The sequence below is a fragment of the Streptomyces sp. NPDC002795 genome (assembly GCF_042888725.1).
Taxonomy (GTDB): Bacteria; Actinomycetota; Actinomycetes; order Streptomycetales; family Streptomycetaceae; genus Streptomyces.
Map to the genome: position 1 here is coordinate 287,514 of NZ_JBIAQB010000002.1, position 55,022 is coordinate 342,535.

The 55,022-nt window shown below is 70.7% G+C and carries 54 protein-coding genes (1 of these 54 only partly in view); 22 read left to right on the forward strand and 32 right to left on the reverse strand.

The window, feature by feature from the left end; genetic code table 11:
• Positions 1-66 precede the first annotated feature (66 nt).
• Positions 67-786 carry a Flp pilus assembly protein CpaB gene (gene cpaB / locus ACFYWS_RS05820; RefSeq protein ID WP_389269963.1) on the reverse strand — a complete coding sequence of 240 codons (720 nt, stop codon included), beginning with the start codon at positions 784-786 and terminating at the stop codon, positions 67-69.
• 26 nt (positions 787-812) lie between these two features.
• Entirely contained in the window at positions 813-1,760 is a 948-nt protein-coding gene (locus tag ACFYWS_RS05825; RefSeq protein ID WP_389269965.1) for a hypothetical protein, read from the reverse strand.
• Positions 1,761-2,052: 292 nt separating this feature from the next.
• Between ACFYWS_RS05825 and ACFYWS_RS05830 the strand changes: the two genes are divergently transcribed.
• Positions 2,053-3,081, forward strand: a complete 1,029-nt coding sequence (locus ACFYWS_RS05830; protein ID WP_389269967.1) for a chitinase — start codon at positions 2,053-2,055, stop codon at positions 3,079-3,081.
• A 66-nt stretch (positions 3,082-3,147) separates the two neighbouring features.
• Here the strand turns inward: ACFYWS_RS05830 and ACFYWS_RS05835 are convergent, their stop codons facing one another.
• The 6 genes from ACFYWS_RS05835 to ACFYWS_RS05860 all read right to left on the reverse strand — a co-directional run bounded on the left by ACFYWS_RS05835 (position 3,148) and on the right by ACFYWS_RS05860 (position 8,927).
• On the reverse strand, positions 3,148-4,479 hold the full coding sequence (locus ACFYWS_RS05835) for an Nramp family divalent metal transporter (protein ID WP_389269969.1): 1,332 nt from the start codon (positions 4,477-4,479) through the stop codon (positions 3,148-3,150).
• A 52-nt stretch (positions 4,480-4,531) separates the two neighbouring features.
• The gene (locus ACFYWS_RS05840; RefSeq protein WP_389269971.1) at positions 4,532-5,050 is read right to left on the reverse strand and encodes a hypothetical protein; all 519 of its coding nucleotides are present in this window, start codon (positions 5,048-5,050) and stop codon (positions 4,532-4,534) included.
• 85 nt (positions 5,051-5,135) lie between these two features.
• Positions 5,136-6,617: a GntP family permease gene (locus ACFYWS_RS05845; RefSeq protein ID WP_389269973.1), complete on the reverse strand. Its 1,482-nt coding sequence runs from the start codon at positions 6,615-6,617 to the stop codon at positions 5,136-5,138.
• Between the two features lie 113 nt (positions 6,618-6,730).
• A complete protein-coding gene (locus ACFYWS_RS05850) occupies positions 6,731-7,141 on the reverse strand; it encodes a RidA family protein (RefSeq protein WP_389269975.1) in 411 nt (136 codons plus the stop codon).
• Positions 7,142-7,167: 26 nt separating this feature from the next.
• On the reverse strand, positions 7,168-7,917 hold the full coding sequence (locus tag ACFYWS_RS05855) for an IclR family transcriptional regulator (RefSeq protein ID WP_389269977.1): 750 nt from the start codon (positions 7,915-7,917) through the stop codon (positions 7,168-7,170).
• The gene (locus tag ACFYWS_RS05860) at positions 7,914-8,927 is read right to left on the reverse strand and encodes a sugar kinase (protein WP_389271716.1); all 1,014 of its coding nucleotides are present in this window, start codon (positions 8,925-8,927) and stop codon (positions 7,914-7,916) included. Before ACFYWS_RS05860 ends, ACFYWS_RS05855 begins: the two co-directional genes overlap by 4 nt.
• A gap of 253 nt (positions 8,928-9,180) precedes the next feature.
• Between ACFYWS_RS05860 and ACFYWS_RS05865 the strand changes: the two genes are divergently transcribed.
• Both ACFYWS_RS05865 and ACFYWS_RS05870 read left to right on the forward strand, forming a co-directional pair.
• Positions 9,181-10,452 (forward strand): amino acid deaminase, encoded by a 1,272-nt coding sequence (locus ACFYWS_RS05865; RefSeq protein WP_389271719.1) that lies wholly within the window; start codon positions 9,181-9,183, stop codon positions 10,450-10,452.
• Between the two features lie 137 nt (positions 10,453-10,589).
• Complete coding sequence (locus tag ACFYWS_RS05870; RefSeq protein ID WP_389269979.1) at positions 10,590-12,200, forward strand: amidohydrolase family protein; 1,611 nt, start codon at positions 10,590-10,592, stop codon at positions 12,198-12,200.
• A gap of 144 nt (positions 12,201-12,344) precedes the next feature.
• On the opposite strand, the gene ACFYWS_RS05875 is transcribed toward ACFYWS_RS05870, so the two are convergent.
• A complete protein-coding gene (locus tag ACFYWS_RS05875; protein ID WP_389269981.1) occupies positions 12,345-12,962 on the reverse strand; it encodes an alpha-ketoglutarate-dependent dioxygenase AlkB in 618 nt (205 codons plus the stop codon).
• 251 nt (positions 12,963-13,213) lie between these two features.
• Between ACFYWS_RS05875 and ACFYWS_RS05880 the strand changes: the two genes are divergently transcribed.
• On the forward strand, positions 13,214-14,425 hold the full coding sequence (locus ACFYWS_RS05880) for a pyridoxal phosphate-dependent aminotransferase (protein WP_389269983.1): 1,212 nt from the start codon (positions 13,214-13,216) through the stop codon (positions 14,423-14,425).
• A gap of 101 nt (positions 14,426-14,526) precedes the next feature.
• Entirely contained in the window at positions 14,527-14,925 is a 399-nt protein-coding gene (locus tag ACFYWS_RS05885; RefSeq protein WP_389269985.1) for a hypothetical protein, read from the forward strand.
• A 68-nt stretch (positions 14,926-14,993) separates the two neighbouring features.
• Here the strand turns inward: ACFYWS_RS05885 and ACFYWS_RS05890 are convergent, their stop codons facing one another.
• On the reverse strand, positions 14,994-16,832 hold the full coding sequence (locus ACFYWS_RS05890) for a phosphoenolpyruvate carboxykinase (GTP) (RefSeq protein ID WP_389269987.1): 1,839 nt from the start codon (positions 16,830-16,832) through the stop codon (positions 14,994-14,996).
• Positions 16,833-17,062: 230 nt separating this feature from the next.
• Here ACFYWS_RS05890 and ACFYWS_RS05895 point away from each other — a divergent pair, with 230 nt between their 5' ends.
• The 3 genes from ACFYWS_RS05895 (at position 17,063) to ACFYWS_RS05905 (ending at position 20,008) form a co-directional block, all read left to right on the forward strand.
• Positions 17,063-17,746 carry a hemolysin III family protein gene (locus ACFYWS_RS05895; protein WP_389269989.1) on the forward strand — a complete coding sequence of 228 codons (684 nt, stop codon included), beginning with the start codon at positions 17,063-17,065 and terminating at the stop codon, positions 17,744-17,746.
• Between the two features lie 88 nt (positions 17,747-17,834).
• Complete coding sequence (locus ACFYWS_RS05900; protein WP_389269991.1) at positions 17,835-19,385, forward strand: DHA2 family efflux MFS transporter permease subunit; 1,551 nt, start codon at positions 17,835-17,837, stop codon at positions 19,383-19,385.
• 11 nt (positions 19,386-19,396) lie between these two features.
• Positions 19,397-20,008, forward strand: coding sequence for a TetR/AcrR family transcriptional regulator (locus tag ACFYWS_RS05905; RefSeq protein WP_389269993.1), 612 nt, complete (start codon positions 19,397-19,399; stop codon positions 20,006-20,008).
• Positions 20,009-20,018: 10 nt separating this feature from the next.
• Here ACFYWS_RS05905 and ACFYWS_RS05910 read toward each other — a convergent pair whose 3' ends face one another.
• Entirely contained in the window at positions 20,019-22,049 is a 2,031-nt protein-coding gene (locus ACFYWS_RS05910) for a thioredoxin domain-containing protein (protein WP_389269995.1), read from the reverse strand.
• A gap of 119 nt (positions 22,050-22,168) precedes the next feature.
• Here ACFYWS_RS05910 and ACFYWS_RS05915 point away from each other — a divergent pair, with 119 nt between their 5' ends.
• Positions 22,169-25,378 (forward strand): tetratricopeptide repeat protein, encoded by a 3,210-nt coding sequence (locus tag ACFYWS_RS05915; protein WP_389269997.1) that lies wholly within the window; start codon positions 22,169-22,171, stop codon positions 25,376-25,378.
• A gap of 90 nt (positions 25,379-25,468) precedes the next feature.
• Here the strand turns inward: ACFYWS_RS05915 and ACFYWS_RS05920 are convergent, their stop codons facing one another.
• A complete protein-coding gene (locus ACFYWS_RS05920) occupies positions 25,469-25,711 on the reverse strand; it encodes a hypothetical protein (protein ID WP_326018707.1) in 243 nt (80 codons plus the stop codon).
• Complete coding sequence (mca, locus tag ACFYWS_RS05925) at positions 25,704-26,585, reverse strand: mycothiol conjugate amidase Mca (protein WP_389269999.1); 882 nt, start codon at positions 26,583-26,585, stop codon at positions 25,704-25,706. The genes ACFYWS_RS05920 and mca overlap by 8 nt, the downstream gene beginning before the upstream one ends.
• A gap of 133 nt (positions 26,586-26,718) precedes the next feature.
• Between mca and ACFYWS_RS05930 the strand changes: the two genes are divergently transcribed.
• A complete protein-coding gene (locus ACFYWS_RS05930; protein WP_389270001.1) occupies positions 26,719-27,123 on the forward strand; it encodes a DUF4307 domain-containing protein in 405 nt (134 codons plus the stop codon).
• A 178-nt stretch (positions 27,124-27,301) separates the two neighbouring features.
• Complete coding sequence (greA, locus tag ACFYWS_RS05935) at positions 27,302-27,799, forward strand: transcription elongation factor GreA (protein WP_389270003.1); 498 nt, start codon at positions 27,302-27,304, stop codon at positions 27,797-27,799.
• Positions 27,800-27,861: 62 nt separating this feature from the next.
• Here greA and ACFYWS_RS05940 read toward each other — a convergent pair whose 3' ends face one another.
• From ACFYWS_RS05940 to ilvA, 3 genes are all read right to left on the reverse strand, one after another.
• Positions 27,862-28,668, reverse strand: a complete 807-nt coding sequence (locus tag ACFYWS_RS05940) for an ABC transporter permease (RefSeq protein ID WP_389270005.1) — start codon at positions 28,666-28,668, stop codon at positions 27,862-27,864.
• The gene (locus ACFYWS_RS05945) at positions 28,665-29,654 is read right to left on the reverse strand and encodes an ATP-binding cassette domain-containing protein (protein WP_389270007.1); all 990 of its coding nucleotides are present in this window, start codon (positions 29,652-29,654) and stop codon (positions 28,665-28,667) included. The genes ACFYWS_RS05940 and ACFYWS_RS05945 overlap by 4 nt, the downstream gene beginning before the upstream one ends.
• Before the next feature lie 137 nt (positions 29,655-29,791).
• On the reverse strand, positions 29,792-31,033 hold the full coding sequence (gene ilvA / locus ACFYWS_RS05950; RefSeq protein WP_389270009.1) for a threonine ammonia-lyase: 1,242 nt from the start codon (positions 31,031-31,033) through the stop codon (positions 29,792-29,794).
• Positions 31,034-31,208: 175 nt separating this feature from the next.
• Here ilvA and ACFYWS_RS05955 point away from each other — a divergent pair, with 175 nt between their 5' ends.
• The 3 genes from ACFYWS_RS05955 (at position 31,209) to ACFYWS_RS05965 (ending at position 32,503) form a co-directional block, all read left to right on the forward strand.
• Positions 31,209-31,694, forward strand: coding sequence for a MarR family winged helix-turn-helix transcriptional regulator (locus ACFYWS_RS05955; RefSeq protein WP_266718819.1), 486 nt, complete (start codon positions 31,209-31,211; stop codon positions 31,692-31,694).
• Between the two features lie 78 nt (positions 31,695-31,772).
• Positions 31,773-32,252, forward strand: a complete 480-nt coding sequence (locus ACFYWS_RS05960) for a sigma factor-like helix-turn-helix DNA-binding protein (RefSeq protein ID WP_389270011.1) — start codon at positions 31,773-31,775, stop codon at positions 32,250-32,252.
• On the forward strand, positions 32,249-32,503 hold the full coding sequence (locus ACFYWS_RS05965) for a hypothetical protein (protein WP_389270013.1): 255 nt from the start codon (positions 32,249-32,251) through the stop codon (positions 32,501-32,503). The genes ACFYWS_RS05960 and ACFYWS_RS05965 overlap by 4 nt, the downstream gene beginning before the upstream one ends.
• A 16-nt stretch (positions 32,504-32,519) precedes the next feature.
• Here the strand turns inward: ACFYWS_RS05965 and ACFYWS_RS05970 are convergent, their stop codons facing one another.
• Positions 32,520-33,695 carry a cystathionine gamma-synthase gene (locus ACFYWS_RS05970; RefSeq protein WP_389270015.1) on the reverse strand — a complete coding sequence of 392 codons (1,176 nt, stop codon included), beginning with the start codon at positions 33,693-33,695 and terminating at the stop codon, positions 32,520-32,522.
• Between the two features lie 107 nt (positions 33,696-33,802).
• Here ACFYWS_RS05970 and ACFYWS_RS05975 point away from each other — a divergent pair, with 107 nt between their 5' ends.
• A complete protein-coding gene (locus ACFYWS_RS05975) occupies positions 33,803-34,900 on the forward strand; it encodes a hypothetical protein (RefSeq protein WP_389270017.1) in 1,098 nt (365 codons plus the stop codon).
• Between the two features lie 29 nt (positions 34,901-34,929).
• Here the strand turns inward: ACFYWS_RS05975 and ACFYWS_RS05980 are convergent, their stop codons facing one another.
• Together ACFYWS_RS05980 and ACFYWS_RS05985 are read right to left on the reverse strand one after the other, a co-directional pair.
• Positions 34,930-35,274: a DUF1330 domain-containing protein gene (locus tag ACFYWS_RS05980; protein WP_389270019.1), complete on the reverse strand. Its 345-nt coding sequence runs from the start codon at positions 35,272-35,274 to the stop codon at positions 34,930-34,932.
• Positions 35,275-35,387: 113 nt separating this feature from the next.
• Positions 35,388-36,431, reverse strand: coding sequence for an NAD(P)-dependent alcohol dehydrogenase (locus ACFYWS_RS05985; protein WP_389270021.1), 1,044 nt, complete (start codon positions 36,429-36,431; stop codon positions 35,388-35,390).
• A 129-nt stretch (positions 36,432-36,560) separates the two neighbouring features.
• On the opposite strand from ACFYWS_RS05985, the gene ACFYWS_RS05990 reads away from it, so the two are divergent.
• Positions 36,561-37,475: a helix-turn-helix domain-containing protein gene (locus ACFYWS_RS05990; protein WP_389270023.1), complete on the forward strand. Its 915-nt coding sequence runs from the start codon at positions 36,561-36,563 to the stop codon at positions 37,473-37,475.
• 50 nt (positions 37,476-37,525) lie between these two features.
• On the opposite strand, the gene ACFYWS_RS05995 is transcribed toward ACFYWS_RS05990, so the two are convergent.
• The 5 genes from ACFYWS_RS05995 to ACFYWS_RS06015 all read right to left on the reverse strand — a co-directional run bounded on the left by ACFYWS_RS05995 (position 37,526) and on the right by ACFYWS_RS06015 (position 43,787).
• A complete protein-coding gene (locus tag ACFYWS_RS05995) occupies positions 37,526-38,287 on the reverse strand; it encodes a group II truncated hemoglobin (protein WP_389270025.1) in 762 nt (253 codons plus the stop codon).
• A 71-nt stretch (positions 38,288-38,358) separates the two neighbouring features.
• Entirely contained in the window at positions 38,359-39,537 is a 1,179-nt protein-coding gene (locus ACFYWS_RS06000; protein WP_389270027.1) for an LCP family protein, read from the reverse strand.
• Positions 39,534-41,639 carry a glycosyltransferase gene (locus ACFYWS_RS06005; protein WP_389270028.1) on the reverse strand — a complete coding sequence of 702 codons (2,106 nt, stop codon included), beginning with the start codon at positions 41,637-41,639 and terminating at the stop codon, positions 39,534-39,536. The genes ACFYWS_RS06000 and ACFYWS_RS06005 overlap by 4 nt, the downstream gene beginning before the upstream one ends.
• A 317-nt stretch (positions 41,640-41,956) precedes the next feature.
• Entirely contained in the window at positions 41,957-43,216 is a 1,260-nt protein-coding gene (locus tag ACFYWS_RS06010) for an Ig-like domain-containing protein (protein ID WP_389270030.1), read from the reverse strand.
• Between the two features lie 232 nt (positions 43,217-43,448).
• Entirely contained in the window at positions 43,449-43,787 is a 339-nt protein-coding gene (locus ACFYWS_RS06015) for a hypothetical protein (protein WP_389270032.1), read from the reverse strand.
• A gap of 60 nt (positions 43,788-43,847) precedes the next feature.
• Between ACFYWS_RS06015 and ACFYWS_RS06020 the strand changes: the two genes are divergently transcribed.
• Positions 43,848-44,180, forward strand: a complete 333-nt coding sequence (locus ACFYWS_RS06020) for a hypothetical protein (protein WP_389270034.1) — start codon at positions 43,848-43,850, stop codon at positions 44,178-44,180.
• Positions 44,181-44,207: 27 nt separating this feature from the next.
• Here the strand turns inward: ACFYWS_RS06020 and ACFYWS_RS06025 are convergent, their stop codons facing one another.
• The 4 genes from ACFYWS_RS06025 to ACFYWS_RS06040 all read right to left on the reverse strand — a co-directional run bounded on the left by ACFYWS_RS06025 (position 44,208) and on the right by ACFYWS_RS06040 (position 48,437).
• The gene (locus tag ACFYWS_RS06025; RefSeq protein WP_389270036.1) at positions 44,208-45,377 is read right to left on the reverse strand and encodes a diguanylate cyclase domain-containing protein; all 1,170 of its coding nucleotides are present in this window, start codon (positions 45,375-45,377) and stop codon (positions 44,208-44,210) included.
• Positions 45,378-45,462: 85 nt separating this feature from the next.
• The gene (locus ACFYWS_RS06030) at positions 45,463-46,266 is read right to left on the reverse strand and encodes an enoyl-CoA hydratase/isomerase family protein (RefSeq protein ID WP_389270038.1); all 804 of its coding nucleotides are present in this window, start codon (positions 46,264-46,266) and stop codon (positions 45,463-45,465) included.
• Between the two features lie 39 nt (positions 46,267-46,305).
• The gene (locus tag ACFYWS_RS06035) at positions 46,306-47,436 is read right to left on the reverse strand and encodes an adenylate/guanylate cyclase domain-containing protein (RefSeq protein WP_389270040.1); all 1,131 of its coding nucleotides are present in this window, start codon (positions 47,434-47,436) and stop codon (positions 46,306-46,308) included.
• A 128-nt stretch (positions 47,437-47,564) separates the two neighbouring features.
• Entirely contained in the window at positions 47,565-48,437 is an 873-nt protein-coding gene (locus tag ACFYWS_RS06040) for a biotin--[acetyl-CoA-carboxylase] ligase (protein ID WP_389270042.1), read from the reverse strand.
• Positions 48,438-48,585: 148 nt separating this feature from the next.
• Here ACFYWS_RS06040 and ACFYWS_RS06045 point away from each other — a divergent pair, with 148 nt between their 5' ends.
• The 4 genes from ACFYWS_RS06045 (at position 48,586) to ACFYWS_RS06060 (ending at position 51,295) form a co-directional block, all read left to right on the forward strand.
• Positions 48,586-50,190, forward strand: coding sequence for an acyl-CoA carboxylase subunit beta (locus tag ACFYWS_RS06045; protein WP_389270044.1), 1,605 nt, complete (start codon positions 48,586-48,588; stop codon positions 50,188-50,190).
• 11 nt (positions 50,191-50,201) lie between these two features.
• Entirely contained in the window at positions 50,202-50,408 is a 207-nt protein-coding gene (locus tag ACFYWS_RS06050) for an acyl-CoA carboxylase subunit epsilon (RefSeq protein ID WP_389270046.1), read from the forward strand.
• 97 nt (positions 50,409-50,505) lie between these two features.
• Positions 50,506-50,634 (forward strand): morphogenic membrane protein MmpB, encoded by a 129-nt coding sequence (gene mmpB, locus ACFYWS_RS06055; RefSeq protein ID WP_389271722.1) that lies wholly within the window; start codon positions 50,506-50,508, stop codon positions 50,632-50,634.
• Positions 50,635-50,683: 49 nt separating this feature from the next.
• Positions 50,684-51,295 (forward strand): Maf family protein, encoded by a 612-nt coding sequence (locus ACFYWS_RS06060; protein WP_389270048.1) that lies wholly within the window; start codon positions 50,684-50,686, stop codon positions 51,293-51,295.
• Here ACFYWS_RS06060 and ACFYWS_RS06065 read toward each other — a convergent pair.
• Positions 51,267-51,746, reverse strand: a complete 480-nt coding sequence (locus ACFYWS_RS06065; protein WP_389270050.1) for a hypothetical protein — start codon at positions 51,744-51,746, stop codon at positions 51,267-51,269. The genes ACFYWS_RS06060 and ACFYWS_RS06065 overlap by 29 nt on opposite strands.
• Positions 51,747-52,181: 435 nt before the next feature.
• On the opposite strand from ACFYWS_RS06065, the gene ACFYWS_RS06070 reads away from it, so the two are divergent.
• Entirely contained in the window at positions 52,182-53,954 is a 1,773-nt protein-coding gene (locus tag ACFYWS_RS06070; protein ID WP_389270052.1) for an acetyl/propionyl/methylcrotonyl-CoA carboxylase subunit alpha, read from the forward strand.
• A gap of 66 nt (positions 53,955-54,020) precedes the next feature.
• On the opposite strand, the gene ACFYWS_RS06075 is transcribed toward ACFYWS_RS06070, so the two are convergent.
• The 3 genes from ACFYWS_RS06075 to ACFYWS_RS06085 form a co-directional block, all read right to left on the reverse strand.
• Positions 54,021-54,488, reverse strand: coding sequence for a hypothetical protein (locus tag ACFYWS_RS06075; protein WP_389270054.1), 468 nt, complete (start codon positions 54,486-54,488; stop codon positions 54,021-54,023).
• A 24-nt stretch (positions 54,489-54,512) separates the two neighbouring features.
• A complete protein-coding gene (locus ACFYWS_RS06080) occupies positions 54,513-54,734 on the reverse strand; it encodes a hypothetical protein (protein ID WP_389270056.1) in 222 nt (73 codons plus the stop codon).
• Between the two features lie 97 nt (positions 54,735-54,831).
• Positions 54,832-55,022 carry the end of a response regulator transcription factor gene (locus ACFYWS_RS06085; protein WP_389270058.1) on the reverse strand. 907 nt of this gene lie beyond the right edge of the window, so the window shows 191 of its 1,098 coding nt (coding positions 908-1,098); its start codon lies off the right edge, out of view; its stop codon occupies positions 54,832-54,834.

Below are 55,022 nucleotides of genomic sequence, written 5' to 3' on the forward strand. Positions count from 1 at the left end.
CGCACGTCGCCACAGAGGCTTGATTTACGCGAACCGGCGCAGGGGCTTGATTCGCTGGGATCGCCCTCACTTGTCCCCCTCCAGCGTGTACGACCTGTCCTCCGGGGAGATGCTTTCGTCGTCGCCGGGGGCGACCAACGCCAGGCGGACGTGCGTCGCGAACGACTCCGCGTAGGCCACCCGTTGGGCGTCCGCCGGGCCGAGGGCGAAGGTGATCGGGACCGCCTCGCCCTGTCGGCGCACGGAGTTCTCGTCGTCGGCCGCGCCCTGCTGGTCGATCGGGGTCAGTTTGCCCACGTCGATGACCCCGGCGTTCTCCACGATGACCTTGGACTGGTCGCGCTGCTTGTCGTTCTCGGCCTTGAAGGTGGCGTAGATGTTGACCTTCGAGCCGGGGTTGATCTTTCCGGCGACGCCGGTCTCCGCGTCGATCATGATGGCGATCTCCTGCTGCCCCGCCTCCAGCTTCGGGCGGTCGACGATCATGTCGGACTGGAGCAGGGAGCCCTTCTTGAGCTGCGTGACGGCGATCTTGCCGCGGATGTCGCGGAGGTCGGTGACGGCCGTGTCCGACAGCCACCGCTTCGGCATCCGCACCTTCTCGAACTGCTCCTCCGCGAGCTGCTTGTACGGGGACACGTCCTGTTTCAGCTCGTACGCGTCCACCTCCGGCGCCACCTTCGAGTCCACGTCACGGATCACGGCGAGCACACCGGCGAACGCTCCGATGGCGCACAGGGCCGAGACGACCAGGAGTATGACGCCGCGGCGCTGACGTGAGTTCATGGACCGGACAACCTCGTTGGTAGGGGTCAGTGGTGGGAAGCGCGTGGGAGAGCCGTTCGGGTCGAGCCCGCCGCGGGTGTGAGCGTCGAGCGCGCCGCCGCGCCCGTGCCCGTGCCCTCGGGTGGCGTCTCACCGGCCAGTGGCGCGGAGCAGAACCCGCAGCGGTCGCCGATGAGTTCGAGGCCGCACCAGTGGCACTGCTCGCGGCGGACGGACGAGACCAGTTGGTAGAGCACGGAGATGTCGGGGATGGCCGCCGCGAATTCGACGATCTTGCCGGGGCTGCCGGGCTTTCCCGTCGCCCACCAGCGCGGTGAGTCGGCCGGCAGCCGCGTCCGCGACACGCTCTGCACCCGCCAGGCGGGGGCGAGGACGCCGGTGAGCCAGTCCGGGGTGTGCTGGCCGACGGCGTAGACCATGCGTGTTCCGAAGGCGGGGCCCGTCGGGGTCTCCGAGCCGGTGAGGCGCAGGAGTTGGGGTTGTGGTGAGGCGACGACCGCGAACTGGGCATTCGGGGACCAGGACTTCGCGTGGGCCTTCAGGGAGACCGGGACCCGGTCCAGTTTGGCCACGGATCCGACCACCGCGCCCGCGTAGACGTAGTGCGCGAGCAGGCGGGCCGCCGACGCGAGCACACCGGGGCTGAAGTCGCAGATCGACAACTGGCGCAACTGCAGCGCCAGGACGGCGAGCCCGAGGGGCGGGAGCGTGGGGCGCAGGATCGCGATCCGGTCGGTTTCCAGCACGGAACGTATCGAATGCAGCCGGTGCACGGTCGCGTCCGGCGCCGATTCCGGGCAGAGCACGATCACATACCCGTGCTGTTCGATCAGTGTGTGTACGTCGGTGAGGGCGCGGTCGAGCGGGTACTTCTGCTGCGGTTCGCCCAGGGGCAGCACGGTGGCGGTCGGTGTGTGCCGGTCCGGTGAGGCGAGGACCAGGTCGGGATCGGTCACGGCTATGGCGGTCGGCACGCGTGAACCCCCCGGTCGTCGCTCTGCGTCCCTCCAGCAGCACCTCGCGGTTGCCGCTGCCTCAGCACCATATCCACGCGACCGCCCCGCAACACCCCACTTCGCACTGTTCACGGAGTGATCGGGGCGGGTTGGCAGCTGGTTGGCGACTGGTTGGCGCAGAAGCATCGGTGACAACTCTTGACAAGCCCAATGGTCTGGACCAGTTTGTACGGCCAGCAGCTGCTTCCCCAACTCCCCCCACATCTCCCCCACTTCGGTGCGGGAGACCTCCCCCCACTTGGAGGCAGAAATGGCGCGTTCCTATCGCAGACGACCCCGGCTCGGCGTGCTTCTTGGCGCGTTCACGGCGGCGGCGCTCGCCGTGGGCGGTCTCGCCACGACAAGTACGGCGAATGCGGCAAGTAAGGCAAGTACGGCAGAGAGCTCCACGGCGGCCGTTCCGGCGCACGCCGTCACCGGCTACTGGCAGAACTTCGACAACGGCGCGACCGTGCAGAAGCTCGCCGACGTCCCTGACGCGTACGACATCGTCGCCGTCGCCTTCGCCGACGCCACCACGACGCCCGGCGCCGTCGACTTCACGCTCGACTCGGCGGGGCTCGGCGGCTACACGGAGGACGCCTTCAAGGCAGACATCAAGGCCAAGCAGGCGGCCGGGAAGTCCGTGATCATCTCGATCGGCGGCGAGAAGGGCACCATCCAGGTCAGTGACGCGGCTTCGGCGTCGGCGTTCGCGGACTCCGTGTACGCGCTCATGCAGGAGTACGGGTTCGACGGCGTCGACATCGACCTGGAGAACGGACTCAACTCCACGTACATGTCACAGGCGTTGAAGTCCCTCGCCGCCAAGGCGGGCGACGGATTCGTGCTCACCATGGCGCCGCAGACCATCGACATGCAGTCGACCTCGGCCGAGTACTTCAAGACGGCGCTCGCGGTCAAGGACATCCTCACCGTCGTCAACATGCAGTACTACAACAGCGGTTCGATGCTGGGCTGCGACGGCAAGGTCTACAGCCAGGGGACCGTGGACTTCCTCACGGCGCTCGCCTGCATCCAGCTGGAGGGCGGGCTCGATCCCTCGCAGGTCGGCATCGGCACGCCGGCCACGTCGAGCGCGGCGGGCAGCGGGTACGTCGCCCCGTCGGTCGTGAACGACGCCCTCGACTGCCTCACCAAGGGCACCAACTGCGGTTCGTTCAAACCGTCGAAGACCTACCCAGGCCTGCGCGGCGCGATGACCTGGTCCACCAACTGGGACGCGGCCTCCGGCAACGCGTGGTCCTCGGCCGTGGGGCCGCACGTCGACGCCATGTGACCCGAAGAAGACGGGCAGCGCCGCCGCTCCCCCGGCGGCGCTGCCCGCACCCGGGCCCCGTACGGATCAGAAGAAGTCCGACCAGGCCGTGTCCCAGATCTGCCGCACGCACAGCACGACGAACAGCAGCCCCGACACCGTCAGCATGCTGTTGCTCAGCCAGCCGTTGCGCCAACTGGCGGGCGTACGCGAGGAGTTCAGGAGCCAGACCAGGGTGAGCGCCAGGAACGGCATGAAGGCCGCGCCCAGGACTCCGTAGATGATGACCAGGCGGAACGGCTGGCCCTGGAAGAGCAGGACGATCGGCGGGAAGGTCATCCACAGCAGGAAGGCGCGGAAAGGCCAGCCCTTCTCGCGGTCGCCGCGCGCCACTTCCTCCCCGGTGACGACGCGGGAGAGCCGGTAGCGCTCGACGAAGTCGGCGAACATCAGGCTCACGCCGTGCCAGACGCCGATCAGCGAGGTGAAGGACGTCGCGAAGAAGCCGATCAGGAAGAGCTTGGCCGTGGCCGTGCCGTACTGGGCCTCAAGGATCTTGGAGAGGTCGACGAGACCCTTGTCGCCCTCGGCGATCGCGGTGTGGGACGAGTGCAGCAGTTCCGCGCCGACGAACAGCATCGCCACGACGAAGACGCCGGTGGTGATGTACGCGACCCGGTTGTCGAGGCGCATCACCTTCATCCACGAGGTGTTCGTCCAGCCCTTCGCGTTGACCCAATAGCCGTACGCGGCAAGGGTGATGGTGCCTCCGACGCCGCCGATCAGGCCGAGCGTGTTGAGGATCGAGTCCTTCTCGTCGGGCAGGACGGGGAGCAGGCCCGCGAAGGCGTCGCCGAGGTGCGGGGTGACGCGGATCGCCAGATAGACGGTGACGACGAACATGACGCCGACGAGCACCGTCATGACCTTCTCGAAGACGCTGTACTTGTTCAGCCAGACGAAGACCAGGCCGACGACGCCGCAGAGGATCGCCCACGGCTTGATCGACCACTCGGCCGGGAACACGTCGGGGAACAGTGCTTGCAGGGGCAGTCCGCTCGACGACATCGCGGCCGCGCCGTACACGAAGCCCCAGATCACCACGTAGATCACGAAGAAGTACGTGGTCCACTTGCCGAGGCTCGCCCAGCCGTCGAAGAGGGTGCGGCCCGTGGCCAGGTGCCAGCGGCCCGCCGCCTCCGCGAGGCTGATCTTGACGAGGCAGCCGAGGACCGCGGCCCAGAGCAGCGTGTAGCCGAAGTTGCTGCCCGCGATGAGGGTGGCGACGAGATCGCCCGCCCCGACACCCGTCGCGGCGACGACGATGCCGGGGCCGATGTATTTCCAGCTGGACTTTCGGGGGTGCTGGTCGGAGGAGGTGGTACTGCCGGTTCCTGGGGTGCCCGTGGTGTCCGCCATGAACACCAAGGGTGCGCAAAGCGGCGCCGCTGGCAAGAGGCCCGTCAGGAACTCACTCCTCGAAGTACGCGTCCAGCGCCTTGTCCAACTGGTCCGTCCACTCGGCGAGGCGGGCCTTGCCGGGCGCCTCCACGTCGTTCGGGAACCAGCGGCTGTTGGGCATGTGGACCGTCACCGTGAGGCGCTTGCGCACGGTGCCGTACTCGACCGCGCTGATCTCGTCCCAGGTGAAGTCGGCCTCCTGGTCGTCGAGCGTGAAGCGGACGCCGGTCGCGTCGACGGTGATGGAACCCCGGCGGTCCTCGGCCTCCATGACGGGGGCGTCGGTGTCGGGGGCGTCGGTGTCTTGGTCCGCGGTGTCATCGGCTTCCGCCTCGACCTCCGCTTCCGCCTCTGCCTGCGCCTCCGCCTCTTCGGGCTGCGTCGTCGTCACCTCCTCCTGCGTCTCCTCGGCGTCCGTGACCTCGGCCTCCGGCTGCCTCGCGGGAGCCGTCAGGCCAGGGATGTGCGCCGGGTCGAAGCCGGCACCGGTGACGGGTGTGACCTTCTCGTTCTCCATACGCTGCTCCACGGGCGGAAGTATGGCGGACAAGCCTGTGCCGCACCTCCCCCAGGGGTGGGTGCGGCACACGTACGGGACAGTACGGGACAGGCTCCTAGACGAAGAGGCTGATCACCAGGGCCACCACGAATCCGGCGATGGACAGGACCGACTCCAGGACCGTCCACGAGCGCAGGGTGTCCCGCTCGGAGATCCCGAAGTACTTGGAGACCATCCAGAAGCCGCCGTCGTTGACGTGCGAGGCGAAGATGGAGCCCGCGGAGATGGCCATGATGACGAGGGCCGTGTACGGCTGCGAGTAGTCGCCCGTCTGGAGCAGCGGGCCCACGATGCCGGCCGTGGTGACGATGGCGACCGTCGCCGAACCCTGCGCGACGCGCAGCACCAGCGAGATCAGGTACGCGAGGACCATGATCGGCAGGCCGATGCTGCTGAACGTGTCGGACAGCGCCTGCGCGATGCCGCTGGCCTGGAGGACCGCGCCGAAGACCCCGCCGGCGCCGACGACGAGCAGGATGTTGGCGACCGGCTTCAGGGACGCGGTGGACACCGTCTCCAGGGACTTGCGGGACCAGCCCCGGCGCAGGCCGAGCAGGTAGTACGAGGCGAACAGCGCGATGGTGAGCGCCACGAACGGGTTGCCGAAGAACTCGATGACCGAGCGGGCCGTGGAGGGGTCCATGGCGATCGAGGAGAAGGTCGCGGCGAGGATCAGCACCAGCGGGATGGCGATGATCGTGAAGACGATGCCGAGCGGAACCGGGTCCTCGCGGGGCGTGATGCCGTCCTTGCGCTGCTCCTCGGCGAGCGCGGCCTTCGCCTCGTCGGCGGCCTCGACCATGTCCTGCGGCACGGGCACGAAGATCTTCTTGCCGATCCAGGCGGCCCAGGCCCACGCGGCGAGCACGGCCGGGATGCCGCAGACGATGCCCATGAGGATGACCCAGCCGAGGTCGACGTGGAGCAGTCCGGCCGCGGCGACGGGCCCCGGGTGCGGGGGCAGGAAGGCGTGGGTCATCGAAAGGCCCGCGAGCAGCGGCAGGCAGTACAGCAGGATCGACTTGCCGCCGCGCTTGGCGGCCGCGTAGACGATCGGCGCGAGCACGAAGATGCCGACGTCGAAGAAGACCGGGATGCCGAAGATGAGTCCGGTGAGGCCCATCGCGACGGGGGCGCGCTTCTCGCCGAAGAGGTTGATCAGGCGGGACGCGAGGACTTCGGCGCCGCCGGAGACCTCCAGGATCGCGCCGAGCATGGTGCCCAGGCCGATGATGATCGCGATATGTCCGAGGGTGCCGCCCATGCCGTCCTCGATGACGGAGGTGACGTCGGACTTCTGGACGGTGCCGAAGAGTTCGGTGACGGAGAGGCCGGCCCCGAGGCCGACGGCGATGGAGACCGTCAGGAGGGCCACGAACGGCTGCAGCCGGGCCTTGATGATCAGGAAGAGCAGCAGCACGATGCCGAGGACGGCAACGGTCAGCAGTCCGGCCGTGCCGGGTATCAGGAGGAGCAGACCGCCGGTGTGCTCTGGCTGGTCCGCGGCGGCGGACGCGAGGGTGGCGTACGGGGACATCGTCGACCTCGTAAGTACATGGGGGAGTGTGGGGTGTTTCCAGCGTTTTCAGGCAGGAGGGATCGCGGTGCGGCGCCCCGCGGGGCGCCGCACCGTGGCGCGGAGGGGGTGGCTCAGCTCAGGACGGCGAGCGCGTCGATCTCGATGAGCAGGCCCTTGGGCAGACCGACGTAGACGGTCGTGCGGGCGGAGGCCGGGGCCTTGAGGCCCTGCTCCTCGAAGTACTCGTTGTAGATGGCGTTCATCTCGGCGAAGTGGTCGACGTCCGTCAGGTAGACGCGCATCATCATGACGTCGTCCCAGCTCGCGCCGCCCTCTTCGAGGATCGCCTTGACGTTGGCGAAGGTCTGGAGGGTCTGCTCCTTGAGGGTCGGGCCCGCGGGGGTCGGGGCCTTGCCCTCCTCGGCGGGGAGGAAGCCGACCTGGCCGGCGACCTGGAGGAGGTTGCCCTTCTTGACGCCGTGCGAGAACTTCGCGGGCGGGGTGGTGTGCGTGGCGGGGGTGAGAGCGATCTTCTCGGTCATCGTGAACTGACTTCCTTGTGAGGGGGTTACTTGGGAGGGGTACCGGAGTAGTCCCGGCTGATGGCTTCCGCCGTGCGGCGCACCAGCGGGAGCAGCGTGAGGAGTTCCTCCGCCGTGACGACGACGTTCGGCGCGGAGAGCGACATGGCGGCGACGACCCGGCCGTCCGCGCCGCGGATGGGGGCGCCGACGCAGTTGATGGACTCCTCGTGGCCACCGAGGTCGGTGGCCCAGCCCTGTTCGCGCACCTTGTCCAACTCCCGCAGGAACGCTGCGGCGTTGGGGGTGGAACGGGACGTGTACATGGGGTAGTCGAGCTTCTCCGCGAGGGCGCGGCGCTCGGACTCGGACAGGTCGGCGAGCAGCAGCTTGGCGACGGCGGCCACGGTGATGGCGACCGGCTTGCCGACGCGCGAGTACATGCGTACCGGGTAGCGGCTCTCGACCTTGTCGATGTAGAGGACCTCGTTCTCCGCGTACACGGCGAGGTGGATGGTGTGCCCGACCTTCTCGTTGAGTTCGACGAGGTGGGCGTGGGCGATCTCGCGGACGTCGAGGTTCTCGACGGCCTCCTGGGCGAGCGCGAAGAGGCGGGCGCCGAGGCGGTAGCGCTGGTCGGACTGGCGGTAGACCAGGCCGTGCTCGTGGAGGGTGCGCAGCAGGCGCAGCGCCGTGGACTTGTGCACGTCGAGGCGGTCGGCGACCTGCCCCAGGTCGGCGGGTCCCTCGGCGAGCAGCGGCAGGATGCTGAGCGCGCGGTCGACGGTCTGGCTCATGGCGTACGTACCTCCTCTGCGGCCGGCTCGTCGGTGGCATCGGCTGCCGCCCAGCCGGGGCCGACGTGCAGTGTCCCCCACCGGTCGGCGTCGAGGGCGGCCAGGCGGTCCGCCCGGGCGCGGCTCGGGGGCGCGGCGAGGTCGCCGGGCTCGGTGAGGGCGACGGCGGCCCAGAGGTGGCCGTGCCGGAGGCGTTCGGCGACGGGCAGTTCGCGCAGCGTGGCGGAGAGGAATCCGGCGGCGAAGGCGTCGCCCGCGCCCACGGCTGCGACGACGTCGACGCGCGGGGAGGGCTCCTCGTGGCGCCCGTCGGCGTCGTACGCGATCGCGCCGTCGGCGCCCCGCTTGACGACGAGCAGCGCGGGCTCGGGCAGCGCGTCCCGGATCGCGTCGGGTCCGCCGGTGATGCCCCAGGCGTCCTCGGCCTCGTCGTCGCCGACGAAGACGATGTCGGCGCCGCGCGCGAGTTCCAGGAGTACGTCGGGGCCCTCGGCGGGACCTTGTGCGGAGCCCGACCACAGGCCGGGCCGGTAGTTGACGTCGAAGGAGACGAGGGGGCGGCGGGCCCCGGCACGCGGAGCGGTCAGCTCGCGCAGCAGGTCGAGGCAGCCGGCGGAGAGGGCGGCGGTGATCCCGGAGAGGTGCAGGATCCGGCCGGAGCGCAGCGCGTCCAGGTCCAGGTTGGCGGTGGACATCGCAGAGGCGGCGGATCCGGCGCGGTAGTAGGCGACCTCGTGGGCGGCGGTGGCCCGGTCGCCCGCGGTGCGGAAGTAGATGCCGGTGGGGCGGTGCAGATCGCGCCGTACGGCGGAGGTGTCGACGCCGTACGCGGCGATGGCCTCCACGAGGTGGTCGCCGAAGCCGTCGGCGCCGACCCGGCTGACCCAGGCGGAGCGGTGTCCTGCGGCGGCGAGCACGCACGCCACGTTGGACTCGGCGCCGCCGATCCCGCGATCGAACGAGGGCACGTCGGCGAGCCGCCCCGGCACGGCGGGCCGGAACGTGACCATGGACTCGCCGAGCGCGACGACATCGGCTGCGCTGGTCGGTACTGCGGGTCCGGTGGCGGTCACGGTGGGTCGCACTCCTCGCGGCAGGGGACTTCGGGCTTCGTTGACCCGACATTGGCTCGGATGTTAGACAGCATGAAGCGACATACGCAATGACCGTTGCAAATGGTGCAACGGGCTGCCTGGAGGAGGCGCCGTGACCGCCCAGAACGCCTATCCCGCCGAGTCCGCCGGATCAGCCGCCGAGCGCCGCATCGCTCGTCTTGAGGAGCTGGCGACGGAGCGGGTGGACTTCCGCTTCAAGGGGCTGCCTCCCGAGGCGGACGGCGCGACGGTCGGCGAGCTGGCCGCCCGCCGCCTGAACCTCTTCACGGACGGCTTCACCACCCCCGTCCTCGCCCTCTCCGCCGAGCGCCTGGAGCACAACCTCGCGCTCATGGAGACCTACTCGGCCCGCCATGGCCTCGCCTTCGCCCCGCACGGCAAGACGTCGATGGCCCCGCAGCTCTTCCACCGGCAGCTCGAACACGGCGCGTGGGGCATCACCCTCGCCGTGCCCCACCAGGTGCGCGTGGCGCGGGAGTTCGGCATCGACCGGATCTTCCTGGCGAACGAGCTCGTCGACGCGTCGGCGCTGCGCTGGCTCTCGAAGGAGCTCGACGCCGACCCGTCCTTCCGCTTCATCTGCTACGTCGACTCCGTGCGCGGCGTGGAGCTGATGCAGGCCGCCCTGGCCGAGGCCGGCGCGGACCGCCCGGTCGACGTGGTGGTGGAGCTCGGCGCGGGCGACGGCGCGCGCACCGGGGCCCGCAGCGAGGCGGACTGCGCCGAGATCGCGGACGCGGTGGCGGCCTCCTCCGCGCTGCGGCTCGCCGGTGTCGCCGGGTACGAGGGCGAGGTGCCGGACGCCGACGGCGAGCGGGTGCGCGCCTGGCTGCGTCGCCTTGTGGCGCTCGCGGCGGAGTTCGACAAGGCGGGCCGCTTCTCCGGGCTCGACGAGATCGTGGTGAGCGCGGGTGGCTCCGCGTGGTTCGACGCGGTGGCGGACGTGTTCGCCGAAATCCCCGAACTGACCGCTCCCGTCCTCAAGTTGCTCCGCTCGGGCGCGTACGTCTCGCACGACGACGGCCACTACCGGCACCTCACCCCCTTCAACCGGGTCCCGGAGGAGGGCGCGCTGGAGCCGGCGTTCCGGCTGTGGGCGCAGTTCGTGTCGCGGCCCAACGACGAGCAGGCGTTCACCAACGCGGGCAAGCGGGACGCCGCGTACGACATCGACCTGCCCGAGGCGCAGGTCGTCCGGGACGCCCGGACCGGCGAGGTCCGGGAGGCCACGGGTGTCGCGGTGACGGGCCTCTCCGACCAGCACGGGTGGGTGCGTACGGAGCCGGGGGCGGGCGTCGAGGTGGGTGACTGGCTCGGGATGGGCCTTTCGCACCCGTGCACGTCGTTCGACAAGTGGCAGCTGATCCCCCTGGTGGAGTCGGACGGCACGGTCGTGGACTACGTCCGCACGTACTTCTGACCCGCGCGTTTCCCACGCCACGGGGCTCCGCCCCGGGCCCCGCGCCTCAATCGCCGGCGGGGCTGGAAAGATCGGGGCCCTGCCCCGGACCCCGCTGCTCAATCGCCGCAGGGGCTTGAAATCAGAGAGGCACCCCCATGGACCTGGTCATCCGCGACGCCCGTGTCATCGACGGCAGCGGCAGCGCCTCGTACCGAGCCGACGTCGCCGTCACGGACGGCCGGATCGCCGAGATCCGCCGCGAGGGAGACGGCCCCCGCCCCACCGGCACCCGCACCATCGAGGCCGAGGGCCTCGCCCTCTCCCCCGGCTTCATCGACATGCACGCGCACAGCGACCTCGCCGTGCTCCGCGACCCGGACCACAGCGCGAAGGCCGCCCAGGGCGTCACCCTCGAAGTGCTGGGCCAGGACGGTCTCTCGTACGCGCCCGTCGACGACCGCACCCTCGCCCAGGTCCGCCAGGCGATCACCGGCTGGAACGGTGACGGCTCGGACATCGACTTCGACTGGCGCACGGTCGGCGAGTACCTGGACCGCATCGACCGGCAGGGCATCGCGGTGAACGCCGCGTACCTCATCCCGCAGGGCACGGTCCGTATGTACGCGGTCGGCTGGGACGACCGCGACGCGACGCCGGCCGAGCTGGAGCGCATGAAGCAGCTCGTCGCCGAGGGCATGGAGCAGGGCGCCGTCGGCATGTCGTCGGGCCTCACCTACACCCCCGGCATGTATGCCAAGGACGCCGAACTCACCGAGCTGTGCCGGGTGGTGGCCTCGTACGACGGCTACTACTGCCCGCACCACCGCAGCTACGGCGCGGGTGCGCTCGACGCGTACCGGGAGATGGTCGAGCTGACCCGCACCGCGGGCTGCTCCCTGCACCTCGCGCACGCCACCATGAACTTCGGCGTGAACAAGGGCAAGGGAGTCGACCTGCTGGCCCTCCTCGACGAGGCCATCGCGGACGGCGCCGACATCAGCCTGGACACGTACCCGTACACCCCGGGCGCGACAACTCTCGTGGCGATGCTGCCGAGTTGGGCCAACGAGGGCGGCCCCGACGCCACGCTCGCCCGCCTGAAGGACGACGAGACGGCCGAGCGGATCCGGCACCACGTCGAGGAGATCGGCGCGGACGGCTGCCACGGTGTGCCGATCGAGTGGGACAAGATCGAGATCTCGGGCGTCTCCGACCCGGGCCTGGCCTCCTGCGTCGGCAAGACCGTCGCGCAGGCCGCCGCCGAGCGCGGCGAGGCCCCGTGGGTCACCGCCCGCCGCCTGCTGATCAGCGACAAGCTCGGCTCGTCGATCCTCCAGCACGTCGGTCACGAGGACAACGTCCGGGCGATCATGCAGCACTCCGTGCACACGGGCGGCAGCGACGGCATCCTCCAGGGCTACAAGCCGCACCCGCGCGCGTACGGCACGTTCCCGCACTACCTGGGCCGCTACGCCCGCGACCTCGGCGTGATGTCCCTGGAGGAGACGGTCGCGCACCTCACCTCGCGCCCGGCGGCCCGCCTGCGCCTGCCGGACCGCGGCCTGGTCCGCGAGGGCTTCCGCGCCGACCTGGTCCTGTTCGACCCGGAGACGGTCGCGGCGGGCTCCACCTTCGAGGCACCGCGCGCGCTGCCGGTCGGCATCCCGCACGTCCTCGTCGACGGAAAGTTCGTGATCGAGGACGGCAAGCGCACGGACGTCCTGGCGGGCCGGTCGGTGCGCAGGACGCCGTCAGCCACCGTCTGATCCGGTGGCCGGGGTGACCCGCACGCGGCGTTCTCCCCGGCCCCGAACTCGGCGTCAGTACGCGGGACTTGGCGTCCCACGACGCCTGGTCACCGCCCGTCACGCCGTCTGCTCGCCGACCGGTCCCGGGCGCGGGGTCCGCGTTCAGCGCACCCCGTGCGGCCGGAACTGGACGCTGATCCGGCCTCCGGCCGCGCGGGCGGACTTGGGGATCGCGTGTTCCCAGGTCCGCTGGCAGGAGCCGCCCATGACGATGAGGTCGCCGTGCCCGAGTGAGCGGCGCACGACGCGGCCGCCGCCGACGGGCCGCAGCGCGAGGTCCCGCGGCGTGCCCACCGACAGGATGGCGACCATCGTGTCCTCGCGGGCGCCGCGCCCGATCCGGTCGCCGTGCCAGGCGACGCTGTCCCGCCCGTCCCGGTAGTAGCAGAGGCCCGCCGTGCTGAACGGCTCACCCAGCTCCCGCGCGTAGTGCGCGGACAGCGCGTCCCGCGCCGCGTCGAGCACGGCGTGCGGCAGCCGCTCCCCCGCCCCGTAGAACCTGAGCAACCGCGGCACGTCGACGATCCGCTCGTACATCTGCCGCCGCTCGGCCTTCCACGGCACGCCGGCCGCGAGGTGCTCGTACAGCTCGTCGGCGCCGCTCAGCCAGCCCGGCAGTACGTCGATCCAGGCGCCGTCGCCGAGCACGGTGCGCCGCACCGCTCCGAGCGACCCGAGCGCCGTCTCCTCGGCCTGATCGAACAGCGAACCCTGAAGCATGCCTCCACCGTAGCGAACATTTCGAACATACGCGCGATTCAGCGCGCCGCGCGGCCCGCCCGAAGCCAGGCGTGGCCCATCTCACCCACCGCGCCGACCCGCCGCATCAAAGCCGCACCCACCCCGGAACCCGCCGTTCCGGAGGCATCCGGCACTCCGTGCCACCGCATCCGAAACCGCCGCCGCGGGCGCCGCCCCACCGGCCGGCGAACGGTGCGCGGCATCGCGAAACACGGCCGTAAAGTTTGGGGATGCAGCTCATCCAGTCGACCAAGCTCTCCAACGTCTGCTACGAGATCCGTGGCCCGGTGCTCGAGGAAGCGATGCGGCTGGAGGCGGCGGGCCACCGCATCCTGAAGCTCAACACCGGCAACCCGGCGGCGTTCGGCTTCGAGTGCCCCCCGGAGATCCTCGAGGACATGCTCCGCAACCTCGGGGACGCGCACGGCTACGGCGACGCCAAGGGCCTGCTCGCCGCCCGCCGCGCGGTGATGATGCACTACCAGACCCTCGGCGTGGAGACCGACGTCGAGCACGTCTTCATCGGCAACGGCGTCTCCGAGCTGATCGTGATGGCGATGCAGGGGCTGCTCGACGACGGCGACGAGGTGCTCGTCCCGGCCCCCGACTATCCCCTGTGGACGGCCGCGGTCTCGCTCTCCGGCGGCACCGCCGTGCACTACCGCTGCGACGAGCAGTCGGACTGGATGCCGGACCTCGCCGACATCGAGCGCAAGGTGACCGACCGCACCAAGGCGATCGTCATCATCAACCCCAACAACCCCACCGGCGCCGTCTACAGCGACGAGATGCTGCGCGGCATCACCGACATCGCCCGCCGCCACAACCTCCTCGTCTGCTCCGACGAGATCTACGACAAGATCCTCTACGACGACGCCACGCACACCCCGACCGCCGCCATCGCGCCGGACCTGATGACGCTCACCTTCAACGGCATGTCGAAGGCGTACCGCGTGGCCGGCTACCGCGTCGGCTGGATGGCGATCTCCGGCCCGCGCGCGCACGCGCAGTCGTACATCGAGGGCCTGACGATCCTGGCGAACATGCGCCTGTGCGCGAACATGCCGGGCCAGCACGGCGTCGTCGCGGCGCTCAGTGGACGCCAGACGGTCAACGATCTGGTGCTGCCCGGCGGACGCCTTAAGGAGCAGCGGGACGTCGCGTACGAGCTGCTCACGCAGATCCCGGGCGTGACCTGCGTGAAGCCGAAGGGGGCCCTGTACCTCTTCCCGCGTCTCGACCCCAAGGTCTTCAAGGTCAAGGACGACCGGCAGATGGTCCTCGACCTGCTGCGGGCCGAGAAGATCATGGTGGTGCACGGCACCGGCTTCAACTGGCCGGAGCCCGACCACTTCCGCGTCGTCACACTGCCGGACACCCGGCAGCTGACGGAGGCGGTGACCCGGATCGGGAACTTCCTGGACGGCTACAGCCAGCCCTGACACTCCCGCTTTGGACAGCTTCTAATTTAGACACGGTCTAACTTAGACACGATCTAAGGTACGATGGAGGCCAAGCTGCCACGCACGCCCTGGAGGCCCCCATGTACGAGCCGATCCGCACCAAGTCGGTCCACTCGACGGCGGCCGACAGCGGCGAATTCCCGCACCGCTCCCGCGAGGAGGAGCTGGACATCCAGCTCGCCGGGCACCTGAGCGCGCTGCTCGCCCTCACCGACGAGCTGCGCGCGCTGCGTCCCGCGGCCGACCTGGACGAGGCGGCGGAGAAGCTGGCCGCGCAGGTGGCGCGGTTGCGCGGGGGCCTGATGCCGGTCCGCGCGACGGTGGCCGCCGCCGTCCACGAACCCGGTATCGACGCCCTGCACCAGCGGGCGCACGCCCTCGCGGGCCGCGCCCTGGTGGTCGCGGCCTCCCGGGCCGACACCGCCGCCGCGATCCTGGCGGCGCAGCGCATGGAGGCGCACGCGCTCGTCGCCGCCTAGGCGAAGCAGGCGAAGCACGAGTGGGCCCCCGCACGCGGCGCGTGCGGGGGCCCACTCGATTCCGGACGTCAGCCGAGCCGGTCCACCAGCTTGCGGTACTCGTCCCACAGCTCCTTCGGCGTGTGGTCGCCGAACGTGTTGAGGTGCGCGGGGACGAGCGACGCCTCGTCGCGCCACGCTTCCTTGTCCACCGTCAGCAGGAAGTCCAGGTCGGCGTCGGCCAGTTCGAGGCCCTTCGTGTCCAGGGACTCCTTGGTCGGCAGGACGCCGATCGGCGTCTCGACGCCCTCGGCGCGGCCGTCGAGGCGGTCCACGATCCACTTCAGGACGCGCGAGTTCTCACCGAAGCCGGGCCACACGAACTTGCCGTCCGCGTTCTTCCGGAACCAGTTGACGTAGTAGATCTTCGGGAGCTTGGCGGCGTCCTTGCCTTCGGCCACCTTCACCCAGTGCGCCATGTAGTCGCCCATGTTGTAGCCGCAGAACGGCAGCATGGCGAAGGGGTCGCGGCGCAGCTCGCCGACCTTGCCCTCGGCGGCGGCGGTCTTCTCACTCGCCACGTTCGCGCCGAGGAACACACCGTGGTTCCAGTCGAACGACTCGGTCACCAGCGGCACGGCCGTGGCGCGGCGGCCACCGAACAGGATCGCCGAGATCGGCACGCCCTTCGGGTCCTCCCACTCGGGCGCGATGATCGGGCACTGCGAGGCGGGCGTGGTGAAGCGCGCGTTGGGGTGCGCGGCCGGGACGCCGGACTCGGGCGTCCAGGAGTTGCCCTTCCAGTCCGTGAGGTGAGCCGGGGTCTTCTCGGTCATCCCCTCCCACCACACGTCGTTGTCGTCGGTGAGCGCGACGTTCGTGAAGACCGAGTTGCCCCAGAGGGTCTTCATGGCGTTGGCGTTGGTGTGCTCGCCGGTGCCGGGCGCGACGCCGAAGAAACCGGCCTCGGGGTTGATCGCGTAGAGCCGGCCGTCCTCGCCGAAGCGCATCCAGGCGATGTCGTCACCGATGGTCTCGACGGTCCAGCCGGAGATCGTGGGCTCCAGCATCGCGAGGTTCGTCTTGCCGCAGGCGCTCGGGAAGGCCGCGGCGACGTACTTCGACTCACCCTGCGGGGGCGTCAGCTTGAGGATCAGCATGTGCTCGGCGAGCCAGCCCTCGTCGCGCGCCATGACGGACGCGATGCGCAGGGCGTAGCACTTCTTGCCGAGCAGGGCGTTCCCGCCGTAGCCGGAGCCGTACGACCAGATCTCGCGGTCCTCGGGGAAGTGCGAGATGTACTTCGTGGAGTTGCACGGCCACGGCACGTCCGCCTCGTCGGGGCCCAGCGGGGCGCCCAGCGTGTGCACGGCCTTCACGAAGAAGCCGTCCTCACCCAGCTCGTCGAGGACCGGCTGGCCCATCCGGGTCATCGTGCGCATGGAGACGGCCACGTAGGCCGAGTCGGTGATCTCGACGCCGATCGCGGAGAGCGGCGAGCCGAGCGGGCCCATGCAGAACGGGACGACGTACATGGTCCGTCCGCGCATCGAGCCGCGGAAGATCCCCCCGTTCCCCTCGTTCCCCCGGAAGATCTCCCGCATCTCGGCGGGGGCCTTCCAGTGGTTCGTGGGGCCCGCGTCCTCCTCCTTCTCGGAGCAGATGTACGTACGGTCCTCGACGCGCGCGACATCGGACGGGTCGGAGGCGGCGTAGTACGAGTTGGGGCGCTTGATGGGGTCGAGCTTCTTGAACGTCCCCTTCGCGACGAGCTCCTCGGCGAGGCGCTCGTACTCGGCCTCGGAGCCGTCGCACCAGACCACACTGTCCGGCTGCGTCAGTTCGGCGATCTCGTTGACCCACGAGATCAGTTCCTGGTGGTTCGTCGGGAGGGTGTCCAGGGAGGGAGCCGCGATGTCGCGCGCCACGATCGCTCCTAAATGAGGGGTTCTGAGGTTGATTGCCCCGTGGGGGCTGCGACCCGGACGCTGCGCCTCCCAGTCCACTGGAGCTCAGTGGGCGCTCATCCGGTGCCGACCGCACTCATTTGATCATCCGACCGAAACGCCCATCTGTCCAGGGGGCCTCACAGGTGAGCGAAGTGAGCCTCCCCACTCGGCGGGCCCCTTACCTACGGGGGCGTAGGTACCATTCGGGGATGAGTGTCGCCACCGAGCAGCCAGACGTCCCCGCCGCCCAGCCCTCCGTGCTGAAGCCGAGACTGCGCGGCTGGCTGCACGCGGGCATGTTCCCCGCCGTGCTGATCTCGGGCATCTTCCTCACGGCGCTCGCGGACTCGACGCGCGGCCGGATCGCGTGCGGGATCTTCGTACTGACAGCCTGCCTGCTGTTCGGCGTGAGCGCGCTCTACCACCGGGGGAACTGGGGGCCGCGCGCGGACGGCGTGCTGCGCCGCCTCGACCACGCGAACATCTTCCTGATCATCGCCGGCACGTACACGCCGCTGACGATGCTGCTGCTGCCGGGCGCCAAGGGCGACGCGCTGCTGTGGAGCGTCTGGGCGGCGGCCGCGGCGGGCATCATCTTCCGCGTGTTCTGGGTCGGCGCCCCGCGCTGGCTCTACACGCCGTGCTACATCGCGATGGGCTGGGCGGCCGTCTTCTTCCTGCCGGACTTCATGCGCACGGGCGGCATCGCGGTGCTCGTCCTGGTGATCGTCGGCGGGCTACTCTACAGCGCGGGCGGCGTCATCTACGGCATCAAGCGCCCGAACCCCTCACCGCGCTGGTTCGGCTTCCACGAGGTCTTCCACTCACTCACGCTCGCGGCGTTCATCGTGCACTACGTAGGCATCTCGCTGGTGGCGTACCAGCACGGCTGACCCCCACCTCCCCCTTCACCTGGCCGCGGCTCTCTGCCGCGGCCATTTTTCTTGACAGTAACCATGAATTGAGAGTTACTCTCATTTCATGGTTACTGTCACTAGTGAGGCCGGGTCACGCCCCGACCCTCGGCGCTGGTGGGCCCTCGGGGCCCTGGTCGCGAGCATGCTCGCGCTCGGTTTCGACATGACGATCCTCAACGTGGCGCTGCCGACGATCGCCGGAGAGCTCGGCGCCACCACGGGCCAGCAGCAGTGGATGGCGGACGCGTACATCGTGGTGTTCGCCGCCCTGATGCTCCCGGCGGGACTGCTCGGCGACCGGTTCGGGCGGCGCCGGATGCTCATCTGCGGGCTCGGCGTCTTCCTCGCCGCGTCCGTCGTGGGCGCCTTCGCGGGCGACGTGAACTGGGTGATCACGGCCCGCGCCCTGATGGGTGTCGGCGGGGCACTCGTGATGCCGCTCGCCTTCTCGGTGCTGCCCTCGCTCTTCGCACGCGAGGAGCAGACCAAGGCCATCGGCGCGATCTCCGCGGCCTCCGCGCTCGGTATGCCCCTCGGCCCGATCATCGGCGGCTGGCTGCTGAACCACTTCTGGTGGGGCTCGGTCTTCGTACTGAACGTGCCGATGGTCGCCATCGGCATCACCGCCTGCGTGTTCCTGCTGCCGGAGAGCCGCGACCCGGCCGCGCCCAAGGTCGATGTCGTCTCCACCGTCCTCACCGCGCTCGGCCTCGGCGCCCTCATCTACGCGATCATCGAGGGCCCGGCGAAGGGGTGGAGCAACGCCCTCGTCATCGGCGGGTTCGCCGCGGCCGTCGTGCTGCTCGGCGCGCTCGTGCTGCGGGAGCGGCGCGGCACCCGCCCCATGCTCGACCTCTCACTCCTGTCCCACCGGGGCTTCCTCAGCAACAGCCTCGCGGCGACCCTCGGCATGTTCATCATGGCGGGCCTGATGTTCCTGCTGCCGCAGTATCTGCAGGCCGTGCTCGGCACCGACGCGCTCGGCACCGGCGTCCGCATGGTCCCGATGATGGGCGGCCTGCTCATCGCGGCGAAGTCGGCGCAACCACTGGTCGCCCGGTTCGGGGCACGGTCGGTGATCGTCGCGGCGCTCGTGGTGCTCGCCTTCGCCGCGTTCCTCGGGGCGCGCACCGACGTCGACTCGGGATACGGCTTCACCGCGCTGTGGCTGTCGATCGCCGGGGTCGGCGTCGCCTTCGCCATGATCCCCGCGATGGGCGGCGCCCTCGGCGCGCTCTCCAAGGACCAGGCGGGCCGCGGCTCGGGGCTGCTGAGCACCGTGCGGCAGACCGGCAGCGCGCTCGGTGTCGCCCTGCTCGGCGCCCTCGTCGCCGGCGCCTACACGGACCGGCTCGCCACGACGGGCCTGCCGGGTCCGGCGGCGGACGCGGCCCGCGACTCGGTGGTCGGCGCCCACGCGGTGGCCGGAAAGCTCGGCGACCAGGCGCTCGCCGCGTCGGCGGACGCCGCGTACATCCACGGCATGGACCTCGCCCTCCTCGTCGTCGGGATCACCGCCCTGATCGCGGCCCTGCTCTCGGCGGTCCTCATGCCCGGCCCCACGAAAGCCGCCCCCGCCACCCCGGAACTGGCCCCCGCCGGCGCGGATGCCTGACAATGAGCGGCATGGCCGCGTCAGCACAGACGCCCGCGGAGCCCAAGGTCGGGCTCCGCGAGCGCAAGAAGATCAAGACCAGGACGGCGATCCGTGAGGCGACGTACCGCCTGATCGGGGAGCAGGGGTACGACGCGACGACGGTCGAGCAGATCGCCGAGGCCGCCGAGGTCTCACCGTCCACGGTCTTCCGCTACTTCCCGACCAAGGAGGACATCGTCCTCACGGACGAGTTCGATCCGATCCTGGAGCGGGAACTGCTCAAGCGGCCCAAGGACGAGTCGATCGTCGACTCCGTGCGGCACGTCGTCGACCGCAGCCTGGAACTCGCCTTCGCGGACGAGGCACCCGAGGTCACCCGGCTGCGGATGCGGCTCCAGGTGGAGACGCCCGCGGTGCGCTCCCGGATGATGGAGTCGATGTCCGTCAGCGGGCAGTTGATGTGCCGGGTCATCGCGGAGCGCACCGGCCGGGACGCCGCCGACCTCGAAGTCCGCGTCTACGCCATGGCGCTGGTCGGCGCCCTGATGCAGGCCACGATGTACTGGGCCGAGCACGACCACGAGGGCGAACTGCGCGAGCTCGTGCTGCGCGCCCTCGACACGGTGCAGCACGGGCTCTGAGGGGTATCGGCTACTCGCGCGGCTCTCCCAGCATCCGCTGCAACTGCTCGGCGTCGGTCACCGGCGCGTCGCACACGAAGTGCCGGCACACGTAGGCCGCCTCACGCCCGTCGACGAGCGGCCGGTCGGCCAGCAGCGGAAGTTCGCCGCCGCCCTCCTCGCCCGCCGCGACGACCGCCCCGGGAGCCGTCCCCGTGAGCGCCGCGTGGTGCAGCCGCCCGCCGACCTCCCCCACGACCGCGACCTCCCGCGGCCCGTCGAGCAGCGCCTCGGCGACCGCGAGCCCGTTCCCGATGAACCGCGGCGCCCGCGGGGCGAGCGCCTTGACCACGCCGAGGGCGCGCTCGGCGGCGGTGCGGTGCGGCTCGGAGCCGGTGTGCGCGGCGTACGACAGGAGGGCGCCCGCCGCGGCGGTCCAGCCGGAGGGCGTCGCGTTGTCGGTCGGGTCCTGCGGCCGGCGGATGAGCTGCTCCGCGTCGACGGCGGTGTCGTACAGCGCGCCGCTCTCCGGATCGGTGAACCGGTCGAGGACGTGGTCGAGCAGGAACCCGGCGAACTCAAGCCACACGCCCTCGCCGGTCACGGACGCCAGCGCGAGGAAGCCCTCGGCGACGTCGGCGTAGTCCTCAAGGACGCCCGCGTTGGCACCGGCCCGCCCGTCCTTGCTGGTCCGCGCGAGCCGGGCGAGGGGGTCCATGTGCAGGCGGACGAGCAGGTCGCCCGCGCACACGGCGGCGTCCACGAGGTCCTGCCGGCCGAAGTACGCGCCGGTCTCGGCGAGCGCGGCGACCGCGAGCCCGTTCCACGCGGCGACGACCTTGTCGTCCCGGCCGGGGGCGGGCCGCTCGGCGCGGGCGTCGGACAGCCGCTGCCGGATCCGCTCGATCCGCTCGGCGTCGAACACCTCGTCCCCCTGCGGGAGTTGGAGTACGGAGGCGCCCTCCTCGAAGGTGCCCTCCTCCGTGACGCCGAAGTACCGGGCGGCCAGCTCGCCGTCCGCCTCCCCCAGCACCTCGGTCAACTGCCCCGGCGTCCACACGTAGTACGCGCCCTCGACGTGCTTCCCGCTCGCCGGGTCCTCACTGTCGGCGTCGAGCGCGGACGCGAACCCGCCTTCGTTCGTGCGCAGTTCGCGCACCATGAAGTCGGCGGTCTCCAGGGCGACCCGCTTCGCGAGCTCGCTGCCCGTGGACCGCCACAGGTGCGCGTACGCGCGGCACAGCAGCGCGTTGTCGTACAGCATCTTCTCGAAGTGCGGCACCGTGAACTCCCGGTCCACCGAGTACCGCGCGAACCCGCCCCCGAGCTGGTCGTAGATCCCGCCGCGCGCCATCCGCTCGCACGTGTCGACGGCCATCTGCAACGCGCCCTCGGCGCCGGTGCGCGCGTGGTGCCGCAGCAGGAACTCGATCACCATGGACGGCGGGAACTTGGGCGCGCCGCCGAAGCCGCCGTGCGTCGCGTCGTACTCGCGCGTGAGCCCGAGCAGCGCCTGCGCCAGCTCGTTCTCACCGGGCAACTCCGTGTTCCCGTACGGGAGTTCCCGCGCGGCCAGATCGGCGGTGATCTTCCCGGCGACCTCGGTGACCTCGCCGTGCCGCTCGGTCCAGGCGTCCCGTACGCCGTTCAGGACCTGGGTGAACGAGGGCATGCCGTGGCGCGGCTCGGGCGGGAAGTACGTACCGAAGTAGAACGGCTCGGCGTCCGGGGTGAGGAACACGGTCATGGGCCAGCCGCCCTGGCCGGTGGCGGCCTGCACGGCCTCCATGTAGACGGCGTCGACGTCGGGGCGTTCTTCGCGGTCGACCTTGACGCTGACGAAATTCTCGTTGAGGACGGCGGCGGTGTCCGCGTCCTCGAAGGACTCATGAGCCATCACGTGACACCAGTGGCAACTGGAATACCCGACGCTGAGCAGCACCGGCACCCCGCGCCGCCGCGCCTCCGCGAAGGCCTCGGCCGACCAGGGCCACCAGTCCACCGGGTTGTCGGCGTGCTGGAGGAGGTAGGGGGACGTCTCGTGGGCCAGTCGGTTCGGCATGCCTCCCATCCTCGCTCATCGTGATCCGCGTCGCGTCTCTGATCGCCGGGACCCTCGCGCCGACACCCCATACGCAGCACACTTGACCCCGTACTGTCGCCACCGGAGGGGGACCGAAGATGCGGGACAGCCATCGGGCGGAAGCCGAACGGCTGTTGGCTCGGGCCGTGGAGGAAGAGGTCAGGCGTTCGGGCGGCCGGGCGGACGGGGCCGTGCTGCTGTCGCGGGCGAAGGGCGCGCTCGACGCGATGGGGCGCGGCGCGGCCGAGGAGTACGACGCGTTCACCCGGGCCCTCGACGAGGCCGACGAGGGGCGGATGACGTTCGGGCAGCGGTTCGCCAAGGAGCGCGGGTCAACTCCGCTGATGGTGGCGGGGGTCGGCGCGGTCACCGCGTGCGTGGCGGATCTGATGCTGGGCGCGGGGGCCGGGACGGCCGTGGGCGCGGGTGTCGCCGTGGCCGTGCTCGGTTCCGCCGCGACCGTCGCGAAGGTGACCGCTTCGCATGTGCCGGCCGCGAGCCGCAGCGCCGGGGCGCGCAATCAGCCGGGCGGGCCCGAGCAGCTGCGGTTGCAGTGGCTGACCGCGCTGGAAGTGCGGGGCATCCGGCCGTTCCTCGACCAGCAGCGGGTGCTCGCGGCGAGCACCGGCACGTCGAAGAAGACGGTGGGGCCGCAGCTGCGGCGGACCGACAAGAGCGCGGCCGCGCGACGGCGCAGCGTCCTTGAGCAGTCGTTCGGTCAACTGCCGGAGCCGGAGGGGCCGTTCGCGGGCCGCCGGGTCGCCATGTCGCAGATCGCGCAGTGGGTGCACGCGGCGCGGGCCAGCACCGAGACCCGGCCGACCGTGGTGGTGCTGCACGGGGAGCCGGGCGCGGGGCGCACGACGCTCGCGGTGCGCGCGGCGCACGAGCTGCGGGACCAGTTCCGCGGGGCGTGCGTGGTGGATCTGCGCGGCGACCGGCCCGACGCGCCGCCGCTGCCCACGCGGGACGCCCTGCTGCATCTGCTGAACCGGCTGGGCGCGCCGCGCGAGCAGCTGCTCTTCCGCGAGCGGTCCTCGCAGGAGCAGCAGGTGAAGCGGCTCAGCGAGCTCTATCACCAGCATCTGACCGGGCTTCCCGTGACGATCGTGCTCGACGACGCGGCGAGCGCCGAGCAGGTCCGCACGCTGGTTCCCGAGCGCTCCGACAGCCTCGTCGTCGTCACCTCGCGCGAGCCCCTGGACCTCGGCGACGACACGCCCGCCTGGGTGCACCATCTGCCGGTGCGGCCGCTCGACGCGGCGGGCGCGGAGGAGCTCCTTCGGGAGGCCGCGGAGGACCCGAGCGGTCCCTACGACGCCGAATCCTCGGATGCCGTACGGGAGTTGTGCGGCGGTCTGCCGCTGGCGCTGCGCGTCGCGGGCTCGGCGATCGGCCCGCGCACCACGCGTCAGCTCGCCGCCGACCTGGGCGCGTACGGGCCGGTGGACCCGGTCGAGCGGGTGCTGTGGCTGCGCTACACCGACCAGTCCGAGCAGGGCAGGCGGCTGCTGCGGCGGCTCGCGCTCGCCGGGCGCGCCTCGCTCGGCGCGGCCGCCGCGGCGGCGCTGCTCGCCACCAACACCGCGGAGGCGAAGCGGTATCTGTCGGCGCTCGCGAGCGCCGGGCTCGTCGACCACGTGCGCGGCAGCCGCTACCGCCTGCACGACGTCGTCCGCGCCTTCGCCCAGTCCCGCCTCGCCGACGAGGAGGAGCCCGCGGAGCGCACGGCCGCGCAGGAACGCCTGATCCAGAACTACGCGGACCTGGCCGACTCGGTGATCCGCCTGGTCGACGGCAACATGTCGACGCGCGCGGGCCAGACGGGTCCGCACGGCTTCACGTCCCTGGACGCGGCGCTGCGCTGGCTCGACGACGAGTCGAGCTTCATCACGGCGGCGCTGCGGCACGCGGAGGGCGTCAACCAGGACGCGGTGCTCGACCTGCTCGGCGCCCTGTGCGACTACTGCCTGCTGCGCGGCGACCTCTACCGCCTGGGCGAGATCCAGGAACTGGCCCAGTCCATCGACCAGGGTCTGCTCATGCGCTCGGTGCAGTGGCGCACGGGTATCGCGGCCCGCCAGCTCGGCGAGCTCGACAAGGCGCGTACGACGCTGTCCTCGGTGGTCGACCTCTACCGCGAGGCGCACCACAGGGCGGGCGAGGGCCGCGCGCTGTGCTCCCTCGGCATCACCCTGCATCACCAGGGCCAGCTCACGGAGGCGGCCGGGCGGTTGCGGGAGGCGCTCGATCTCCAGACGACGCCGGAGACGAAGGGTGACCGCGGCTGGACGCTGCACGCGCTCGCGGCGGTCGAGCGGGACCGGGCGAACGTACGCACGTCGCTCGCCCTGCTCACCGACGCGTTCGCCCTGCACCGTGAGAACGAGTCGCTGCACGGTGAGGCGTGGGCGCACTTCCAGCTCGGCCAGCTGTGCCTGCGGATGGGCAACGTGCCGCGTGCGGAGGAGGAGCTGCGGGAGGCGCTCGATCTGTACGGGCAGACCCGCGACGGCCGCGGCCAGGCCTGGGCGCTGACCGAGCTGGCCCGCGCCCGGCTCCTCGACGGCGAGGCGTCGGCCGCGGTCGACGGTCTGCGCCAGGCGGCCTCCCGGCACCGTGAGAACGAGGACGCGCGCGGTGAGGCGTGGACGTACTACTACCTGGGCCAGGCCCTGGAGGAGACCGGCGACCTGGACAAGGCGGTGCGGGAGCTGGAGCGCTCGCGCACGATGTTCTCCCGGATGCGTGACGTGTACGGCCTTGCCTGCGCCCGCCACCACTCGGCGCGCGTCACCCGCGACGAGCGGGCCGCGCAGACAGGTTCGCTGCGCAACTCCGGCTTCGCGCGGCAGCTCCTGGTCGATGCCCGCGCCGACTTCCAGCGCATCGGCGTGCCGCACGGCGAGGGGTGGACGTGTCTGGAGCTCGCGGTGGTCGACGCGGGCAACGCGCGGCTCGCGCAGGCGATGGAGCTGTGCGAAGAGGCGGCGGCCGTCTTCGCGGGGTACGAGGACCGCAGGGGCGAGGACTGGGCGACGTTCCTGCGCTGCACGCTCCTGCCGTACGCCTCTCCCGGCGGCTCGGAGGTGGGCACGGCGGTCGCCCAGGAGGAGCTGTCGCAGCTCGCCGCGGCCACGCATCCGGCCCGCGACGGCAAGCTCGACGACTACGTGGAGGCGTACCAGCTGCTTCTGGAGCGGGGCGTGGATCTGGACGCGGGCTGGCAGGCCTGGCGCCTCGGCATGGTGCCGAGCCGGCACTCACGCGACGTGATGGGCGTCGCCAAGGAGCCACAGCGGTCGTAGGCACAGCGCTCGTAGGCACAGCCGGTCGTAGGCAGCACAACGGCCCCGCGCGCGCTCGTACGCTCTCGTGCGCGGGGCCGACGGCAGGGTTCAGGCGGACGTCTGTCCGGCGTCCTTGCCGCTCGTCGCACCGGCGGGCTCGTCGGACTTCTCCTTGAAGTCGACCTTGCCCATGTGCTTGTTCATCGACTTCATCAGGCCCCAGACCGCGACGGCCATCACGGCGAAGACGATGAAGCCGAGCACGCCCGGAGTCACCTTGTTCTCGTCGACCTCCTTGGCGGCAAGGGGGACGAGATGGGTCAATGCCAGATTCGCGTTCACATCAGGCATTGTGTCGGATGCCCGCGAAGAGGTCGTCCTCGGGGAGGGAGGTATCGACGAGCGACTTCGCGAGCTCGTACTCCTCGGTCGGCCAGACCTCCTGCTGGATGTCCATCGGCACGCGGAACCAGCCGCCGTCGGGGTCGATCTGCGTGGCGTGCGCGATGAGTGCCTTGTCGCGGATCCCGAAGAAGTCGGCGCACGGAACGTGCGTGGTCAGCGTGCGCTCGACCCGCGCGAACTCGTCCCAGCGCTTGAGCCAGTCCCCGTACGGGGACTCCATGCCGCGGTCGAGCAGCGCGTTGTGCAGCGCCTCGGTGCGCTGCCGGTTGAAGCCCTGGTTGTAGTAGAGCTTCTTCGGCTGGTAGACGGGCCCGAACTCGTCCTCGGGGTACTTCTCGGCGTCGGCCGCTCCGTCGAAGGCCACCATCGTGATCTTGTGGGTCATGATGTGGTCGGGGTGCGGGTATCCGCCGTTCTCGTCGTACGTCGTGATGACCTGCGGACGGAACGTGCGGATCTGCTTGACCAGCGCGCCGGCCGCGTGGTCGACGTCCTCCAGGGCGAAGCAGCCCTCCGGCAGCGGCGGCAGCGGGTCGCCCTCGGGCAGGCCGGAGTCGACGAAGCCCAGCCAGTCCTGCTTGACGCCGAGGATCTCGCGCGCCTCGTCCATCTCCTTGCGGCGCACCTCGCGGATGTTCTTCTCGACGAACGCGTCGCCCTGGAGCTTCGGGTTGAGGATGGAGCCGCGTTCGCCGCCCGTGCAGGTCACGACATGCACGTCCACCCCCTCGGACACGTACTTGGCCATCGTGGCCGCGCCCTTCGACGACTCGTCGTCGGGGTGGGCGTGAACGGCCATGAGTCGCAGCTGCTCAGTCAAGACAAGTTCCTCGGTGAGATATGGGGCGCCCAGGTGCCTGGAGTGCAACGGGCAGCTTCTATAGTGACGGAACCGGGGGGTGGAAAATTCCGGTGCCCGTCCAGTTGTCGGGCGACGCGAGAGGAACTGGCCGATGAGCGCCGTGCAGCAGTTGCCCGAGGGCCGATACGGATCCTCGCGCTCCGCCGACGCCCGCGCCGACCGCAAGCTGAAGATCACCGGAATCGTGCTCGGCGTCCTGTTCGCGGCCCTGATGGTCTGGTTCGGCTGGTACTACGTCGTCGGCGGCAGCAAGTTCAGCGGCGAGGTCATCGCCTTCGACGCGAACAAGCACGACGTCCAGGTCCACATGGAGATCCGCAAGGACCCGGACACCACCGGCTACTGCACGATCCGCTCGCAGAGCGAGGACGGCGCCGAGGTGGGCCGCGCCGACTTCCGCTTCGACCAGAAGTCCGAGCGGATCGACAAGGTCGTCACCCTGAAGACCACGGGCGACGGCACGACCGCGGAGCTCCTGGGCTGCCACGCCGACTGATTGTCGATTCGTGGCGGCGAACCGGCGGGCGCTGACCTGGGCCGACGCAACGCTGATGCCTTTTGTCCTCCCCCTTTCACGCCTGAATTGTTAGGCTCGTGGTTTCGCCCACTCAGCAGGGAACATCCTTCTGAGTAGGGCGATGCTTTGTATACCCAGTACCTACGAGGAGCGACCTGTGACCCAGACCAGCGAAGACGTCACCTGGCTGACGCAGGAGGCGTACACCAAGCTCAGGGACGAGCTGGCGTACCTGTCTGGCACCGCGCGCGAGGAGATCACGCAGAAGATCGCCGCGGCGCGCGAGGAGGGCGACCTGCGGGAGAACGGCGGGTACCACGCGGCCAAGGAGGAGCAGGGCAAGCAGGAGCTCCGCATCCGCCAGCTGACCCAGCTCCTGGAGCGGGCCAAGGTCGGCGAGGCGCCGGCGGCGACCGGCGTGGTCGCGCCGGGCATGGTCGTCACGATCGCTTTCGACGGCGACGAGGACGACACCCTGGAGTTCCTGCTCGCTTCGCGCGAGTACGCGAGCAGCGACTTCGAGACGTACTCTCCCCAGTCCCCGCTCGGCACGGGGGTCAACGGCCACAAGGTGGGCGAGGACGTCGACTACGAGCTGCCGAACGGCAAGAAGGCCTCGGTGCGCATCCTCAAGGCGGAGCCCTTCAACGGCTGACGCGCCTTTGGACACATGACGAGGCCCCCGCGGCGCGCACGCTGCGGGGGCCTCGTCATGGTTCAGTCCGCCTTGCGGTACTTGCGCACCGCGAGGGTGCGGAAGACGACGATGATCAGGACGGACCAGATCACCGACGCCCACACCGGATGCTCCATGGGCCACGCGCCGGTCACCGACTTGGGCACACCGGCGATCGTGTTGCCGAAGAGCTCGCGTGCCGCCTGCACCGTGGCGCTGAAGGGGTTCCACTCGGCTACGTACTGAAGGAACTTCGGCATGCCGTTGACCGGGACGAACGCGTTCGAGATGAACGTCAGCGGGAACAGCCAGATCAGGCCGCCCGAGGTCGCCGCCTCCGGGGTGCGCACGCTCAGGCCGATCAGGGCGCCGATCCAGGTGAACGCGTAGCCGAGCAGCAGGAGCAGGGCGAAACCGGCCAGTACCTTGCCGATGTTCTCGTGGGTGCGCCAGCCGACGAGCAGCGCCACCACCGCGAGCACGGCCAGCGTCACGGCCGTCTGTACGAGGTCGGCGAAGGTGCGGCCCGTCAGCACCGCGCCGCGTGCCATCGGCAGCGACCGGAACCGGTCGATGAGGCCCTTGTGCATGTCATCGGCGATGCCCGCGCCCGCGCCCGCCGTGGCGAACGTGACGGTCTGCGCGAAGATGCCCGCCATCAGGAATTCCTTGTAGGCACCGGCACTGACCCCGGCGCCCGGGATGGCGATCGAGCCGCCGAAGACGTACGTGAACAGGACCACGAACATCACCGGCTGGATGATCCCGAAGAGGATCATCTCGGGGATCCGGGTCATCCTGATCAGGTTCCGCTTGCCGATGACCAGGGAGTCGTTCCAGGCGCTCATTTCTTCGCCTCCTTCGTCTCCTCGGCGGCATCGGCCGTATCGGCCTCCTCCGCGACATGGCCGGTCAGCGAGATGAACACGTCGTCCAGGGTCGGGCGGCGCAGGCCGATGTCGTCGATCTCGATGCCGCGCGCGTCCAGGTCGCGGATGACCTCCGCGAGGAGCTTCGCGCCGCCGGTGACCGGGACGGTCAGCTTGCGGGTGTGCTCGGCGACGGTGGTCTCGCCCTTGCCGAAGCCGGCCAGGACCTCCCGGGCGGCGTCGATGTGCTCCGGCTCGTGCACCACGACCTCGACGCGCTCGCCGCCGGTCTGCGCCTTGAGCTGGTCGGCGGTGCCGCGGGCGATGACGCGGCCGTGGTCCACGACGCAGATGTCGTGCGCCAGGTGGTCGGCCTCTTCCAGGTACTGGGTCGTGAGCAGCAGCGTCGTACCGCCCGCGACCAACTCCTGGATCACTTCCCAGAGTTGCTGCCGGTTGTGCGGGTCCAGACCCGTCGTCGGCTCGTCCATGAACATCACCGGCGGGGACACGACGAGCGCGGCCGCGAGGTCGAGCCTGCGGCGCATGCCGCCGGAGTACGTCTTGGAGGGGCGGTCGGCGGCGTCCGCGAGGTTGAAGCGCTCGAGGAGTTCGACGGCCCGCTTCTTGGCGTCCTTCTTGGACAGCTGGTAGAGCTGCCCGACCATCTGCAGGTTCTCGCGCCCTGTCAGATATTCGTCGACCGCGGCGAACTGGCCCGACAGGCCGATGGAGCGCCGCACTTCGTTCGGATTCTTCAGTACGTCGATACCCGCGACGACCGCCTTGCCGCTGTCCGGCGTGAGCAGGGTCGTCAGGCAGCGCACGGCCGTCGTCTTCCCCGCCCCGTTCGGCCCCAGCAGGCCGAGGACCGTGCCCTCCGGTACGTCCAGATCGACGCCGTCCAGAGCCCTTACGTCGCCGAAGGTCTTCACCAGACCTTCGGCGTAGATGGCGCCTGGCATGCCGTTCCCCCAGTGTGTGGACTGATACCTGACTGACTACCTATGTGAGGAAAGTGTAAATTTGTCGGGCTCCCCGCGCCCGCCAAGAAGTGAAGCGCGCCACACACTAACGCGATGTATCGCGTACCGCCATGGAATTACTCGATGACCGTGTAGCCCGCCTCCCGCAGCGCCGCGCCGACCTCTGTGCAGTGCGCGGGACCCTTGGTCTCCAGGTGCAGCTCCACCTCCGCCTCCGTGAGCCCGAGCCGCGGATCGGTCCGTACGTGGCTCACGTCGGTGACGTTGGCGTCGACCACTGACAACACCTGGAGGAGCGTGGCCAGGGCGCCGGGGCGGTCGGTCAGGCGAAGGCGCAGCGAGAGGTAGCGGCCCGCGGCGGCCAGGCCGTGGGTGAGGACGCGCTGCATCAGGAGCGGGTCGATATTGCCGCCGGACAGCAGCGCGACGACCGGGCCCTCGAAGGCTCCGGGCTCGCTGAGGAGCGCCGCCACGGGGCTCGCGCCCGCGGGCTCGACGACCAGCTTGGCGCGTTCGAGGCAGAGCAGCAGGGCGCTGGACAGCGCGTCCTCCGAGACGGTGCGGACGTCGTCGACCAGGCCCGAGACGAGCTCGAACGGGACGTCGCCGGGCCGCCCCACCTTGATCCCGTCGGCCATCGTCGACGGGGACGGGATCGCGATCGGATGCCCGGCGGCCAGCGAGGGCGGGTACGCGGCCGCGCCCGCCGCCTGCACTCCGATCACCTTCACGTCGGGCCGCAGCGCCTTCACCGCGACCGCGATGCCGGCCGCGAGTCCGCCACCGCCGACGCCGACCAGGATGGTCCGCACCTCCGGGCACTGCTCCAGGATCTCCAGGCCGAGCGTGCCCTGGCCCGCGACGACGTCCGGGTGGTCGAAGGGGTGGATGAACACCGCCCCGGTCTCCTCCGCGTACCGCTGCGCCGCTTCGAGGGTCTCGTCGACCACCTGGCCGTGCAGCCGGACCTCGGCGCCGTACCCGCGGGTCGCGGCGACCTTCGGCAGGGGCGCGCCGACGGGCATGAACACCGTGGAGCGCACGCCGAGGAGCGAGGAGGCGAGGGCCACGCCCTGCGCGTGGTTGCCCGCGCTCGCGGCCACGACCCCGGCGGCCCGCTCCTCGGGAAGCAGGCCCGCGATCCGTACGTAGGCGCCGCGCAGCTTGAAGGATCCGGTGCGCTGGAGGTTCTCGCATTTGAGGTGGACCGGCGTCCCGGCCAGCTGGGACAGATGGTGACTGTGCGCCATCGACGTCACCCGTGCCACCCCGGAAAGCATCTTCTGGGCGCCGCGGACGTCGTCGAGGGTCACCGCGGGCGTCGGGGTCGGCAAGTAGTCAGACGCGCTGTTGCTCATGACGAAAGTCTTGCAGCTCACGGCGTACGCCTCTCGGGATGCTCACGCTGCGAGACCGGATTGCGCGCGGCCGGTACGGCCAGCGCTTTCGCCGCGTACCCTGTGGGCCAATCCAGTGCAATCCACCACCCACGCATGAAGTGAGCCCCCGGCCATGCCCACACCACAGGAAACGATGGACATGACGACCGCTGGTGACCCCGGCCTCCTCGAAACGCTCCAGCACGAGGTGGCGGTCTTCGCCCGCCGCGCCGAACAGACCCGGCTCGGCGGGGTCGGGCAGGTGCGCAATTCGATGGACCGAGCGGCGTATCTGCTGCTCAACCGCCTCGACAAGGAAGGCCCGATGGGCGTCAAGGCGCTCGCGTCGAGCATGGGGATCGACTCCTCGACGGTGACCCGCCAGGTCGCCCCGCTCGTCGACACGGGGCTCGTCAAGCGCACCTCTCACCCTGAGGACGGACGTGCGGTGGTGTTGCAGCTGTCGCCGCGCGGTGCGGCGCGGCTCGACGAGGTGCGCACGTCCAGGCAGGAATTGATGGCGCAGTTGACGCAGGAGTGGGAGCCGCAGGAGCGCGAGCAGTTCTGCGCGCTCCTCGCACGCTTCAATTCCGCGCTCTCCGCGCGCCACGGCCAGCCGACGCCGCCCGCCGACTCCTGACGGTCCCCGGGCACACCGGTACGGCATGAGCGGCTCCCGCCTCTTGACCAGGGAGCCGCGGTCGGCCTCATATGAAGGGTGCGTCAACGGCAGGCGTTGCAGGACGCCCGCCGGGCCCGTGAGTTCGAGGCGTTCGTCGCGGGCGCGGCCGGGCGGCTGCTGCGTGCCGCGACGCTCCTTACGGGGGAACCGCCGGAGGACAACCCGCGCGCGCGAAAGCTGCTCACGGCCGCCCTCGGCCGAACGTATGCCTCCTGGGACCGCCTTCGGGGTGAGGATCCCTACGACTGCGCGCGCACGGAACTGGCCGCCCGGTTCGCCCGCGGCGCATGGCGCCGGCACCGCGCGCGTGGCGGTGCGTTGGGGCGGCTCAGCCCGCAGGAGCGGCTCGTCCTCGTACTGCGGCTCTTCGAAGGGGTCGGCGAGGAGCAGACCGCGTCACTGCTCGGGCTGCCCGCGGAGCGCGTCCGCGCCGTGCACGCGCGGGCGACGGCCCTCGTCCTGCACCCGCCGCGCGGCCCCGCGCCCGCCGAACTGCGGGGGGCGGCCCCGGCATGAGTCTCCAGGAGCGCAATGAGGCGGCCGTGCGTGCCGTGCTCGACAGCGGGCCCGCGCCCGTGGTGCCGGCGGAGCTGTGCGCGGACGCGATGCGCAGGGGCGGCCGTGCGCGCAAGCGGCGCCGGGTGGCGTGGCGGCTGCTGTGGTTCGTGCTGGTCGTCGCCGTCGTCGCGTTCGTCGTGTGGGCGACGGTCGAGCGGCCGTGGGTGGAGCCGCCCTCGAAGACGACTCCACAGCTGACCGGTTGGTGACCTGCTTCTTGGTGGCCTACTTCTTGTCGAGCGCCTGCTGGAGGTCCGCGAGCAGGTCGTCGGCCGACTCGATGCCCACGGAGAGGCGTACGAGGTCGGCGGGGACCTCCAGGGCGGAGCCCGCGACGGAGGCGTGCGTCATCCGGCCGGGGTGTTCGACGAGGGACTCGACGCCGCCGAGGGACTCGCCCAGCGTGAAGAGCTTCGCCCGGTCGCAGACCTCGACGGCGGCCTCCTCACCGCCCTCGACCTGGAAGGACACCATGCCGCCGAACGCCTTCATCTGCTTCGCCGCGATCTCGTGCCCGGGGTGCTCGGGCAGGCCCGGGTAGAGCACCTTCGTGACCCGCGGGTGGCGGGAGAGCATGTCGGCGACGCGGGTCGCGTTCTCGCTGTGCCGGTCCATGCGGACGGGCAGCGTCTTGATGCCGCGCAGCACCAGCCAGGCGTCGAAGGGCCCGGCGATCGCGCCCATCGCGTTCTGGTGGAACGTGAGCTCGTCGGCGAGGGCGTCGTCGTTGACGACGAGCGCGCCGCCGACCACGTCCGAGTGACCGCCCATGTACTTGGTCGTCGAGTGGACGACGACGTCGGCGCCGAGCGCGAGCGGCTGCTGGAGGTAGGGGCTGGCGAACGTGTTGTCGACGACCAGCTTGACCCCGGCCTCGCGGGCGACCTGGGCGACGGCGGCGATGTCGGTGATGCCGAGGAGCGGGTTGGAGGGCGTCTCCACCCACACGGCCTTGGTCAGCGGGGTGATCGCGGCGCGCACCGACTCGACGTCGCTGGTGTCCGCCACCGAGAACTCGACGCCCCACCGCGTCACGACCTTCGCGAACAGCCGGAACGTGCCGCCGTACGCGTCGTTCGGGATGACCACGTGGTCGCCGGGGCTGAGCAGCGTACGCAGCAGGCAGTCCTCGGCGGCGAGTCCGGAGGCGAAGGCGAGGCCGCGCCGGCCGCCCTCAAGGGCGGCGAGGTTCTCTTCCAGGGCGGTACGTGTCGGGTTGGCGCTGCGGCTGTACTCGTAGCCGCCGCGCAGGCCGCCCACGCCGTCCTGCTTGTACGTGGAGACCTGGTAGATCGGCGGGACGACGGCTCCGGTGACGGGGTCGGCCGTGTTGCCGGCGTGGATGGCGGTGGTCTCGAAGCCGCGCGGGGTGCTGCCGCTGTGGCTGTGCGTGTCGCTCATGGCGCCCGAGCGTAGGCGCTCGGGCGCGCGGAGGTGGCGCGCAGCGCCCTTTTGCCGCCGCCCCGGTCGGGAACCCGGTGCCGGACCGGCACGTTAGCGTTGTTGATATGGGAATTCTCTGGGGGCTGATGGCCGCGGTCATGATCGGGCTCGTGGTGTCGCAGTTGCTGCGCCACCGCGGCGGAATTCGGCAGGTCGCTCCGGGGTCGCCGGACGCCGCCGACCCGGCCGACTACGGGTTCATGCTTCAGGAGGACCTGGACGTCAGGCTCCCGGGTCCCGACCAGGACCTGCTCGACGTGATGTCGGTCGTGCAGCGGAATCAGGACTTCACCGCCGCCGCCCAACTGCTCGCCGGGACCGGCAAGGAGACCGAGACCCGGTGGGAGCGCGTGCAGGCGGTCGCGGGCGCCGCGGCCCTTGAGGCCCAGCAGACGCCGCGGCTCGGTGCCGGGTGGCTGCACGCGTGGCGGTCGCAGCAGCCGAAGGACGCGGGCGGGGCGCAGGTCTTCGCCGAGTTCCTGGTGCAGCAGGCGTGGCGCGGCGGCGGTACTCCCGACGAGCAGCGGATCGTCCTGGAAGAGGCGCGCAATGCCTGTGACCAGGCGGCGCTGCTCGCTCCCGGCGATCCCGTCCCGCACATCACGCATCTCGCCGTCGCGCGTGGACTCGGCTATTCGCAGGCCGAGTTCGAGCAGCTGTGGCTGAAGATCCTCGACACCGCGCCGGGACACATGGGCGCGCATCTGGCAGGCCTGCGGTACTGGACGGAGAAGTGGCACGGCTCGCGCGAGCAGGCCTTCTCGTTCGCCGAGGCCGCCGCCGCGCGTGCGCCGCGCGGTTCGCTGCTCGCGGCGCTGCCGCTGTTCGCGCTGTACGAGCACGTGCCCGAGGTGAACCTGGTGCGCGGCTTCTACGAGAGCGAGGTCGTCACGAAGGCCCTGCACGGGGCCCTGTTCGCGGTGCACTCCGCGCGCCGCGACGATCCGATGCTCGCGCACGTCCGGCACCTGCTGGTGTTCTTCCTGGTGCGCAGCGAGCGCTGGTCCGAGGCGATGCAGCAGCTGGTGCATGTCGACGGGCACGTGGGCGCGATCCCGTGGACCGCCGAGCCGGACCCGGCGGCCTCGTACGCGGTGTACCGGGCGCTCGCCGTCGCCGGTTACGAGGCGAACGGCGGAAGCCCGGCGACGCTGCGGCACTGATCCCCTCCGGGGCCTGCCGGAACCGCTGATCAGCCGGCCGCGCGCATGGCGGCCGCCGTGCGCGCCGCGTCGTACGACTCCGGGACGCCCTCCAGGAACACCAGGCTGCCGGGCAGGTGGTCGGTGCGCAGCGGGAGGATCTCCTGGTAGGCGGGGGACGCGTACCAGGCGTGGGCCGCCTCCAGGTCGGGGAATTCGACCATCACGATGTTGCCGAGCGGCTTCCCCTCCACCCACTCCCCCTGCGTGCCGTGGACCAGGAATCGGCCCCCGTACGGAGTGAACGTGGACTGGACGCGCTCGATGTACGTGAGGACGTCGGGGTGCGGCGCACCGGGCGTGGTGCCGAGTACGGCGATCGCGTAGGCGGTCATGGGAAAGCCCTCCCTCGGGTCCGACAGGATCTGGTCCGGGTTACGGGTTCGATCCTGCCGGGGCCCGGGGAGGGCGGCCATGACCTCTCAGGTCATGAAAGTGGTACAGGCGCTCAGATGGTCGCCGCGTCGATCACGAAGCGGTAGCGCACGTCCGAGCCGAGGACCCGCTCGTACGCCTCGTTGACCTGGCTCGCCTCGATCAGTTCGATCTCGGCGCCGAGGCCGTGCTCCGCGCAGAAGTCGAGCATCTCCTGGGTCTCGGCGATGCCGCCGATCATGGAGCCGGCGAGCACCTTGTTGCCGCCGATGAGGGAGAACAGGTTGAGCGCGATCGGCTCCTCGGGGGCGCCGACGTTGACGAGCGCGCCGCCCGTCTTCAGCAGGCCGAGGTAGGCGCCGAAGTCCACCTGCGCGGAGACCGTGGAGAGGATGACGTCGAAGGTGCCCGCGAGCTCCTCGAAGGTCTTCGGGTCGCTGGTCGCGTAGTAGTGGTCCGCGCCCAGCTTCAGGCCATCGTCCTTCTTGCGCAGCGACTGCGACAGGACGGTGACCTCCGCGCCGAGCGCGTGCGCGATCTTGACGCCCATGTGGCCGAGGCCACCGAGGCCGACGATCGCGACCTTCTTGCCGGGGCCGGCGCCCCAGTGCTTCAGCGGGGAGTACGTGGTGATGCCGGCGCACAGCAGCGGCGCGGCCACATCGAGCGCGAGGCCCTCGGGGATGCCGACGACGAAGCCCTCGGTGACGACGACCTGCTGCGAGTAGCCGCCGTAGGTGGGCTCGCCGTCCTTGCCGACGGCGTTGTACGTCTGGACGTTGCCCTGGACGCAGTGCTGTTCCTGGCCGGAGCGGCACGGCTCGCACTCACCGCAGGAGTCGACCATGCAGCCGACGCCGACCCTGTCGCCGACCTTGAACTTGGTGACGCCCGCGCCGACGGCCTCCACGACACCGGCGATCTCGTGCCCCGGCACCATCGGGAAGATGGCCTCGCCCCAGCCCTCGCGGACCTGGTGGATGTCGGAGTGACAGATTCCGGCGAACTTGATGTCGATCAGTACGTCGTGCTCGCCGACGGTGCGGCGTTCGATGGTGGTGCGCTCCAGCGGGGCCTTGGCGCTGGGAGCGGCGTATGCGGCAACAGTCGTGGTCATGGCTCCAAGCCTGCTCCCGGCCCACCCGGATCACCAAAGAGTACGCAGGTCACCGCTTTGCGTACGTTCAGTGGTCCTACTACTGGCGGGGTCAGGCTCCCGGTCGTACGACCGGGAATACTGGACAGCATGGACGAGAACGATGCGGCCGGGGAACCGGCGGCGGACCGCCCGGACCACCTGGACCGGCGCGCCGAGCTGAGCGAGTTCCTGCGCACCCGGCGGGCCCGGCTCAAGCCCGAGGACGTGGGGCTCGCCTCGATGGGGCGGCACCGGCGGGTGCCGGGCCTGCGGCGCGAGGAGCTGGCGCAGCTCGCCGGGGTCTCGGTCGCGTACTACACGCGCCTGGAGCAGGGCAACGGGCGCAATGTGTCGGCGGAGGTGCTCGACGCGATCGCGCGCGCCCTGCGGCTCAGCGACACCGAGCACGCCCACCTCGTCCACCTGGCAAGGCCGACGCGGCAGCGCCGCAAGCACCCGGCGCCCAAGCGGCAGCAGCAGGTGCGGCCCGCGCTGCGCCACCTGCTCGACTCGCTGGAGGGCGTGCCCGCCTACATCGGCGGGGCGCGCTCGGACATCCTCGCCTGGAACCGGATGGCGGCGGCGCTGTTCGGCGACTGGGGACGCATGCCGCGCGCGGAGCGGAACTGGGCGCGGCTCACGTTCCTGAACCCGGACTACCGGGAGCTGTTCATCGACTGGGACTCCAAGGCGACCGACATGGTCAGCTTTCTGCGGCTGTACGCGGGACGCAACCCCGAGGACCCGGAGCTGTCGGCGCTGGTCGGCGAACTCTCCGTCAAGAGCGAGGAGTTCAGGCGGCTGTGGGCCACGCACGACGTGAAGGAGAAGGGCCACGGCGTCAAGCGGATGCGGCACCCCCTGGTGGGTGAACTGACGCTCGCGTACGAGACGTTGCACTTGCCGGACGATGACGGGCAGTTCTTGTCCGTGTATCACGCGGAGGCGGGGACCGCGTCGGCGGAGGGGTTGCGGTTGCTGGCGAGTTGGGGTGTGGATGACTCGTTGCGGGCGAAGTTGTAGACGTCGCGGGGCTCTGCCCCGGGCCCCGCTGCTCAATCGCCGCAGGGGCTCTATATGCCCCACGTCCAGTGCGGCACCGGCTGCTCCTCCGGGCGCTCCGCGCCCGGGCCCGAGAAGTGGACCGCCAGGCGTGTGCCCCACTCGATGTACGCGAGGAACGCGGAGCGGAACTCCGCGTCCGGTGGCAGGCCCGCCTCGTCGGCCGCGTCCTGGATGAGGTTGACCCAGCGGCGGCGCTGCGGCTCGGTGACGCCCTTGCCGATGTGCATCGCGACCATGTGGCTGTGGCCGCCGTGCTGTTCGGAGTAGGCCGAAGGGCCGCCGAAGACCTCGCCGAGCCACAGGGCGACATGTTCCGCGTGCTCCGCCGGGAGGTCGGCGAAGAGCGGGCCGAGGAGGTCGTCCTTGACCACCTTCTCGTAGAAGACGGAGGTGAGGCGGTCGAACGCCTCGGCGCCGCCCGCCCATGCGTAGAGCGTGGGGTCCGCAGAGCCCGTGCCGCGCACCGTGGTCGGCGCGTAGTGGCGCATCTCGTCGATGTACCCGACGTAGGGGCGGACCTCGGTGAGGAACACCGGGAAGAGCTCGGAGTCACGGAAGCCCTGCACGTGGTCCTCGGTCGACGTCCACACGATGCGCAGGATGTAGTGCTCGAAGTCCTCTTCGCAGCGGGTGAGTTCGTAACCGACGCAGTGCTCCGAGGCCGCCAGTTGGCGCGCCGCGCGGGTGTACGCCGCGAGGAACTCGGCCGAGCGGTCCTCGGGGATGTGGTAGCGGATGTACTCGATGGTGGGCCGGGATCGAGTCGTCATGTCACACACCAAAGCACCGCGGGGGTGCTCCGGTCACGCTGTCGGCGAAGAGCACAACCGGAGCGAGTGGCTCAGCCCTTGAGTGTGACCGGCCGGTCCTCCCGCAGCTCGGAGAAGAGGCGGTTCGCCTTCGCCTTGTCCCAGACGATGACGCTGCCCTTGGAAGTGGCGAGGCCCAACCTGCCTACAGGTACGCCCAGTTGCTTGCCCTGGCCCGATGAGACCGCCCGCATCGCCTTGAACAGTCGCGTCAGTTCCGGGACCCCGGTCGACTTGTCGACGATGAGGGTGTCCAGACCCGCGCCGGCGGTGCCGTACATGGTGGACGGGTTCATCAGCACGCCGGGCGACGAGGCCTTCTCGGCGAGCGCGGCGAGGAACTTCTGCTGGTTGCGGGAGCGGCCGAGGTCGCCCTCCTTCTCCTGGTGGCGCTGGCGTACGAAGCCGAGCGCCTCGCGCCCGGTCAGGTCGTGGCAGCCCTTGGCCAGGTCGAGCCCCGCCTTGTCGTCGACGATGCGCCGGTCGACGCACATCGGCACGCCGCCGACCGCGTCGACGATGCCGACGAACCCGGCGAAGCCGATCTCCGTGTAGTGGTTGATCCGCAGCCCGGTGTTCGACTCGACGGCGCGGACCAGGAGTTCGGGGCCGCCGAGCGAGAACGCCGCGTTGAGCTTGTTCTTCGCCGGCTTGTGGTGGACGCCGGTCTTCGGGTCCACGTACGGCGGGATGGTGACCCAGGAGTCGCGCGGCAGGCTGGTGAGAGTGGTGCCGTGGGAGCCGGTGTGCAGCACCATCATCGAGTCGGTGCGGCGGCCCTCGGAGCCGATCGACGAACCGGTGTGCAGGTTCTTGGCCTGCTTCTCACTGAGGCCCTCGCGGCTGTCGGAGCCCACGATCAGGTAGTTCGTGCCCTTGCCCGCGGCGGCCCGGCCCGGCAGCGCGCCCAGGTCGACGTCCCCGTCGAGCCGGGTGCCGGCCCACACGTACGTCCCCGCGCCCGCGAGCACCGCGAGCAGCACGAGCAGGCACAGTCCGCGCACCACGAGCCCGAACTTGGTGCGGCGCCGCCTGCGCTTTGGCTCGCGCTCGCTGCGCTTGTAGCTGCCGTCGGCCCGCCCGCCCGGCCTGTTCGGCGGCACCGGGTCGTACGGGTGGTGCTCGACCTCGTACGAGTGCGGCTCGGGCTCGTACTCGCTGTACGGGTAAGGCGTCGGCGTGTATGCGCTGGGGGGATTCAGGGTCGTCACCTCGCGACCGGCAGGTCCGGCTGGTCGGCCGGCCTGACGATGTGCTGGGCCGCCGCGGCGGCCGTTCCGGAACGGTGCATGCGCTGCCACTTCAACCGGCTGCCGCCCACGAAGGCCACCACGGACTGGATGACCACGAGGTACATCAACTGCCGGTACACGAACAGCTGGAAGGGCAGCGACCAGAGCGTGCGCCTGCGCTCTCCGTCGAGCTTCAGAGCGTACGCCGCGACGACCATCTGGAGACCGAGGAATCCCAGCCAGGCCACCACGGACGTGACCGTGTCACCGGCGAACACGGCGCTGTAGAACATGAAGACGTCGATCATCGGGGCGAGGAGCGGCAGCACGACCTGGAAAAGGAACAGGTAGGACAGGCCGCGCCGCCCGAAGCGGCCCGCGGGCCCGACTTCGAGGACCGCGCCCCGGTGCTTCCACATCGCCTGGAGGGTGCCGTAGCACCAGCGGTAGCGCTGGCGCCACAACTGCCGCAGGGACGTGGGCACTTCGGTCCACGCGACGGCGGTCTCCTCGTACACGACCCGCCAGCCGGCCCGCCACAGCGCCATGGTGAGGTCGGTGTCCTCGGCGAGGGTGTCCTCGCTCAGGCCGCCGACGCCCATCAGCGCGTCGAGCCGGAAGGCGCCGATCGCGCCGGGCACGGTCGTCATGCACTCCAGGACCTCGAACATCCGGCGGTCCAGGTTGAACCCGAAGACGTACTCCAGGTGCTGCCAGCGGCCGAGCAGCCGCTTGCGGTTGCCGACCTTGGTGTTGCCGCTGACCGCGCCGACGGCCGGGTGGGCCAGTGGCTGGATCAGGCGCTGGATCGCGTCGGCCTCGAAGACGGTGTCCGAGTCGATCATCACGACGTACGGGCAACGGGTGTATTTCAGGCCGTGGTTGAGGGCCGCCGCCTTGCCGGAGTTGGGCTGGCAGAGCACCTGCACACGCGCGTCGCGGGCCGCGTACTCGCTCGCGATCTGCACCGTGCGGTCGCTCGACCCGTCGTCGATGACGATGATCTGCATCGGCTGGTGGGTGGAGGCGAGCAGCGAGCGCAGCGTCGCGCCGATACCGGCCTCCTCGTTGTACGCGGGTACGAGCACGGTCACCGGATCGCGGATCTCGCGCAGCCAGGGCGAGCCGGGGCGGAACCGCTCCAGGCGCCTGACGTGCGCGCGGGCGAACAGCACGAGCACGAACAGGCGCAGCACACCGAGCCCCGCGGCCGCGAGAAGCACCCACGAGATGGCCGAGACAAAGCTGCGGCCGAGGGTCTGGAACCAGATCAGGCCCTGCCCGAGCCAGCGCACGGGCGCGGCCACCTCGGACGTCGCCTGCTGACGGGTCTGCGCGCCCTCGGTGATGGTGGCGAAGTTCCTGGCCTGCGGGTTCGCCAGCAGCTTCTGCGTCTCGCGGTAGCCGAGCGAGGTCTGGCTGAGCTGGCGCACGAGGCCGTCGCGCACCCGCTGCCCGGAGTGGTCGGCCGCGACCAGGGTGTAGCCGGCGGCGGACGCGGCCTGCGCCGCGGGCCACTCGCCGCCGCACATCGTGGCGACGGTAGTGGTCATCGGCATCCGCAGGAGTGTGGTGTGGAAGCCGCCGCTGCCCGCGAACGCGCTCTGGGTCAGGCCCAGTTCGAGCTTGCCGCGCACCTTGGACGAGCTGCCCATGTCGGCGCCCGTGTAGGTGTTGGAGCCGATGTCGTGCCCCTCGGCCCTGATCCGCTCGACCAGCTTCGGGTGCTGCGCGGCCTTGGCGCCGTTGAGGAAGAAGGTGGCGTGCGCGTGGTGCTTCTTGAGCAGTGCGAGCAGCTTCGGCGTCGCCTTCGGGTAGGGGCCGCCGTCATAGGTGAGCGCGACGGTGCCGGGGCGCATCGAGGCGCTGTGCACCCGGTCGCCGTCGATGGACAGGACCGGGCCCGCGCCGGAGGCCGACTCGGGCACGGGCTGCGTACAGGCAGGCTTCGCCTTGGCGCCGTCCACCTCGTTCTGGGTCCAGCCCTGGAAGAGGAGGGCACCGAGCAGCACCGGCAGGGTGAGGGCGAGCAGCAGCCAGTGCGCCCGCGGGTCCCTCGCTTGTTTGTGCCGTGCCCCCATCAGGCGTCGGCGCCGGCGTTGCCGCCCGGCCGGCCCCGGCCTCGACGGGACGACCGTATTCGGTGTCCGTTCTCCACGTTCCACTCACACATGAGAGGCGAGTGTATTGATGCAGCTGCCTTCGAATTGGGGCATTGGGAAACATCTGGGACCAGTGTGGTGCGTGACAAACGGCACACCTGTCGAATCGAGTACAACCTTTTGGTTGCTTCGTATTCACCTCGATGACGGCGGCGCCGGCGGAAAGCAGCGGGAGCCGGAGCGTTCGGCGACGCTCCGGCTCCCGGGTACGGCTCGGTCCGCTACTCGGCGGTCCGTTACTCGGCGGATCCGGCCTTCCACTGCGACCAGCTCATGTTCCAGCCGTTGAGTCCGTTGTCCGGCTGGATGGTCTTGTCGCCGGTGTTCTTCACCACGACGACGTCGCCGACCATCGAGTTGTCGTAGAACCAGGCGCCCGGGGTGCTGCTGTTGTTGGCGCCCTTGGCGTCCTGGAGGCCGATGCAGCCGTGGCTGGTGTTCGCGCCACCGAAGATCGACTTGGCGCCCCAGTAGTTGCCGTGGATGAACGTGCCGGAGCTCGACAGACGCATCGCGTGCGGCACGTCCTTGATGTCGTACTCGCCCTTGCCGTCGCCGTCCTTGAAGCCGACGGTCGCGCCGTCCATCCGGGTCTCCTTGAACTTCTCGGAGACCACCATCTGGCCCTCGTACGTCTTGTTCTCGGGCGAACCGGCGGAGATCGGGATGGTCTTGACCGTCTTGCCGTCCCGGGTGACGGTCATCATCTTGGTCTTCGCGTCGACCGTGGAGACCTGGTCGCGACCGATCTTGAACGAGACCGTCTTCTGCTGGACGCCGGTCACACCGTCCGCGCCCTCGACCCCGTCCAGGTCGAGCTTCAGGGTGACGGTGGAGCCGCCCTTCCAGTAGTCCTCGGGCCGGAAGTCGAGGCGGGTGTCGTTGAACCAGTGCCCGACGACCTCCTGGCCGCTGCTGGACGTGACGGTGACGTGGTCCTGGACGTCGGCCTTGTTGCTGATGGCCTTGTCGAAGTTGAGGGACACCGGCATGCCGACGCCGACGGTCGAACCGTCCTCCGGCGTGAAGTTCCCGATGAAGCTGTTGGCCGGGGACACCGTCGTGAACTGCGAGTTCTCGTGGGCCGCGCGGCCGTCGGAGTCCTTCGCCTCGGCGGCGATCTTGTACGTCGTCGCGCGCTCCAGCTGGGCCGTGGGCTTCCAGCTCTTCTTGTCGGCGGAGATCTGACCCTCGACCTTCGTGCCGTCGGCCGTACTCATGGCGACATCGGTGAGCGAGCCCTTGCTCACGGTGACCTTCGCGGCGCTGTTGATGCTCGCGTTGTCGGAGCCGTCCTTCGGCGCGATCTTGATGTCGGCCTTGGAGGTCTTCTTCGCCGCGGCCTCGTCGGCCTGCGCCTGCGATTCCTTCTTGCCCGAGCCGCCGCCGTCGTCACCGCCACCACAGGCCGTCAGCACGAGCACACCGCCGAGCAGAGCGGACGCGGCCATCAGACCCTTGCGCCGCTTACCGTCCGTTATCACACGCTTCTCCATAGTCGCCGAATTTCCGACTTCGCCGAATTCCCCTGCTGGTCGACCGCCCCGAGCCCGGTAGACAGCGGGCCCGAGAGGACACAACAGTCCCCTCGTACCCAGTGAACGCCATGACCGGTTCATCCCGTTCCCGAGGAACCGCCGGTGTGGGCAAGGCCACGTCGGACCCCTCACCAGGGACGACAAAACCCCGGGCAGCGGTTGCCGCCCAGGGTTCCCGTTTCTAGGACCGCTACACGCCGTCTCCCTCGTCCTCCTCCTCATCATCCTCGCCGAGGTCCCAATCCGGCGAGTCGGGGTCGTAGTCGACCTGCTCGCTGGACCAGGAGGCCTGCACGAGCTCGGCCCCCGGCACATCGGCGACCAGGTCGAACGGGTCCACGAGATACGCGACCGCCTCCGCCTCGTCCTCCTCCACGGCGCTCACCGCCTGCGCACGCTCCTCGGGCCCGGTCTCCTTGTCCTCCGCGACGCGCTGCAGCGCGGCCCCGGTCAGCGCCTCCGCGTCGGCGACCTCCAGGACCAATTCCACCTTCAGCCGAACAAAACGTGACGTGTCATCAGTACTCATGGCCGGAGCGTACGACCCATTGGCCTCGTGACTTTCCTGTGACCCGCGTCTGTCACTAACATGTGCGCACACGGCCAATTCGCCAGCGCCACAAGGGGGATCGCTTCCGTGTCTGCCGCACGTCGATCACTGTTCACCGCCGCCGCTGCCGCGGCGGTCCTCGGCGCGCTGTGGTTCGTTCCCACAGCGACGGCGAACCCTGAGCACATCACCCACGCCGACCAGCAGCGGACCGCCACGACGGTCACCGAGCAGTCCGACCGTCAACTCCGGCTGGCCGATACGGGCCAGGTGGACACGACGCCGTACGTGGTCGGCGGCTCGGCCTTCCTCGGCCTGGGCGTCGGCTTCGTGACGTACTCGGTGCGCAGGGGCAGGGCGTACGAGGCGTAGAAGCAACTTCCCCGGCCCGCAAGGCACTTAGCGGTCCGTCCCGGGTTCCAGGCCCCTGATCCGGCGCCGCTCGCCCTCGCCCGCGGCCGGTGGCGGGGAGTCCGCGAGGCGGACGACCGGGTCGGCGAGACCGCCGTCGCGGCCGGCCACCACGGGCTTCACCGCGCGCAGGGCCTTCGCCTTGTACTGCGCGGCGTCCGCGAGGCGGAAGAGACGCCGCGCGTTGTCCACCTCGCCGATCGCGTCCCCGGTCGACGCGATGCCGCACGCCACGCCGTCGCCGTGGTCCAACTCGGCGGCCCGGGAGCAGATCTCCTCGCCCACCCGGACCACCTCGTCGGCCGAGGGCCCCACGGCCACGATCGAGAACTCGTCGCCGCCGAGCCGCGCCGCGAGCGCCCCCGGCAGCATCGCCCCGCACAGCGAGAGCACCGAGCCGAACCGTTCGAGGAGCCGGTCGCCCGCCGCGTGCCCGAAGGTGTCGTTGACGCGCTTCAGGCCGTTGAGGTCGCAGACGACGAGGCTGGCCACGGAGCCGTCGGCGCGGTGCCGTTCCACGGCCTCGTCGAGGCGTATGTCGACCGCGCGCCGGTTGGCGAGGCCGGTCAGGGCATCGGTGAAGGCGAGCCTGCGGGCCTCCTCCAGGCGTTCGGTCTGTGCGATGCCTGCCGCGACGACCGCCGCGAGGACCGTGGCGAAGTCCGCGTCGAAGCGGTCGAACACCTCGGCCCCGATCGGCCGCGCCACATACAGCTCGCCCCACGCCCGCCCGTGCAGCACGATCGGCGCGACGACGCAGCAGCCGCGGCCCCGGCGGCGCAGCGCGGCGACCCGCTGGTGGCAGTAGCCGGCCCGGGCGGCGGCCGTTGTGGGGCCCTCGGCCGTCTCGACCCAGGCGTCCGGCTCGCCGCCCTTGGCCCACCGTTCGTGCAGGAACTCGGTGATCTCGGGGAACTGGTGCACCGGGTAGCCCTCGCCCTCGGGGAACTCCTGCTCGCCCTCGGCCAGCTCCCCCACGTTGACGAGCACCCGCAGCCGTCCGCGCTCGCGCTCCCACATGGAGAGCGCGGCGAAGCTCCCGGACAGCGCGCGGCAGGCGCCGAGCGCGGCCGCGCGCCAGGAGTCGCGTGGGCTGCGCGCGGCGGCCATGCCCTGCGCGAGCGTCACCACGGCGCGTAGCCGAACGTCCTCACCCATCACTCCAGAGTAAGGAGTTTTCCGGCATTTCGGTGAATTAGGTACATCGATCCGGGGGTTACGGCCGACAGAAGGTCACGCTCCGTCACCCACCCGGCCACTGCGGGCTGCGCTTCTCGTTGAACGCCGCGACCCCCTCGGCCCGGTCCCCGGAGAACGCCACGGACCGCCATGCCGCGTCCTCCACCTCAAGGCCCGCCCGCAGGTCGAGGCCGTGCCCGAGCCGCAGCGCCTTCTTCGACGCGCGCAGCCCGACCGGCGAGTTGGCGGCGATCCGCGCGCCGAGCGCGAGCGCCTCCTCGCGGTCCGCGCCCGCCTCCACGACCTGGTCCACGAGCCCGAGCTCCCCGGCCTCCGCCGCCCGCACCCGCCGCGCCGTGAAGATCAGCTCGGCGGCGCGCGCGGCCCCGACGCGGCGCGGCAGGAGCTGCGTACCGCCGCCGCCGGGGATCACGCCGACGGACACCTCGGGCAGCCCCACGACGGCCGTCCCGTCGGCCACGATCAGGTCGCAGGCGAGCGCCAGCTCGAAGCCGCCGCCGAGCGCGAAGCCGTGCACGGCCGCGATCGTCGGCATCGGCAGCTCCAGGACGCCCGTGTACGCGGTGCGGGTCACGGGCCGCTGGCGCAGCAGGTCCGCGTCCGAGAAGGTGCCCCGCTCCTTGAGGTCGGCGCCGACGCAGAAGGCGCGCTCGGCGCTGGAGGTGAGGACGACGACGCGGACGTCCCGGTCGCCCGCCAGCGCCTCGCAGGCGCCGGTGATCGAGCGGGCCATGTCGCTCGACACGGCGTTCATGGCCTTCGGCCGGTCGAGCACCAGCTCGGCGACCGTCCCGCCCTCGTGGCGGCGCACCGCCACGAACTCCCCGAACCGCCGCTCGTCACCCATGACACGCCCTCTCGGTTAACGCCAGTTAACCGAAGGTTGTCAGGTGCGCCTGGTCAGCGTCCAGGGCTCCACGACGCCGAGGCCGCGCACGGGCCGCTGCCACATGGGCTGAAGCGCGAACCGGTAGGTGGGCGGCTCCTCGCCGTCCTCCTTCGCCTGCTGCGCCTCGGCGGCGGCCTCCGCCTCGGAGGTGGGCGTCTCCCCGATCCTGATCAGTTCCTGGGCGAAGGCGCCGTCCACCAGCACGTTGTCCCGTGGCGCTATCGACGTGAGGCGGCTCGCGAGGTTCACGGTCGAGCCGAAGACATCGCCCATCCGTGTGGTGACCGTGCCGAACGCGAGGCCGACGCGCAGCTCCGGCATCGTCTCGTCGTTGCTCATCGTCTCGATCAGGCGCAGCGCGATCTCGCTCGCGATGCCCGCGTCGTCGGCCGCGTACAGGACCTCGTCGCCGAGGGTCTTGACGAGCCGGCCGCCGTGCGCCGCGACGAGGTCCGCCGCGGTGGTCTCGAAGGCCTCGACGAGCTCGCCGAGTTCCTCCTCCTCCATGCGCCGGGTGAGCCGCGTGAACCCGACGAGGTCCGCGAAGCCGACGGCGAGCCGCCGGTCGACCATCTCCTCGTCGTCACCGGCCTGCACGACGCGGCCGGTCGCCGCGGCGAGCTGGCGCCGCCACACGTAGACGAGGAACTCCTCCAGCTCCGGCAGGAGCAGCTCCATCAGCGGATACGTGACCTCGGTGCGGGTCATGCCGGGTTCCGGGGGTTCGGTGAGGCCCTCCAGGAACGAGTCGATCTGCCACTCGGCGAGCCGCGCGGTGGTCTGCCCGGTGGACCGGGCGACCTGTACGGCCATGGCCTCGCTGAGCAGTCCCGCTTCCACGAGGCCGGCGAGGCGCCGCAGCGCGAGGACGTCGGCCTCGGTCAGCGCCTTGGCCTGCCCGATGTCGGCGAAGCCCATGGCCCGCCAGAACCGCGAGGCCAGCTCCATGGAGACGCCCGCGCTGCGCGCCGCCTGGAACGGGGTGTATCTGCGCTCGGCCCCGAGGATGAGCCCTTCGAGCCGCAGAGCGAGGGGATCCTCTGTCTCTGCCTCTGCTGTTTCCGCACCTTCCGGCTTCTCGGGGTCGGTGGGGGAGCCCGTGCCGGAGCCCGAGTCGTCGACGGTCACGCCTGCTGCCCTTCCGATCTGCCACGGCCAGGTATCGACCGGCCTCAACTCTACGGCAGCCCCTGTGCCCCACGTCACTCCGTTCGCATCCGGGTGGTGTCGGCCCGGATGCGAACGGTGGTCCATCCCTACGCAGGTCGCAGGTGGACGATGTCGCCCGCGCCGACCGCCTCGCGGGCCCCGGCCTCCGTGGCGATCACCAGACGGCCGTCCCCGTCCAGGGCCACCGCCTCACCCACCAGCTCCCGGTCACCCGGCAGGATCGCCCGGACCTGGCGGCCGAGCGTCGCGCAGCCCGCCGCGTACGCCTCCTGAAGGAGCGAGAGGCCGGGGTCGCCCTCGGCCGCGCACCACTCGACGTACCACTTCTCCAGGGACCGCAGCACGGCGCGGAGCACCGGGTCCCGGTCGGAGACCTTCGCCCCGGCGAGCGTGAGCGAACCCGCCGTCGGGACGGGCAACTCGTCGGCGCGCAGCGAGACGTTGAGGCCGACGCCGAGCACGACGCCGTCCGCCCCGGCCCGCTCCAGGAGGATGCCGCCGGCCTTGCGCTCCTCGCCGTCGACCGTGAGGAGCACGTCGTTCGGCCACTTCAGGGCGGTGTCGACCCCGGCCGCCGAGGAGAGCGCCGTGGCGACCGCGACCCCGGTGAGCAGCGGCAGCCAGCCCCAGCGCGCCACCGGCACCTCGTGCTCCCCCGGCTTGAGCAGCACCGAGAAGAACAGGCCCGAGCGCGGCGGCGCCGACCAGCTCCGGTCGAGCCTCCCGCGCGCGGCGCTCTGCTCCTCGGCGACGAGCACGGTGCCCTCGGCCACGGACCCCGCCGAGGCCCGCTGCACCAGATCCGTGTTGGTGGACCCCGTGCGGGGCACCACCTCCACGGACGACCACAGCCCCCCTTCCCGTACAAGGGACCTACGGAGACCGGCCTCTGCCAGGGGCGGCCTCTCCAGGTCGGACCAGGGGCTGGCGGGTACGTCTGAACCATCTCGCGGCGTCATGCAACCCAGCCTAGGTGTGGCAAAGACCGCACTGCTGAACGGTATTCAGGCCACTACGCTACGAATCAGTAGCCCCACTCCCCTTTTTTGAACCTTCCCCGAACCGTCCCCGTGAGCAGCGTCGAAGCAGGCAGGGAGCCGCATCCCGATGTCCGAGTTGGAACAGCGAGAAGCGCAGATCGACATCCACACGACCGCAGGCAAGATCGAGGATCTGCGGCGCCGGATCGATGAGGCGACCCATGCCGGGTCCGCCCGCGCGGTCGAAAAGCAGCACGCCAAGGGCAAGTTGACCGCACGTGAGCGGATCGAGCTGCTGCTCGACGAGGACTCCTTCGTGGAGCTGGACGAGTTCGCCCGGCACCGCTCCACGGACTTCGGCCTCGATGCCAACAAGCCCTACGGCGACGGTGTCGTGACCGGATACGGCACCGTGGACGGCCGTCCCGTCGCCGTGTTCTCGCAGGACTTCACGGTCTTCGGCGGGGCGCTGGGCGAGGTGTTCGGGCAGAAGATCATGAAGGTGATGGACTTCGCGCTGAAGACCGGCTGCCCGGTCGTCGGCATCAACGACTCCGGCGGCGCCCGCATCCAGGAGGGCGTCATGGCCCTGGGCATGTACGGCGAGATCTTCCGCCGCAACACCCACGCCTCGGGTGTCATCCCGCAGATCTCCCTCGTGGTCGGCCCCTGCGCGGGCGGCGCCGTCTACTCCCCCGCGATCACCGACTTCACGGTCATGGTCGACCAGACCTCGCACATGTTCATCACCGGGCCCGACGTCATCAAGACCGTCACCGGTGAGGACGTCGGCTTCGAGGAGCTGGGCGGCGCCCGCGCCCACAACTCGCGCTCCGGCGTCGCCCACCACATGGCGGGCGACGAGAAGGACGCCATCGAGTACGTCAAGTCGCTGCTGTCCTACCTGCCGTCGAACAACCTGAGCGAGCCGCCCGCCTTCCCCGAGGAGGCCGACCTCGCCACGACGGACGAGGACCGCGAGCTCGACACGATCGTCCCGGACAGCGCGAACCAGCCGTACGACATGCGCACGGTCATCGAGCACGTCGTGGACGACGCCGAATTCTTCGAGACCCAGTCGCTGTTCGCGCCGAACATCCTCACCGGCTTCGGCCGCGTCGAGGGCAGCCCGGTCGGCATCGTCGCCAACCAGCCGATGCAGTTCGCCGGCTGCCTGGACATCCACGCATCGGAGAAGGCCGCGCGGTTCGTGCGCACCTGCGACTCCTTCAACGTCCCCGTCCTGACCTTCGTCGACGTCCCCGGCTTCCTGCCGGGCGTCGAGCAGGAGCACGAGGGCATCATCCGCCGCGGCGCCAAGCTGATCTACGCCTACGCCGAGGCCACCGTCCCGCTCATCACGATCATCACGCGCAAGGCCTTCGGCGGCGCCTACGACGTGATGGGCTCCAAGCACCTGGGCGCCGACCTCAACCTCGCCTGGCCCACCGCCCAGATCGCCGTCATGGGCGCGCAGGGCGCGGTCAACATCCTGCACCGCAAGACGATCGCCGCGGCCGAGGCCGCAGGCAACGTCGAGGAGACCCGCGCCCGCCTCATCCAGGACTACGAGGACACCCTCCTCAACCCCTACACGGCGGCCGAGCGCGGCTACATCGACGCGGTGGTCATGCCCTCCGACACCCGCTCCCACGTCGTACGCGGCCTGCGCCAGCTGCGTACGAAGCGCGAAAGCCTCCCGCCCAAGAAGCACGGCAACATCCCGCTGTAAGGAGCGCCGCTGTGATGATCAAGGTCGTACGGGGCAATCCGACCCCCGAGGAGCTGGCCGCCGCACTGGCGGTGGTCCAGGCGCGCGCCGCGGCGGTCCCGGACGCCCCGGCCGCGGCTGTGGGCCGGGACGCGTGGGCCGACCCGTCGCGCATCGCCCGGCACCGGCTGCCGGCCCCGGGGGCGTCGAGCTGGTCCCGCACGTACTGGCCCGCGTAGTTCACCCGCGGGTCCGTGTGAATTAGTCCTTTCGTCGCGGGGCGCCTGAGTACCCGTACTCAGGCGCCCCGCACGCGCGAGCAGCACCATGCTGTATGTGCTGTGGTCCGACCCCGATGACGAGCCCCCAGAGGAGCTCCGCGAAACGCAGGCGATGCTGCGGCGCGCGGGTTTCGTGGTGGCTCTGGCCATGCTCGTCGCGTTCCTGATGCTGGGGATCGCGTAGGACGGGCGGCCGGGGATCGCGCCGCGTCACCCTGGATAACCTGGGCCGCATGACTGCTCCACGCCGGCTGATCCTGGCCTCCCAGTCCCCCGCCCGCCTCGGTCTGCTGCGGCAGGCCGGGTTCGCCCCCGAGGTGATCGTCAGCGGGGTCGACGAGGACGCCGTGACGGCCCCGACGCCCGCCGAACTCGCCCTCGCCCTCGCCGAGGCCAAGGCCTCCGTGGTCGCGGCCAGGACCGAGGCGCACGGCGCCGTCGTCATCGGCTGCGACTCCGTGCTCGACCTCGACGGCGAGGCGCTCGGCAAGCCGGCCGACGCCGAGGAGGCCACGGCCCGCTGGAAGTCGATGCGCGGCCGCGCGGGCACGCTGCAGACCGGCCACTGCGTCTACGACACGGCGAGCGGCCGGTACAGCTCGGGCACCGCCTCCACCGTCGTCCGGTTCGGCGAGCCGAGCGACGCGGAGATCGCCGCGTACGTGGCGACGGGTGAACCCCTCTACGTGGCGGGCGCGTTCACCCTGGACGGCCGCTCGGCGCCGTTCATCGACGGCATCGACGGCGACCACGGCAACGTGATCGGCCTCTCGCTGCCGCTGCTCCGCCGCCTCCTCGCCGAACTGGGCATCGGCATCACGGAGTTGTGGGCGCCGGCGGAGTAGCGGGACCGTTCTGCGCGGGGGTGTCCCCCTCGGCCCTCCGCTCCCCCTGCTCGTGCCGGTCGTACGCCACCAGCGTCAGCACGAGCAGGGCGAGCACGGCCATCATGAACACGAAGCTGAACCAGCCCACCAGGCTGATCGAGAACGCGCCGAGCAGGCCGTGCACGACGGCCACGCTGATCAGCAGGATCCGCCCGATCCCGCCCGGCGCCCGGTCGGCGATCGCGGTGCGTACGAGCACGACCGCGCACAGCGCCAGATAGAGCCCGAACAGGCCGCCCGCGATCCACGCGCCGACCGACATCGCCCGCGGGTCGAGACCGGCCAGGGACATGTCCTGGTTGTCGACCACCAGGCCGAGGAACCAGTTCAGAAAGACGATCCCCAACGCCTCCGCGAACAACACGATCGCGGCCACCCACGCCACCGGCCTGCGTGCCACCGGGCCCACCCTCTTCCACTGACTGTTACCGCTAGTACGGCCAAGACATCCCGAACGCTACTAACGGGTAAACCCCCGTACAAGGGTTCTGGCGAAGGCAAAGAATCGTTGGGCCATTCGTAGGGACTCCACAAAGAAAGCCGCCGGGCCGCAGCACGGTCTCACAGAGACCTTGGCCACAGAGGCGGGCTAGGGTTGCGGTGAGGAATCGCGCGTATCCAGGCGCGACAAGGGATTTCATGGACCGGGTGGACCCCGGGTGACACTCCGTGTGGGCAAGCTCACGCCCGGGGACGGCTCGTGGGTCCGTGTCGGCAGTCCCTAAACTCAGCTTGTTTCAGTGAGTCAAGCTTCACGGTGACCCGCCGACCGCCCCGGCTCGGGCGACCACGGCCGGGGGTCCGGGGGATGCCCCCGGGAAGACACAGCAAGGAGGGAGCCATCGTGCGCAAGGTGCTCATCGCCAACCGTGGCGAAATCGCTGTCCGCGTGGCCCGGGCATGCCGGGACACGGGGATCGCGAGCGTTGCCGTCTACGCCGAGCCGGACCGGGACGCTCTGCACGTCCGTGCGGCCGACGAGGCCTTCGCCCTTGGCGGGGACACCCCGGCCACCAGCTACCTGGACATCGCCAAGGTGCTCCAGGCCGCGAAGGACTCCGGCGCGGACGCGATCCACCCCGGCTACGGATTCCTGTCGGAGAACGCCGAGTTCGCCCAGGCCGTCCTCGACGCCGGGCTGATCTGGATCGGCCCGCCCCCGCACGCGATCCGCGACCTCGGCGACAAGGTCGCCGCCCGTCACATCGCGCAGCGCGCCGGCGCCCCGCTGGTCGCGGGCACGCCCGACCCGGTCTCCGGCTCCGACGAGGTCGTCGCGTTCGCCGAGGAGCACGGCCTGCCGATCGCGATCAAGGCCGCCTTCGGCGGCGGCGGCCGCGGCCTCAAGGTCGCCCGCACCCTCGAAGAGGTGCCCGAGCTCTACGAGTCCGCGGTGCGCGAGGCCGTCGCCGCCTTCGGCCGCGGCGAGTGCTTCGTGGAGCGCTACCTCGACAAGCCGCGCCACGTGGAGACCCAGTGCCTGGCCGACAGCCACGGCAACGTCGTCGTCGTCTCCACCCGTGACTGCTCGCTCCAGCGCCGCCACCAGAAGCTCGTCGAGGAGGCCCCGGCGCCGTTCCTCTCGGACGCGCAGCTGGAGCAGCTGTACTCGTCCTCGAAGGCGATCCTCAAGGAGGCCGGCTACGTCGGCGCGGGCACCGTCGAGTTCCTCGTCGGCGCGGACGGCACGATCTCCTTCCTTGAGGTCAACACCCGCCTCCAGGTCGAGCACCCGGTGACCGAGGAAGTCGCCGGCATCGACCTCGTCCGGGAGATGTTCCGCATCGCCGACGGCGAGGAGCTCGGCTACGGCGACCCCGAACTGCGCGGCCACTCCTTCGAGTTCCGCATCAACGGCGAGGACCCGGGCCGCGGCTTCCTGCCCGCGCCCGGCACCGTCACCAAGTTCGACGGTCCGTCAGGCCCGGGTGTCCGCCTGGACGCCGGCGTCGAGTCCGGCTCGGTCATCGGCCCGGCCTGGGACTCTCTGCTCGCCAAGCTGATCGTCACCGGCCGCACCCGCAAGGAGGCCCTCCAGCGGGCCTCCCGCGCGCTCGCCGAGTTCAACGTCGAGGGCATGGCCACCGCCATTCCCTTCCATCGCGCCGTCGTCACCGACCCGGCGTTCGCGCCCGAACTGACCGGCAGCGACGCCCCGTTCACGATCTTCACGCGCTGGATCGAGACCGAGTTCGTCAACGACATCCCGCCGTTCGCCACCCCGGCGCCCGGCGAGGAAGAAGACGAGGCGGGCCGCGAGAACATCGTCGTCGAGGTCGGCGGCAAGCGCCTTGAGGTCTCCCTCCCCGCGGGCATGGGCATGTCCCTGGCCCGCACCGGCCTCACCGCGGGCGCCAAGCCCAAGCGGCGCGCCGCCAAGAAGTCCGGCTCCGCCGCGTCCGGCGACACCCTCGCCTCCCCGATGCAGGGCACGATCGTCAAGATCGCGGTCGAGGAGGGCCAGGAGGTCAAGGAGGGCGACCTCGTCGTGGTCCTGGAGGCCATGAAGATGGAACAGCCCCTGAACGCCCACAAGTCGGGCACCGTCAAGGGTCTCTCCGCCGAGATCGGCGCCTCCCTCACCTCGGGCGCCCCGATCTGCGAGATCAAGGACTGACGCCCCGGCCGGTGTACGCCGAGGGCCCGTCGACCTGTGTGGTCGGCGGGCCCTCGGCCGTTTCCCTCAGGAACCGGCTCGCACCCAGCCCGTCCCGTTGCGTGCGACGTCGAGGGCCAGCACGCCGAAGGCCACGGTCAGCAGCGCGAACCCTGCGTACGCGAGGGCCAGGACACCCGTGACCCAGCCCACGACGTTCAGCGGCATCGCGACCATCAGCACCCACGCCGCCCAGGCCGGTACCGCGCGGCTGCGCAGCAGCCCGATGCCGAGGCAGATGGGGCCGATGACGAGGCCCACGATGAACCAGATCCCGGCGACCGCCGGCATGGCCAGACCGTCCGCGCCTTCGATGACCTTGACGATCGTGGCCTGGTCGACCCCCTTGTCGAGGCCCGCCAGGGTCACGAAGTCGTACGAGGGCGCCACGTTGGCGGCCGTGGCGCCGCCGCCGAACAGCAGCAGCCCGGCGAGCCCCAGCTTCGGCGAGCGCGCCATGACGTAGACGCAGGCCAGCAGGACGGCGGCGACCATCGCGATCCCCAGGGCCAGCCACGCTCAGGCGGCGGCCCTCTCCCGGCCCTCGTTCGCGGCGATGTCGGCGACGATGTTCGCCACCTTTTCCTCGGTCATGTCGTACGGCGACAGGAGCGAGGCGATGATGAAGAGCAGCGGCCCGAGGACCAGGACCGCGGCCATGACGGCGCGCAGCGGCCGGACCCTTTCGACGGCGGCTCCCCTGGAGACGGGAACGTGCGCGGACGACGGTGTGGCGGTCATGGCGTTCCCCCTGATGCCCGTGGATGCCACTGGATTCCACCAGTGAAGCGGGCGGCTCGCGGCCGGGCCATCCGTCAATTCTGAGGGGCGCCCGGCCTCACTCCCCGAGCAGCCCCGCCTCGCGCCCCCCGCGCAGCAGCGCCGCCGTGTGCCCGGCGTTCAACTTGCGGTGCAGGGACGCCACATAGCCTCGTACGGTCGTCAGCGAGATCCCCATCGCACGCGCCGCCTCGGCGGGGGTGCGGCCCGCGTCGATGTGCTCCAGGGTGCGGTGCTCGCGCTCGGTCA

Excerpts from the sequence above, each read along its gene's own strand:
- cpaB (WP_389269963.1), bottom strand. The coding sequence starts at position 786 with ATGAACTCACGTCAGCGCCGCGGCGTCATACTCCTGGTCGTCTCGGCC.
- ACFYWS_RS05830 (WP_389269967.1), top strand. The coding sequence starts at position 2,053 with ATGGCGCGTTCCTATCGCAGACGACCCCGGCTCGGCGTGCTTCTTGGC.
- ACFYWS_RS05835 (WP_389269969.1), bottom strand. The coding sequence starts at position 4,479 with ATGGCGGACACCACGGGCACCCCAGGAACCGGCAGTACCACCTCCTCC.
- ACFYWS_RS05845 (WP_389269973.1), bottom strand. The coding sequence starts at position 6,617 with ATGTCCCCGTACGCCACCCTCGCGTCCGCCGCCGCGGACCAGCCAGAG.
- ACFYWS_RS05850 (WP_389269975.1), bottom strand. The coding sequence starts at position 7,141 with ATGACCGAGAAGATCGCTCTCACCCCCGCCACGCACACCACCCCGCCC.
- ACFYWS_RS05855 (WP_389269977.1), bottom strand. The coding sequence starts at position 7,917 with ATGAGCCAGACCGTCGACCGCGCGCTCAGCATCCTGCCGCTGCTCGCC.
- ACFYWS_RS05860 (WP_389271716.1), bottom strand. The coding sequence starts at position 8,927 with ATGGTCACGTTCCGGCCCGCCGTGCCGGGGCGGCTCGCCGACGTGCCC.
- ACFYWS_RS05870 (WP_389269979.1), top strand. The coding sequence starts at position 10,590 with ATGGACCTGGTCATCCGCGACGCCCGTGTCATCGACGGCAGCGGCAGC.
- ACFYWS_RS05875 (WP_389269981.1), bottom strand. The coding sequence starts at position 12,962 with ATGCTTCAGGGTTCGCTGTTCGATCAGGCCGAGGAGACGGCGCTCGGG.
- ACFYWS_RS05880 (WP_389269983.1), top strand. The coding sequence starts at position 13,214 with ATGCAGCTCATCCAGTCGACCAAGCTCTCCAACGTCTGCTACGAGATC.
- ACFYWS_RS05885 (WP_389269985.1), top strand. The coding sequence starts at position 14,527 with ATGTACGAGCCGATCCGCACCAAGTCGGTCCACTCGACGGCGGCCGAC.
- ACFYWS_RS05895 (WP_389269989.1), top strand. The coding sequence starts at position 17,063 with ATGAGTGTCGCCACCGAGCAGCCAGACGTCCCCGCCGCCCAGCCCTCC.
- ACFYWS_RS05900 (WP_389269991.1), top strand. The coding sequence starts at position 17,835 with ATGGTTACTGTCACTAGTGAGGCCGGGTCACGCCCCGACCCTCGGCGC.
- ACFYWS_RS05905 (WP_389269993.1), top strand. The coding sequence starts at position 19,397 with ATGGCCGCGTCAGCACAGACGCCCGCGGAGCCCAAGGTCGGGCTCCGC.
- ACFYWS_RS05910 (WP_389269995.1), bottom strand. The coding sequence starts at position 22,049 with ATGCCGAACCGACTGGCCCACGAGACGTCCCCCTACCTCCTCCAGCAC.
- ACFYWS_RS05915 (WP_389269997.1), top strand. The coding sequence starts at position 22,169 with ATGCGGGACAGCCATCGGGCGGAAGCCGAACGGCTGTTGGCTCGGGCC.
- ACFYWS_RS05920 (WP_326018707.1), bottom strand. The coding sequence starts at position 25,711 with ATGCCTGATGTGAACGCGAATCTGGCATTGACCCATCTCGTCCCCCTT.
- ACFYWS_RS05930 (WP_389270001.1), top strand. The coding sequence starts at position 26,719 with ATGAGCGCCGTGCAGCAGTTGCCCGAGGGCCGATACGGATCCTCGCGC.
- ACFYWS_RS05940 (WP_389270005.1), bottom strand. The coding sequence starts at position 28,668 with ATGAGCGCCTGGAACGACTCCCTGGTCATCGGCAAGCGGAACCTGATC.
- ACFYWS_RS05945 (WP_389270007.1), bottom strand. The coding sequence starts at position 29,654 with ATGCCAGGCGCCATCTACGCCGAAGGTCTGGTGAAGACCTTCGGCGAC.
- ilvA (WP_389270009.1), bottom strand. The coding sequence starts at position 31,033 with ATGAGCAACAGCGCGTCTGACTACTTGCCGACCCCGACGCCCGCGGTG.
- ACFYWS_RS05955 (WP_266718819.1), top strand. The coding sequence starts at position 31,209 with ATGGACATGACGACCGCTGGTGACCCCGGCCTCCTCGAAACGCTCCAG.
- ACFYWS_RS05965 (WP_389270013.1), top strand. The coding sequence starts at position 32,249 with ATGAGTCTCCAGGAGCGCAATGAGGCGGCCGTGCGTGCCGTGCTCGAC.
- ACFYWS_RS05970 (WP_389270015.1), bottom strand. The coding sequence starts at position 33,695 with ATGAGCGACACGCACAGCCACAGCGGCAGCACCCCGCGCGGCTTCGAG.
- ACFYWS_RS05975 (WP_389270017.1), top strand. The coding sequence starts at position 33,803 with ATGGGAATTCTCTGGGGGCTGATGGCCGCGGTCATGATCGGGCTCGTG.
- ACFYWS_RS05980 (WP_389270019.1), bottom strand. The coding sequence starts at position 35,274 with ATGACCGCCTACGCGATCGCCGTACTCGGCACCACGCCCGGTGCGCCG.
- ACFYWS_RS05985 (WP_389270021.1), bottom strand. The coding sequence starts at position 36,431 with ATGACCACGACTGTTGCCGCATACGCCGCTCCCAGCGCCAAGGCCCCG.
- ACFYWS_RS05990 (WP_389270023.1), top strand. The coding sequence starts at position 36,561 with ATGGACGAGAACGATGCGGCCGGGGAACCGGCGGCGGACCGCCCGGAC.
- ACFYWS_RS05995 (WP_389270025.1), bottom strand. The coding sequence starts at position 38,287 with ATGACGACTCGATCCCGGCCCACCATCGAGTACATCCGCTACCACATC.
- ACFYWS_RS06005 (WP_389270028.1), bottom strand. The coding sequence starts at position 41,639 with ATGGGGGCACGGCACAAACAAGCGAGGGACCCGCGGGCGCACTGGCTG.
- ACFYWS_RS06010 (WP_389270030.1), bottom strand. The coding sequence starts at position 43,216 with ATGGAGAAGCGTGTGATAACGGACGGTAAGCGGCGCAAGGGTCTGATG.
- ACFYWS_RS06015 (WP_389270032.1), bottom strand. The coding sequence starts at position 43,787 with ATGAGTACTGATGACACGTCACGTTTTGTTCGGCTGAAGGTGGAATTG.
- ACFYWS_RS06020 (WP_389270034.1), top strand. The coding sequence starts at position 43,848 with ATGTGCGCACACGGCCAATTCGCCAGCGCCACAAGGGGGATCGCTTCC.
- ACFYWS_RS06025 (WP_389270036.1), bottom strand. The coding sequence starts at position 45,377 with ATGGGTGAGGACGTTCGGCTACGCGCCGTGGTGACGCTCGCGCAGGGC.
- ACFYWS_RS06030 (WP_389270038.1), bottom strand. The coding sequence starts at position 46,266 with ATGGGTGACGAGCGGCGGTTCGGGGAGTTCGTGGCGGTGCGCCGCCAC.
- ACFYWS_RS06040 (WP_389270042.1), bottom strand. The coding sequence starts at position 48,437 with ATGACGCCGCGAGATGGTTCAGACGTACCCGCCAGCCCCTGGTCCGAC.
- ACFYWS_RS06045 (WP_389270044.1), top strand. The coding sequence starts at position 48,586 with ATGTCCGAGTTGGAACAGCGAGAAGCGCAGATCGACATCCACACGACC.
- ACFYWS_RS06060 (WP_389270048.1), top strand. The coding sequence starts at position 50,684 with ATGACTGCTCCACGCCGGCTGATCCTGGCCTCCCAGTCCCCCGCCCGC.
- ACFYWS_RS06075 (WP_389270054.1), bottom strand. The coding sequence starts at position 54,488 with ATGGTCGCCGCCGTCCTGCTGGCCTGCGTCTACGTCATGGCGCGCTCG.
- ACFYWS_RS06080 (WP_389270056.1), bottom strand. The coding sequence starts at position 54,734 with ATGACCGCCACACCGTCGTCCGCGCACGTTCCCGTCTCCAGGGGAGCC.